49 protein-coding genes, 1 tRNA gene and 1 pseudogene (1 of these 51 only partly in view) are annotated in these 57671 nt (G+C 69.3%); 20 read left to right on the top strand and 31 right to left on the bottom strand.

Features of this window, described 5'->3' with window-relative positions; translation table 11 throughout:
- Positions 1–392, bottom strand: the 5' end (the start) of a protein-coding gene (locus ACFYW1_RS07665) for a VWA domain-containing protein (RefSeq protein ID WP_388989299.1). Its footprint begins 1486 nt before the window's first position; only the first 392 of its 1878 coding nucleotides appear in the window; its start codon is at positions 390–392; its stop codon lies beyond the left edge, outside the window.
- Between the two features lie 222 nt (positions 393–614).
- Positions 615–749, bottom strand: a complete 135-nt coding sequence (locus ACFYW1_RS07660) for a DLW-39 family protein (RefSeq protein ID WP_003958712.1) — start codon at positions 747–749, stop codon at positions 615–617.
- A 325-nt stretch (positions 750–1074) separates the two neighbouring features.
- Between ACFYW1_RS07660 and ACFYW1_RS07655 the strand changes: the two are divergent.
- Positions 1075–1360 (top strand): annotated as a pseudogene (locus tag ACFYW1_RS07655) (DUF6344 domain-containing protein); the annotation flags it as partial.
- Between the two features lie 545 nt (positions 1361–1905).
- Here the strand turns inward: ACFYW1_RS07655 and ACFYW1_RS07650 are convergent.
- From ACFYW1_RS07650 to dnaA, 9 genes are all read right to left on the bottom strand, one after another.
- A tRNA-Ile gene (locus ACFYW1_RS07650) sits at positions 1906–1979 on the bottom strand.
- A 70-nt stretch (positions 1980–2049) separates the two neighbouring features.
- Positions 2050–2634, bottom strand: coding sequence for a DUF3566 domain-containing protein (locus ACFYW1_RS07645; RefSeq protein WP_388988565.1), 585 nt, complete (start codon positions 2632–2634; stop codon positions 2050–2052).
- Between the two features lie 87 nt (positions 2635–2721).
- Positions 2722–5346, bottom strand: coding sequence for a DNA gyrase subunit A (gene gyrA, locus ACFYW1_RS07640; protein WP_388988562.1), 2625 nt, complete (start codon positions 5344–5346; stop codon positions 2722–2724).
- 47 nt (positions 5347–5393) lie between these two features.
- On the bottom strand, positions 5394–7499 hold the full coding sequence (gyrB, locus tag ACFYW1_RS07635; RefSeq protein ID WP_388988559.1) for a DNA topoisomerase (ATP-hydrolyzing) subunit B: 2106 nt from the start codon (positions 7497–7499) through the stop codon (positions 5394–5396).
- Positions 7500–7902: 403 nt separating this feature from the next.
- Positions 7903–8484, bottom strand: coding sequence for a DUF721 domain-containing protein (locus tag ACFYW1_RS07630; protein WP_388988556.1), 582 nt, complete (start codon positions 8482–8484; stop codon positions 7903–7905).
- Positions 8481–9611 carry a DNA replication/repair protein RecF gene (gene recF / locus ACFYW1_RS07625; protein WP_388988553.1) on the bottom strand — a complete coding sequence of 377 codons (1131 nt, stop codon included), beginning with the start codon at positions 9609–9611 and terminating at the stop codon, positions 8481–8483. The genes ACFYW1_RS07630 and recF overlap by 4 nt, the downstream gene beginning before the upstream one ends.
- An 80-nt stretch (positions 9612–9691) precedes the next feature.
- Entirely contained in the window at positions 9692–10570 is an 879-nt protein-coding gene (gnd, locus tag ACFYW1_RS07620) for a phosphogluconate dehydrogenase (NAD(+)-dependent, decarboxylating) (protein WP_283852777.1), read from the bottom strand.
- A 152-nt stretch (positions 10571–10722) separates the two neighbouring features.
- Positions 10723–11853, bottom strand: coding sequence for a DNA polymerase III subunit beta (dnaN, locus tag ACFYW1_RS07615; protein WP_148837380.1), 1131 nt, complete (start codon positions 11851–11853; stop codon positions 10723–10725).
- Positions 11854–13037: 1184 nt separating this feature from the next.
- Positions 13038–14828 (bottom strand): chromosomal replication initiator protein DnaA, encoded by a 1791-nt coding sequence (gene dnaA / locus ACFYW1_RS07610; protein ID WP_388988549.1) that lies wholly within the window; start codon positions 14826–14828, stop codon positions 13038–13040.
- A 381-nt stretch (positions 14829–15209) separates the two neighbouring features.
- On the opposite strand from dnaA, the gene rpmH reads away from it, so the two are divergent.
- The 9 genes from rpmH (at position 15210) to ACFYW1_RS07565 (ending at position 22091) form a co-directional block, all read left to right on the top strand.
- The gene (rpmH, locus tag ACFYW1_RS07605; protein WP_006348049.1) at positions 15210–15347 is read left to right on the top strand and encodes a 50S ribosomal protein L34; all 138 of its coding nucleotides are present in this window, start codon (positions 15210–15212) and stop codon (positions 15345–15347) included.
- A 20-nt stretch (positions 15348–15367) separates the two neighbouring features.
- Positions 15368–15739, top strand: a complete 372-nt coding sequence (gene rnpA, locus ACFYW1_RS07600) for a ribonuclease P protein component (protein ID WP_388988545.1) — start codon at positions 15368–15370, stop codon at positions 15737–15739.
- A complete protein-coding gene (gene yidD, locus ACFYW1_RS07595) occupies positions 15736–16095 on the top strand; it encodes a membrane protein insertion efficiency factor YidD (RefSeq protein WP_388988542.1) in 360 nt (119 codons plus the stop codon). The genes rnpA and yidD overlap by 4 nt, the downstream gene beginning before the upstream one ends.
- A gap of 3 nt (positions 16096–16098) precedes the next feature.
- Entirely contained in the window at positions 16099–17355 is a 1257-nt protein-coding gene (gene yidC, locus ACFYW1_RS07590; protein WP_388988538.1) for a membrane protein insertase YidC, read from the top strand.
- Between the two features lie 14 nt (positions 17356–17369).
- Positions 17370–17879, top strand: a complete 510-nt coding sequence (locus ACFYW1_RS07585; RefSeq protein WP_283852782.1) for a R3H domain-containing nucleic acid-binding protein — start codon at positions 17370–17372, stop codon at positions 17877–17879.
- Positions 17880–17989: 110 nt separating this feature from the next.
- Positions 17990–18706, top strand: coding sequence for a 16S rRNA (guanine(527)-N(7))-methyltransferase RsmG (rsmG, locus tag ACFYW1_RS07580; RefSeq protein WP_384220063.1), 717 nt, complete (start codon positions 17990–17992; stop codon positions 18704–18706).
- A 291-nt stretch (positions 18707–18997) separates the two neighbouring features.
- Positions 18998–20074 carry a ParA family protein gene (locus ACFYW1_RS07575; RefSeq protein ID WP_283855829.1) on the top strand — a complete coding sequence of 359 codons (1077 nt, stop codon included), beginning with the start codon at positions 18998–19000 and terminating at the stop codon, positions 20072–20074.
- On the top strand, positions 20071–21171 hold the full coding sequence (locus ACFYW1_RS07570; RefSeq protein WP_388988532.1) for a ParB/RepB/Spo0J family partition protein: 1101 nt from the start codon (positions 20071–20073) through the stop codon (positions 21169–21171). The genes ACFYW1_RS07575 and ACFYW1_RS07570 overlap by 4 nt, the downstream gene beginning before the upstream one ends.
- Positions 21172–21473: 302 nt before the next feature.
- A complete protein-coding gene (locus tag ACFYW1_RS07565) occupies positions 21474–22091 on the top strand; it encodes a GNAT family N-acetyltransferase (protein WP_388988529.1) in 618 nt (205 codons plus the stop codon).
- A gap of 79 nt (positions 22092–22170) precedes the next feature.
- Here ACFYW1_RS07565 and trxA read toward each other — a convergent pair whose 3' ends face one another.
- From trxA to ACFYW1_RS07530, 7 genes are all read right to left on the bottom strand, one after another.
- Entirely contained in the window at positions 22171–22503 is a 333-nt protein-coding gene (trxA, locus tag ACFYW1_RS07560) for a thioredoxin (RefSeq protein ID WP_388988526.1), read from the bottom strand.
- 45 nt (positions 22504–22548) lie between these two features.
- A complete protein-coding gene (trxB, locus tag ACFYW1_RS07555; RefSeq protein WP_388988523.1) occupies positions 22549–23511 on the bottom strand; it encodes a thioredoxin-disulfide reductase in 963 nt (320 codons plus the stop codon).
- Between the two features lie 134 nt (positions 23512–23645).
- Positions 23646–24596: an anti-sigma factor family protein gene (locus ACFYW1_RS07550; protein WP_388988520.1), complete on the bottom strand. Its 951-nt coding sequence runs from the start codon at positions 24594–24596 to the stop codon at positions 23646–23648.
- Entirely contained in the window at positions 24593–25324 is a 732-nt protein-coding gene (gene sigM / locus ACFYW1_RS07545) for an RNA polymerase sigma factor SigM (protein WP_388988517.1), read from the bottom strand. The genes ACFYW1_RS07550 and sigM overlap by 4 nt, the downstream gene beginning before the upstream one ends.
- A 119-nt stretch (positions 25325–25443) precedes the next feature.
- Positions 25444–27159 carry a serine/threonine protein kinase gene (locus tag ACFYW1_RS07540; protein ID WP_388988514.1) on the bottom strand — a complete coding sequence of 572 codons (1716 nt, stop codon included), beginning with the start codon at positions 27157–27159 and terminating at the stop codon, positions 25444–25446.
- Positions 27160–27286: 127 nt separating this feature from the next.
- Positions 27287–29446: a murein biosynthesis integral membrane protein MurJ gene (gene murJ / locus ACFYW1_RS07535; protein ID WP_388988511.1), complete on the bottom strand. Its 2160-nt coding sequence runs from the start codon at positions 29444–29446 to the stop codon at positions 27287–27289.
- 49 nt (positions 29447–29495) lie between these two features.
- A complete protein-coding gene (locus tag ACFYW1_RS07530) occupies positions 29496–31787 on the bottom strand; it encodes a DUF6049 family protein (protein ID WP_388988508.1) in 2292 nt (763 codons plus the stop codon).
- A gap of 184 nt (positions 31788–31971) precedes the next feature.
- On the opposite strand from ACFYW1_RS07530, the gene ACFYW1_RS07525 reads away from it, so the two are divergent.
- Positions 31972–33414: a CCA tRNA nucleotidyltransferase gene (locus ACFYW1_RS07525; protein ID WP_388988505.1), complete on the top strand. Its 1443-nt coding sequence runs from the start codon at positions 31972–31974 to the stop codon at positions 33412–33414.
- A gap of 193 nt (positions 33415–33607) precedes the next feature.
- Here the strand turns inward: ACFYW1_RS07525 and ACFYW1_RS07520 are convergent, their stop codons facing one another.
- The 3 genes from ACFYW1_RS07520 to ACFYW1_RS07510 form a co-directional block, all read right to left on the bottom strand.
- A complete protein-coding gene (locus ACFYW1_RS07520; RefSeq protein ID WP_388988501.1) occupies positions 33608–34906 on the bottom strand; it encodes an MFS transporter in 1299 nt (432 codons plus the stop codon).
- Positions 34907–35030: 124 nt separating this feature from the next.
- Positions 35031–36113 (bottom strand): inositol-3-phosphate synthase, encoded by a 1083-nt coding sequence (locus tag ACFYW1_RS07515; RefSeq protein WP_388988498.1) that lies wholly within the window; start codon positions 36111–36113, stop codon positions 35031–35033.
- 61 nt (positions 36114–36174) lie between these two features.
- The gene (locus ACFYW1_RS07510) at positions 36175–36882 is read right to left on the bottom strand and encodes a helix-turn-helix transcriptional regulator (protein ID WP_388988495.1); all 708 of its coding nucleotides are present in this window, start codon (positions 36880–36882) and stop codon (positions 36175–36177) included.
- A 411-nt stretch (positions 36883–37293) separates the two neighbouring features.
- On the opposite strand from ACFYW1_RS07510, the gene ACFYW1_RS07505 reads away from it, so the two are divergent.
- Together ACFYW1_RS07505 and ACFYW1_RS07500 are read left to right on the top strand one after the other, a co-directional pair.
- Positions 37294–39999: a transglycosylase domain-containing protein gene (locus ACFYW1_RS07505; protein WP_388988492.1), complete on the top strand. Its 2706-nt coding sequence runs from the start codon at positions 37294–37296 to the stop codon at positions 39997–39999.
- Between the two features lie 102 nt (positions 40000–40101).
- Positions 40102–41601, top strand: a complete 1500-nt coding sequence (locus ACFYW1_RS07500) for a glycosyltransferase family 87 protein (protein ID WP_388988489.1) — start codon at positions 40102–40104, stop codon at positions 41599–41601.
- A gap of 48 nt (positions 41602–41649) precedes the next feature.
- On the opposite strand, the gene ACFYW1_RS07495 is transcribed toward ACFYW1_RS07500, so the two are convergent.
- The 3 genes from ACFYW1_RS07495 to ACFYW1_RS07485 form a co-directional block, all read right to left on the bottom strand.
- Positions 41650–42681 (bottom strand): alanine racemase, encoded by a 1032-nt coding sequence (locus tag ACFYW1_RS07495; RefSeq protein WP_148836972.1) that lies wholly within the window; start codon positions 42679–42681, stop codon positions 41650–41652.
- A gap of 160 nt (positions 42682–42841) precedes the next feature.
- On the bottom strand, positions 42842–43960 hold the full coding sequence (locus ACFYW1_RS07490; RefSeq protein ID WP_148836973.1) for a peptidoglycan bridge formation glycyltransferase FemA/FemB family protein: 1119 nt from the start codon (positions 43958–43960) through the stop codon (positions 42842–42844).
- A 259-nt stretch (positions 43961–44219) separates the two neighbouring features.
- Positions 44220–44534 carry a hypothetical protein gene (locus ACFYW1_RS07485; protein WP_388988485.1) on the bottom strand — a complete coding sequence of 105 codons (315 nt, stop codon included), beginning with the start codon at positions 44532–44534 and terminating at the stop codon, positions 44220–44222.
- Between the two features lie 278 nt (positions 44535–44812).
- Between ACFYW1_RS07485 and rpsF the strand changes: the two genes are divergently transcribed.
- The 4 genes from rpsF to rplI all read left to right on the top strand — a co-directional run bounded on the left by rpsF (position 44813) and on the right by rplI (position 46510).
- Positions 44813–45103 (top strand): 30S ribosomal protein S6, encoded by a 291-nt coding sequence (gene rpsF, locus ACFYW1_RS07480; RefSeq protein WP_015609864.1) that lies wholly within the window; start codon positions 44813–44815, stop codon positions 45101–45103.
- A gap of 71 nt (positions 45104–45174) precedes the next feature.
- Positions 45175–45765 carry a single-stranded DNA-binding protein gene (locus ACFYW1_RS07475; RefSeq protein WP_388988482.1) on the top strand — a complete coding sequence of 197 codons (591 nt, stop codon included), beginning with the start codon at positions 45175–45177 and terminating at the stop codon, positions 45763–45765.
- Positions 45766–45808: 43 nt separating this feature from the next.
- On the top strand, positions 45809–46045 hold the full coding sequence (gene rpsR / locus ACFYW1_RS07470; protein WP_003967857.1) for a 30S ribosomal protein S18: 237 nt from the start codon (positions 45809–45811) through the stop codon (positions 46043–46045).
- A gap of 18 nt (positions 46046–46063) precedes the next feature.
- Positions 46064–46510 (top strand): 50S ribosomal protein L9, encoded by a 447-nt coding sequence (gene rplI / locus ACFYW1_RS07465; protein WP_148836976.1) that lies wholly within the window; start codon positions 46064–46066, stop codon positions 46508–46510.
- Between the two features lie 174 nt (positions 46511–46684).
- Here the strand turns inward: rplI and ACFYW1_RS07460 are convergent, their stop codons facing one another.
- Entirely contained in the window at positions 46685–48022 is a 1338-nt protein-coding gene (locus ACFYW1_RS07460; RefSeq protein ID WP_388988477.1) for an MATE family efflux transporter, read from the bottom strand.
- A gap of 459 nt (positions 48023–48481) precedes the next feature.
- On the opposite strand from ACFYW1_RS07460, the gene dnaB reads away from it, so the two are divergent.
- Positions 48482–49960 (top strand): replicative DNA helicase, encoded by a 1479-nt coding sequence (dnaB, locus tag ACFYW1_RS07455; RefSeq protein WP_388988474.1) that lies wholly within the window; start codon positions 48482–48484, stop codon positions 49958–49960.
- Positions 49961–50146: 186 nt separating this feature from the next.
- On the opposite strand, the gene ACFYW1_RS07450 is transcribed toward dnaB, so the two are convergent.
- Positions 50147–51061: an MBL fold metallo-hydrolase gene (locus ACFYW1_RS07450; protein ID WP_388988470.1), complete on the bottom strand. Its 915-nt coding sequence runs from the start codon at positions 51059–51061 to the stop codon at positions 50147–50149.
- Positions 51062–51274: 213 nt separating this feature from the next.
- A complete protein-coding gene (locus tag ACFYW1_RS07445) occupies positions 51275–51964 on the bottom strand; it encodes a DUF5701 family protein (protein WP_388988467.1) in 690 nt (229 codons plus the stop codon).
- A gap of 327 nt (positions 51965–52291) precedes the next feature.
- Between ACFYW1_RS07445 and ACFYW1_RS07440 the strand changes: the two genes are divergently transcribed.
- Positions 52292–53308: a hypothetical protein gene (locus ACFYW1_RS07440; RefSeq protein ID WP_388988464.1), complete on the top strand. Its 1017-nt coding sequence runs from the start codon at positions 52292–52294 to the stop codon at positions 53306–53308.
- 122 nt (positions 53309–53430) lie between these two features.
- The gene (locus tag ACFYW1_RS07435; RefSeq protein WP_388988461.1) at positions 53431–54813 is read left to right on the top strand and encodes a serine hydrolase domain-containing protein; all 1383 of its coding nucleotides are present in this window, start codon (positions 53431–53433) and stop codon (positions 54811–54813) included.
- 134 nt (positions 54814–54947) lie between these two features.
- Here the strand turns inward: ACFYW1_RS07435 and ACFYW1_RS07430 are convergent, their stop codons facing one another.
- The 4 genes from ACFYW1_RS07430 to ACFYW1_RS07415 all read right to left on the bottom strand — a co-directional run bounded on the left by ACFYW1_RS07430 (position 54948) and on the right by ACFYW1_RS07415 (position 57528).
- Complete coding sequence (locus ACFYW1_RS07430) at positions 54948–55400, bottom strand: GNAT family N-acetyltransferase (protein ID WP_388988458.1); 453 nt, start codon at positions 55398–55400, stop codon at positions 54948–54950.
- Positions 55401–55506: 106 nt separating this feature from the next.
- Positions 55507–55974 carry a MarR family winged helix-turn-helix transcriptional regulator gene (locus tag ACFYW1_RS07425; RefSeq protein WP_388988455.1) on the bottom strand — a complete coding sequence of 156 codons (468 nt, stop codon included), beginning with the start codon at positions 55972–55974 and terminating at the stop codon, positions 55507–55509.
- Between the two features lie 151 nt (positions 55975–56125).
- A complete protein-coding gene (locus tag ACFYW1_RS07420) occupies positions 56126–56995 on the bottom strand; it encodes a GNAT family N-acetyltransferase (protein WP_388988452.1) in 870 nt (289 codons plus the stop codon).
- A gap of 5 nt (positions 56996–57000) precedes the next feature.
- Positions 57001–57528, bottom strand: coding sequence for a DUF2269 domain-containing protein (locus tag ACFYW1_RS07415; RefSeq protein WP_388988449.1), 528 nt, complete (start codon positions 57526–57528; stop codon positions 57001–57003).
- Positions 57529–57671 lie beyond the last annotated feature (143 nt).

Below are 57671 nucleotides of genomic sequence, written 5' to 3'. Positions count from 1 at the left end.
TCCTCGGCGGCCTTCCGCAGCGACAGGCCGATGGGGGTGTCCCCCTTGGGCCGCACGGCCGCCACGGCCCGCTTCACGGCCGCCCGGTCGAGTGCGCGCACCGGCCGCACGAGCCTGGTGTCCGTGCAGCCGCGGGCCCGGTCGGCGCCGTACACCCGCAGCCCGGTCGGATATCCGTCGGGGAGGCCGTCGACGACGGCGCCGACGGCCCTGCGGGCGCTCTCCATCCGGGTGCGCCCGGTGCCGTCGTCGTCCGCCATGGAGCCGGACGAGTCGAGGACCATGACCAGGCTGCCGGACGGGCCGTCGGCCCCGGACGGCGTCGGAGCCGCGAACGCGCCGCCCGAGGAGGCGGCCGCGGCCGGCGGCGCCCCGGCCCCCAGGGCGAGCAGCACCGCCCCGGCCCACACCCCCGCAACCGCGCCGCGACGACGGCGCCCCCTCGACCGGTCCCGTGTCTCCACCCGCGCCCCCTCGACCGAAAACCCGCTGTTTTGCTCAAGCAACTTATTGATTTGCGCGGGCGAACTCAAGAACACGGGCGTCACGGTCCCGCAACAGCACGAAGCCCCGGCCGCTCAGCGACCGGGGCCCGCAATCAGGCTGTTCTCGACTCACACACCCGAACCTGCGGGCACGGAGTCAGTCGCCTCCGTCCACAGATCCTGCTCGGCGCGATCCGCCTGGATCTGGCGGTACACGAGGAGCCCGCCGATGGCGGCCAGTGCGACCAGGAGAAGCTTCTTCACCGCGCGACCTCGTCTTTCCTTGACGTAGGGGACTTCTGCCGCCCGACTATACACACCGACCGATATCAACCGGTGACCTCCCCGCGGCCCAACTGGCGCCCCGGGAAAAGCGATCTTCCGGGGACCGCCCGCCCCGCGGACCCTCCGTCGGCACCCCCGCGAACCGCCTCCCGCGGCCCGTCGCGAATCCGCACGGGCCGGCTGAACCATACGAGTGGTGTTCATCTGAAGATCCGCGCATCGGTGGCGTGGGTCCGGGAAATCGCAGGCCACATACACATCATCAGAAAGGCAAGCAAACCGGACCACCCGAAAGTGAGGGGCCATGAGCACCTTCAAGGCCAAGAGCATCTGGACCGCCTTCATCACCGCCTTCTTCGCGCTTCTCGCCGCACTGGGCCTCATGGGCACCACGGCGACGGCCGCGGGGAACGGTGCGGCGGAGCCGACCACCACGAACCAGGAGCACACGGCCGCGACCGAGGCAACCGCGGCCACCCCGTCGGTGCGATGGGCCCTTCCGCGCGACACGGCCCTGCCGCCCACGATGAAGCAGCGCATCCGCGCCGAGGCGCACGGCTCCTCGCCCGCCACCCGCCACCTGTCCGACGGCACCACGAACACCGAGGACGCCACGAACACCGACGGCACCACGGGCACCGGCGACGCGGCGGACTCCCACGGCACCACGGGCACCGGCACCACGAGCACCGGCACCGCACACGCCGGCGACATCACGAGCACCGTGGGCCCCGGCGGCACGGCGAGGACCGAAGGCACCCCGCGCACCGGCGGCATCACCCGCACCGCCCACGGAGCCCCGGCGGGGGACGCGTCCCTCCTCCCGCCGTGACGACCGCACACCGCACGACCGGCACCCCGAGCCCCCGGCCCCGCCCCGGGGGCTTCTTCGTGCCCCTGCGCCCCGCACACCGGGCCCCCGGCCCGCTCGGCCCCTCGTGAACCCCCGGGCCCCGGCCCGCTCCCCGACCGGTACAGCACCGCCGCAGCACCGGCACCACCCGCTCCGGCCCACACCCCCGCAACTCCCGCCCCACCCCTGCCCGCACGGCCGGCGGAACACGTCGCACCGGTCCCACGGCACAACGCGTAAGGCCCGTATCTCCGAGGAGATACGGGCCTTACGTTGTCACTGTGGGGCTAACAGGATTTGAACCTGTGGCCTCATCCTTATCAGGGATGCGCTCTAACCAACTGAGCTATAGCCCCGCCGCGCTGCGCGCTGACATCTGAAGATTAGCGCACGTCGGGGCCAGTCCCAAAATCGATACCCCGCGCCCTACTCGTCCTCGGCCAGCGTGAGCTCGACGCCGCCCACGAAACCCGCCGACAGGTTGTAGATGAAGGCCCCGAGCGTCGCCAGCGCGGTCGCCAGAACCACGTCGATCACCGCGATGACCGAGGTGAAGATCAGGACCCTCGGCAGCGACAGGAACGACTGGAGGTCGAAACCGTTGCTCTCGTTGGAACCGGTGGCCTCGCTGATCGTGCCGCCCACGGTGGAGAAGACGCCCATCGCGTCCATCACCATCCACAGCACCGCCGCCGCCACCACCGTGCAGATGCCCAGCGCGATGGACAGCAGGAAGCTGACCTTCATCACCGACCACGGGTCGGCCTTGGCCACCCGCAGCCGCGCCTTGCGGGTGCGCGGGGTCGTCCGCGCCCCCGTACGCGGCCGACGGGCCGCCTGGGCGGTTCCGGCGCCCTGTGCCCCGCCCTGCGTCCCGCCCGCGGGCGAGGGGTACGCCTGCGGCGGGTGGTACGGCCCGCTCGCCTGCCCCGGCGCGGGCGCGCGCTCGCCCGGCAACGGCCCGGCCGCGTAACCCTCGTACTGGGGCTGAGGCCCCCGGGTGTCCGTCACAGTGCCCCCTTGGGAGTCCGTGGCAGGGCCACGGGCACCGTTCGCTCCGGAAGCGGCCGAACCGGCGCCCGTGGCTCCACTCACGCTCTACTCCTCGTGCTCCCCGGCCGAAGGCGACATGCCTTCGACATTGCCCTCGGCGGCCTCCGCCGTCGCGGCCCCGGCGTCCTCGGACCCCTCGGCCTCTTCGGCCTCGTCGGCCTCGGCTTCGGCATTGCGCGCGATGCCCACGACGGCATCCCGCTTGCCCAGGTTGATCAGTTGGACGCCCATGGTGTCACGGCCCGTCTCCCTGACTTCATTGACTCGCGTGCGAATCACACCACCGCCGAGCGTGATGGCGAGGATCTCGTCCGTCTCCTCGACCACCAGCGCGCCGACCAGCGAACCACGGTCCTCCACGATCTTGGCGGCCTTGATGCCCAGACCGCCGCGCCCCTGGACGCGGTACTCGTCGACGGGGGTCCGCTTCGCGTACCCGCCGTCGGTGGCAGTGAACACGAACGTACCCGGCCGGACAACATTCATCGAGAGCAGCTCGTCGCCCTCGCGGAAACTCATGCCCTTGACACCCGAGGTCGCACGGCCCATCGGGCGCAGCGCGTCGTCCGTCGCAGTGAACCTGATCGACTGGGCCTTCTTGCTGATGAGCAGCAGGTCGTCCTCGGCCGAGACCAGCTCCGCGCCGATCAGCTCGTCGGCCGCGCCGTCGGCACCGTCCGCCGTCTCCCGCAGGTTGATGGCGATGACACCACCGGAACGGGGCGAGTCGTAGTCCTTCAGCGCGGTCTTCTTCACCAGACCGCCCTTCGTGGCCAGGATCAGGTACGGCGCGGCCTCGTAGTCGCGGATCGCCAGGATCTGGGCGATCCGCTCGTCCGGCTGGAAGGCCAGCAGGTTGGCGACGTGCTGGCCGCGGGCGTCCCGGCCGGCGTCCGGCAGTTCGTACGCCTTCGCCCGGTACACCCGGCCCTTGTTCGTGAAGAACAGCAGCCAGTGATGGGTCGTCGACACGAAGAAGTGGTCGACGATGTCGTCTTCCTTGAGCTTCGTGCCCCGCACGCCCTTGCCGCCGCGCTTCTGCGAGCGGTAGTCGTCCGTCTTCGTGCGCTTCACGTAGCCGCCGCGCGTGATCGTGACGACGATGTCCTCCTCGGCGATCAGGTCCTCGATGGACATGTCGCCCTCGAAGGGCACCAGCTTGGAACGCCGGTCGTCGCCGAACTTCTCGACGATCGCCGCCAGTTCCTCGCTGACGATCTGCCGCTGCCGCTCGGGCGACGCCAGGATCGCGTTGTACTCGTTGATCTTCGCCTGGAGCTCGTCGTGCTCCGCCGTGATCTTCTGGTGCTCCAGCGCGGCCAGCCGGCGCAGCTGCATCTCCAGGATCGCGTTCGCCTGGAGCTCGTCGATCTCCAGCAGGCCCATCAGGCCCTCGCGCGCCACCTCGACCGTCTGGCTGCGGCGGATGAGCGCGATGACCTCGTCGATCGCGTCCAGGGCCTTGAGCAGGCCGCGCAGGATGTGCGCCCGCTCCTCCGCCTTGCGCAGCCGGAAGCGCGTGCGCCGGACGATGACCTCGATCTGGTGCGTCACCCAGTGCCGGATGAACGCGTCGATCGAGAGGGTGCGCGGCACGCCGTCGACCAGCGCCAGCATGTTGGCGCCGAAGTTGGTCTGGAGGTCGGTGTGCTTGTAGAGGTTGTTGAGGACGACCTTGGCGACCGCGTCCCGCTTCAGCACGACGACCAGGCGCTGGCCGGTGCGCGAGGAGGTCTCGTCACGGACGTCGGCGATCCCGCCGATCTTGCCGTCCTTCACCAGGTCGGCGATCTTCTGCGCCAGGTTGTCCGGGTTGGTCTGGTACGGAAGCTCCGTGACGACCAGGCACTGCCGGTTCTGGACCTCCTCGACCGCGACCACCGCGCGCATCGTGATCGAGCCGCGTCCCGTGCGGTACGCCTCCTCGATGCCCTTGCGGCCCACGACGAGCGCGCCGGTCGGGAAGTCCGGCCCCTTGATCCGCTCGATCAGCGCGTCCAGGAGCTCCTCCTGAGAGGCGTCCGGGTGCTCCAGGTACCACTGCGCGCCGTCCGCGACCTCGCGCAGGTTGTGCGGCGGGATGTTGGTCGCCATGCCGACCGCGATACCCGCCGAACCGTTGACCAGCAGGTTCGGGAACCGCGCCGGCAGAACCGTCGGCTCCTGGTTGCGGCCGTCGTAGTTGTCCTGGAAGTCGACGGTCTCCTCGTCGATGTCCCGGACCATCTCCATGGACAGCGGCATCATCTTGCACTCGGTGTACCGCATGGCCGCGGCCGGGTCGTTGCCCGGGGAACCGAAGTTGCCGTTGGAGTCCACCAGCGGCATCCGCATCGACCACGGCTGCGCCAGGCGCACCAGCGCGTCGTAGATCGAGGAGTCGCCGTGCGGGTGGTACGTGCCCATGACGTCGCCGACGACGCGGGCGCACTTGTAGAAGCCCTTCTCGGGCCGGTAGCCGCCGTCGTACATCGCGTACAGCACCCGGCGGTGGACCGGCTTGAGGCCGTCCCGCACGTCCGGCAGCGCACGCGAGACGATCACGGACATCGCGTAGTCGAGGTAGGAGCGCTGCATCTCCGTTTCGAGCCCCACGGGCTCGACACGCATGCCCACACCGGCGACGGCGGGCTCCTCTTCAGGTGTCACAGGGGTGTTCTCGTCGGCCATTGCTGGTCAAAGTCCTTTCGAGCGGCGGCTTGGCTGGTACGGCCGACTCAGATGTCGAGGAAGCGGACGTCCTTGGCGTTGCGCTGGATGAACGAGCGCCGCGCCTCGACGTCCTCGCCCATCAGCACCGAGAAGAGGTCGTCGGCCTGCGCCGCGTCGTCCAGCGTGACCTGGCCGAGCACCCGGTGGTCGACGTCCATCGTGGTGACGCGCAGCTCCTCGGCGTTCATCTCGCCGAGACCCTTGAAGCGCTGGATCGAGTCCTCCCTGATCCGCTTGCCGTTCTGCTTGCCCAGCTCGACCAGGGCGTCGCGCTCCCGGTCCGAGTACGCGTACTCGAAGTCGTCCCGGCCCCACTTGATCTTGTAGAGCGGCGGGCGGGAGAGGTACACGTGCCCGGCCTCGACCAGCGGACGCATGAAGCGGAAGAGGAACGTCAGCAGCAGGGTGTTGATGTGCTGACCGTCGACATCGGCGTCCGCCATCAGGATGATCTTGTGATAGCGGAGCTTCTCGATGTCGAAGTCCTCGTGGACCCCGGTACCGAAGGCCGAGATCAGCGCCTGGACCTCGGTGTTCTGCAGGATCTTGTCGACCCGGGCCTTCTCGACGTTCAGGATCTTGCCGCGGATCGGCAGGATCGCCTGGTACATCGGGTTGCGACCGGACTTCGCCGAACCACCGGCGGAGTCACCCTCGACGATGAAGATCTCGCACTTCGTCGGGTCGTTGGACTGGCAGTCGCTCAGCTTGCCCGGCAGCGAGGCGCTCTCCAGCAGCCCCTTGCGACGGGTCAGGTCGCGCGCCTTGCGGGCCGCGACCCGGGCCGTGGCCGCCGCGATGCCCTTGCGGATGATGTCGGCCGCCTCGTTCGGATTGCGGTCGAACCAGTCCGTGAGGTGCTCGTGGACCACCTTCTGGACGAAGGTCTTCGCCTCCGTGTTGCCCAGCTTGGTCTTCGTCTGCCCCTCGAACTGCGGCTCGCCCAGCTTCACCGAGATGATCGCCGTCAGACCCTCGCGGATGTCGTCGCCCGTGAGGTTGTCGTCCTTCTCGCGCAGCAGCTTCTTGTCCCGCGCGTACTTGTTGACCAGCGTGGTCAGCGCGGCGCGGAAGCCCTCCTCGTGGGTACCGCCCTCATGCGTGTGGATCGTGTTCGCGAAGGAGTAGACGCCCTCGCTGTACTGCGTGTTCCACTGCATGGCGATCTCGGCCGAGAGCAGACGCTCCTTGTCCTCCGCCTCGATGTCGATCACCGACTGGTGGATGACGTCGCCCTTGCGGGAGTTGAGGTACTTCACGAAGTCGACGATGCCGCCCTCGTAGTGGTACGTGACCGTGCGGACCTGCTCCGCCTCGGCACCCTCGGCCACCTCGGCGACGTCCGCGCCCAGCGTCGCCTTCGCCGACTCGCGCTCGTCGGTGAGCCTGATCGTCAGGCCCTTGTTGAGGAACGCCATCTCCTGGAAGCGGCGCGACAGGGTCTCGAAGGAGTACTCGGTCGTCTCGAAGATGTCCCCGTCGGCCCAGAAGGTGACGGACGTGCCCGTCTCCTCGGTGGCCTCGTTGCGGGCCAGCGGGGCGGTGGGCACACCGAGCTTGTAGTCCTGCGTCCAGCGGTAGCCGTCCGTCCTGACCTCGACGGCCACCCGCGTGGACAGGGCGTTGACGACGGAGACACCGACACCGTGCAGACCGCCGGAGACCGCGTAGCCGCCCCCGCCGAACTTGCCACCGGCGTGCAGCACCGTCAGCACGACCTCGACCGCGGGCTTCTTCTCCGACGGCACGATGCCGACCGGGATGCCACGGCCGTTGTCGATCACGCGGACCCCGCCGTCGGCGAGGATCGTGACGTCGATCGTGTCCGCGTGCCCGGCCAGGGCCTCGTCGACCGAGTTGTCGACGACCTCGTACACGAGGTGGTGGAGGCCGCGCTCACCGGTCGAGCCGATGTACATGCCGGGCCGCTTGCGGACCGCGTCCAGGCCCTCCAGGACAGTGATCGCACTGGCGTCGTACGAGGCGGACGCCTCGCCGGTGCCCGAGGTCTCGCCCATGACGGCAGCCTCGGCATCCTCGCCGGGTACGGACGGAATGTTCTCGTTGGGGTTGCCGGAATCGGCCACGAAGCGCCCTTTCTGGCACAGCACAGGCCGTTCTCCGGGCAAACGGGAGCGGCTGCGTCGTTCGGCTTGTAATCGACGACTCCCGCAAGGATGCGGGATTGTTCACCAGTCTACCGGTAGCGCTGACATGAATGGGGGTTTGCGGGTACCTGAGTCCGCATGTGCCGCCCTCAACGAGCGGCTGACGACTCCCCATATTCAGGATGGTGCCTCAAGCGGCTCACGCGGGCCTTGAGCGCTTCGGCCTGTCAACCTCCCGCTACCGTGAGGGACGCCCCATTCCCCCCGCCCGGATCCGGCCGCCGCACACCCCTCGGCCCAGGTCCACCGGGCCCCGCCCCACCCGGGTCGCACGGGGACACGACGGCCCCGCCCCGGTACCGGAAACAGCGCCCCCGAAGAGCCCGAGGGCAGGTAAAAGTGCAGGTCAGCCGTAGGTGTCGCCCGGGCCCGTACTCCCCGGCGCACGCAACGGACCGAACCTGCGCTGCGGACCGCCGGGTCCCAGCACCTTGATCATCCTGACCGTGCCGTGCCCCAGATCCGCGTTCAGCCGGGCCACCAGCTGGGGCGCCAGCAACCGCAGCTGCGTCGCCCACGCCGTCGAATCGCACTGCACCGTGAGCACCCGCTCGTCCGGCTCCTCGTCGTACCGCAGCGGCACGCAGTGCTTGGCCAGGTCCTCACCGACGATCTGCGGCCAGCGCCCCATCACCCCGCCCACCGCGGCGGGCGTCTCCCAGCCCCGCTCGGTGATCAGCCGGTTGATCGCCGCGCCCAGCGGCAGCGGATCGCGCCCGTCCGCCCGCGCGCCCGACCGCAGGCCGCCGCCCCGCCTGGCCTGTTTCCTCTGCTGCGCCGCGGCGCCCCGCGCCCGTGCCTGTTCCTTCGCCGCACGCAGCGCCACCCGCGCCAGATCGACCCCCGACGGCTCCGGCACGCTCTTCTCGCCGGGATGCTCCCGCGCCGGCTCCCCGGCCGCGCCCCGCACCTCGCCGAAGCCGCTCACAGCCGCTCCACCGCCCCCGCGGACACCGCGTACCGCGCCCCCGTCAGCACCCCCGGGACGTCGTCGTCCACCGCGGCCGTCACCAGCACCTGCTCGCCCGGGGCCACCAGCTCGGCCAGCCGCTCGCGGCGCCGCGCGTCCAGCTCCGCGAAGACGTCGTCGAGCACCAGCACCGGCTCGTTGCCCTCGCCGCGCAGCAGCTCGTACGAGGCCAGGCGCAGCGCCAGCGCGTACGACCAGGACTCGCCGTGGCTCGCGTACCCCTTGGCCGGCATCCCCCGCAGCCCCAGCAGCACGTCGTCGCGGTGCGGACCGACCAGCGTCACGCCCCGCTCGATCTCCTGTTTGCGCACCTCCGCCAGGGCGGCGATCAGCCGCTCGTACAGCTCCTCGCGCCCCCGGGCCGACCCCACGTCCGCCCCGACCGAACTGCGGTACTCCAACGCCACCGGGCCACCGCCCGGCGCGACGTCCCCGTACGCCTTGTCCGTCAGCGGCTGCAGGGTGGCGATCAGATCCAGCCGCTGCGCCAGCAGCTCCGCGCCCACCCGGCCCAGGTGCTGGTCCCACACGTCCAGCGTGGACAGGTCCATCGACCGGCCCCCGTGCCGCCGCGCCATCGCCGCCGACTTCAGCAGGGTGTTGCGCTGCTTGAGCACCCGCTCGTAGTCCGAGCGCACCCCCGCCATCCGCGGCGAACGGGCCGTGATCAGCTCGTCGAGGAAGCGACGGCGCTCCCCGGGGTCGCCCTTGACCAGCGCCAGATCCTCCGGCGCGAACAGCACCGACCGCACGATTCCCAGCACATCACGCGGTCTGACCTGCGACGATCTATTGATACGGGCCCGATTGGCCCGGCCGGGGTTGAGCTCCAGCTCGATCAGCTGGGACCGCTCTCCCTGGGTCACGGCCGCCCGTATGACGGCCCGCTCCGCGCCCATCCGCACCAGCGGGGCGTCGGAGGAGACCCGGTGGCTGCCGAGCGTCGCGAGATAGCCGACCGCCTCGACCAGGTTCGTCTTGCCCTGGCCGTTGGCCCCCACGAACACGGTGACGCCCGGATCGAGAGGTACCTCGATCCGGGCGTACGAGCGGAAATCGGCCAGCGAGAGATGCGTGACATGCATGGTGTACGCCGACCTTTCCGGCTTCCTGCTCCGTGCTTCGTGGAGGGGCCGGACGCCAGGTCCGGCCGCTTCCCGTGCGGCTACTTCTTGCTCTCGACCGCGTGACCGCCGAACTGGTTGCGCAGCGCGGCGATCATCTTCATCTGCGGGGAGTCCTCCTGGCGCGAGGCGAACCGCGCGAAGAGCGACGCCGTGATCGCGGGCAGTGGCACCGCGTTGTCGATCGCGGCCTCCACCGTCCACCGGCCCTCGCCGGAGTCGGCGGCGTAGCCGCGGAGCTTGTCCAGGTGCTCGTCGTCGTCCAGCGCGTTGACCGCCAGGTCGAGCAGCCAGGAACGGATGACCGTGCCCTCCTGCCAGGACCGGAAGACCTCGCGCACGTCGGTGACGGAGTCGACCTTCTCCAGGAGCTCCCAGCCCTCGGCGTAGGCCTGCATCATGGCGTACTCGATGCCGTTGTGGACCATCTTCGCGAAGTGGCCGGCGCCGACCTTGCCCGCGTGGACGGAGCCGAAGTCGCCCTCGGGCTTCAGCGCGTCGAAGACCGGCTGGACCTTCGCCACGTTCTCGGCGTCGCCGCCGTACATGAGCGCGTAGCCGTTCTCCAGGCCCCAGACACCGCCGGAGACTCCGCAGTCCACGAAGCCGATGCCCTTGATGCCCAGCTCGACGGCGTGCTTCTCGTCGTCGGTCCAGCGGGAGTTCCCGCCGTCCACGACGACGTCGCCGGGCGACAGGAGACCGGCCAGCTCGTCGATGGTGGCCTGGGTCGGGGCTCCGGCCGGAACCATCACCCAGACGACCCGGGGGCCCTTCAGCTTGCCCACGAGCTCTTCGAGACTGTGGACATCGGAGACGTCCGGGTTGCGGTCGTAACCGATGACGGTGTGGCCTGCGCGGCGGATGCGCTCGCGCATGTTGCCGCCCATCTTGCCGAGGCCGACGAGACCGAGCTCCATCAGAGATTCCTTAAGCGTTGTGCCGATTCGTACCCAGGGCCGAGCCTACGCCCGGCCGGGGACGGACCGCCGGACGGACCGACGGGCACGCCCGGCACCGAGGGGGCCCGTCGGGACTGCTCGACAGGCCCCGCCCGGGCCAGGCCGCGAGGTCAGCCGGAGAGGCGGACCGGCATGATCAGGTACTTGTAGGCCTCGTCCGCCTCGGCGTCCACGGCCGGGCGGCCGCTGAGCAGCGCGGGCTTCGTGGACGTCGTGAAGGAGAGCTGGGCGACCGGGGAGTCGATCGCGCTGAGCCCGTCCAGCAGGAAGGTCGGGTTGAAGGCGATCGAGATGTCGTCGCCCTCCAGCACCGCGTCGACCCGCTCCACAGCCTGTGCGTCGTCGCTGGAACCCGCCTCCAGGATCAGCACGCCCTGCTCGAAGCTGAGCCGCACCGGGGTGTTCCGCTCGGCGACGAGGGCCACACGCTTGACGGCCTCGACGAACGGGGCGGTCTCGATGACCGCGACCGAGTTGAACTCGGTGGGGAACAGCGTGCGGTACTTCGGCAGGTCGCCTTCGAGCAGTCGCGTGGTCGTCCGTCGGCCGGCGCCCTCGAAACCGATCAGACCCTCACCGGCACCCGAGCCGGACAGCGCCAGCGTCACCGTGTCACCGCTGGTCAGGGCCTTGGCCGTGTCCAGCAGCGTCTTGGCGGGCACCAGGGCGACTGCCGAGGCGTCCGGGTTCTCCGGCTTCCAGAGGAACTCGCGGACCGCGAAGCGGTAGCGGTCGGTGGAGGCCAGGGTGACAGTGTCGCCCTCGATCTCGATGCGCACACCGGTCAGCACCGGCAGCGTGTCGTCGCGACCGGCGGCGATGGCGACCTGGGCGGCGGCGGAGGCGAAGACCTCACCGGGGACGGTGCCCGTGGCGGTCGGCATCTCCGGCAGCGCCGGGTACTCCTCCACAGGAAGGGTGTGGAGGGTGAACCGCGAGGAGCCGCAGACCACGGTCGCCCGTACACCGTCTGTGGAAATCTCCACCGGACGGTTGGGGAGGGCGCGGCAGATGTCGGCGAGCAGCCGGCCGGAGACGAGCACCGTGCCGTCCTCCTCGACCTCGGCGTCCACCGAGACCCGGGCCGACACCTCGTAGTCGAAGCTGGAGAAGCTGAGGGCGCCGTCCTCGGCCTTCAGCAGAAGGCCCGCGAGAACGGGCGCCGGCGGACGGGCCGGGAGGCTACGGGCCACCCAGGCCACAGCCTCCGCGAGTACATCGCGCTCCACCCGGATCTTCACCGGAACCGCCTCCTGCTGTTGCTCGCTCGCCCTGCTGGCCTTCGTCGTCTGGATCGGGTCTCCCGCCGACTGGGAGGGAGGACGCCGGGAACCAGTCTGACGTACGGCACCGACACTCGGTGCTGCTCGGGGTCAAGTCGCGACAAGCGGCCCGGAGCGCTCCGGGCCCGAGTTGTGCACAGGCCCCACTTCGAAGCGAATCCCGAGCTAACTCTAGTTGGCAGTAGTAGTAGGGCCTGTGGAAACCGTGGATAACGTCGTTGCCGCAGGTCAGGCCCAGTTTTTTGTCCACTGCCCCTGTGGGCGGCACCGGTGGACAACACGGTGTTTCTGTGGACGCCCGAAAGTTCTGCACACCCGATGCACAGGGCAGGGCACTTTCTCCCCAGGGCTGTCCCCAGCTTTACCCAGGTTCCCCACAGCCCAACCGACCCTCTTGGTGTGACGCCTTTCACTCGGCGCGGTGACGAGCGGTGTCGTGTTGCCGAACAGTGGACAGAGGTGTGGAGAAGCTCGAGAAAGTTGGGGACAACGAGGTCGCGTCTGTGGGCCGCCGGTGGACAACGTCATCGGCAGCCTGTGGACGAATATTTTGTCCACAGGCTGTGGATTGTTGTTGGCCACAAATCCCCAGGGCCTTGACCTGGCCTGATGGAGTATCGGCAGTCGCCCCTGTGGAAGCAATATGGACAACTTCCGGATCCCCAGGCTGTGGAGGGGAAAAACTGCCCCGATCTGTGGAGAACAGCAGGTCGGCGGCAGGTATTCGAACACCGAGGTGCCGCCGGAGCCCCGGAGAAGGGCTCGAGCAGGGCTCCGGTTCGGTCGCGGAGGCGGCCCTGCGGGGGTTCCACAGGCGATTCCGGCCCTCTTCGGACCCGGCGCAGAACGGCTCTGGGCGAAGAGCGGGAGTACCCGGGGCGGCCGGGACGATCGTCCGGGCGGGGCGCGGACCGGGACAGGAACGCACGGGAGCGGCCGACCGCGAGCGGATCGGGGACTCTGAACGCACGAAGGCGCCCGAGGAACCCTGCTGAGGGGCCTTCAGGCGCCTTCGTGACGCGTACGGAGCGACGGGACAAGGGGAGGGGCGGTGCCGTGAGGCACGGGGACGTGGAGGTGCCCGTGGCGCTCCGTGTACGCCCGCCCGCGCCGGTGCTCCGCGGCCGGGCGCGCTCGGCCCGTCAGCCGTTCTTGATGCGGTTGGTGAGCTCGGTGACCTGGTTGTAGATGGACCGCCGCTCCGCCATCAGCGCGCGGATCTTCCGGTCCGCGTGCATGACCGTCGTGTGGTCGCGGCCGCCGAACTGCGCGCCGATCTTGGGCAGCGAGAGGTCGGTGAGCTCCCGGCAGAGGTACATGGCGATCTGGCGCGCCGTCACCAGCACCCGGCTGCGCGACGTTCCGCAGAGGTCGTCCACCGTCAGGCCGAAGTAGTCCGCGGTCGCCGCCATGATGGCCGTCGCCGTGATCTCCGGCGCCGAGTCCTCGCCGCCCGGGATCAGGTCCTTCAGCACGTGCTCGGTCAGCCCCAGGTCCACCGGCTGGCGGTTGAGGCTGGCGAAGGCCGTGACCCGGATAAGCGCCCCCTCCAGCTCCCGGATGTTCCGGGAGATGCGGGAGGCGATGAACTCCAGTACCTCCGGCGGGGCGTTGAGCTGCTCCTGCACCGCCTTCTTGCGGAGGATCGCGATCCGCGTCTCCAGCTCCGGCGGCTGCACATCGGTGGTCAGGCCCCACTCGAACCGGTTGCGCAACCGGTCCTCCAGGGTCACCAGCTGCTTGGGCGGCCGGTCCGAGGAGAGCACGATCTGCTTGTTGGCGTTGTGGAGGGTGTTGAAGGTGTGGAAGAACTCCTCCTGCGTCGACTCCTTGCTCGCCAGGAACTGGATGTCGTCGACCAGGAGGATGTCCACGTCGCGGTAGCGCTTGCGGAAGGTGTCGCCCTTGCCGTCGCGGATCGAGTTGATGAACTCGTTGGTGAACTCCTCGGAGCTCACGTACCGCACCCGGGTCCCGGGGTAGAGGCTGCGGGCGTAATGCCCGATGGCGTGCAGCAGGTGGGTCTTGCCGAGCCCGGACTCCCCATAGATGAAGAGCGGGTTGTACGCCTTGGCGGGTGCCTCGGCGACCGCGACCGCGGCGGCGTGCGCGAACCGGTTGGACGCGCCGATGACGAAGGTGTCGAAGAGGTACTTCGGGTTCAGCCGGGCCGCCGGTTCGCCGGGGCCGGGCGTGGCGGCCGGCTGCGAAGAACCCATCGGGCCCCCGCCGCCGGGCCGCCCGGTGCCGGCGCCGCCCTGGCGGTGCTGGGGCTGGGGCTCCGGCATCTCGGGGCGCTGCGGTTCGTAGCCCTGGCGCTCGGGCGGCTGCGGACGGTAGTCGTGCTGCGGCGGCTGGGGGCGGCCGCCGGCGTACGGCTCGCGCCACTGCTCGGCGGCGCTCTCGCGGTCCTGGAACCCGCCGAGCCGGGGCTGCTGCCAGGAGAGGTCCTCCTGGGTGCGCGGCCACGCGCCGGGCTCGGGGCGCTGCTGCTGGTACTCGGGGTAGGCCGGCCGGGCGGTCGGCATGCCGTCGTCCGAGGGCCGGTGTCCGTAGCCGTCGTAGTCGCCGTGCTGCCGCTCGTCGTGCTGCTGGCCCGGGTAGCGGTGCTGCTGCTGGGGCTGGTGCATCGGCGGTGCGGGCGGGTTCGGGGGCTCGCCCGCGGAGTCGTCGACGGTGATCGCGATGCGGATCGGGCGGCCGCACTCCCGGCTCAGCGTCTCGCTGATGAGCGGCGCGAGCCGGCCCTCCAGGACGCGCTTGCCCCATTCGTTGGGGACGGCGAGCAGGGCCGTGTCGGCCACCAGCGCGAGCGGCTGGCAGCGCTCGATCCACTGCTTGTCCTTCGGCTCGATGCCCTGCTGGCCCTCCCCGAGGAGTTGTTCCAGCACGCGTGGCCACACTGCGGCAAGATCGGCAGGTACGTCAGCCACAGGGCACGCTCTCTCGCTGGTCCCACGAATGTGTGGTTCTCGGGACGGGATGGTTCGGGATGGGTGAGGACCGGCAGGCAGGAAGAAAAAGCACCGGAGCCCAGCCACGGTAGTCAGGGCGACCCGCGTCGTTCAAGTTGTTGTCCACAGCCTGTGCACAGTGGCGGGTGTCGAGGAGCCGGTTTGACCGGATGGCGTAGCCGCGCGTACCGTGACCAGGTCGAGTTGTCGATGGCTGCTGCCGCCTGCCTCCGATGGGCAAAGATCACGATCTGTGATTGTGAAGCGGTGCACTAGAGCGTTTACGCGAGTCTCTCGTGGGCGCACGGTGACAGCCAGGCGATGTCCCGCCAACACACGAGTCATTTCTGGAGCCCCCGAGTGAGCAAGCGCACCTTCCAGCCGAACAACCGTCGTCGCGCGAAGACCCACGGCTTCCGGCTGCGTATGCGCACCCGTGCCGGCCGCGCGATCCTCGCGTCCCGCCGCAGCAAGGGTCGCGCCAGCCTGTCCGCCTGATCGCTTTAACAGGTCATGACGTGCTGCCTACCGAGAATCGGCTGAGGCGGCGCGAGGACTTCGCGACCGCGGTACGTCGAGGACGCAGGGCCGGCCGCCCACTTCTCGTCGTCCACCTACGCAGCGGTTCAACGGACCCGCACGCGACTGGGGAGAACGCTCCCCCGCCGCGTGCGGGTTTCGTTGTCAGCAAAGCAGTGGGTGGAGCGGTGACACGCACAGCGGTGAAGCGCAGGCTTCGCCATCTGGTCCGCGATCGGCTCGCGCTGCTGCCCCCCGGTAGCCTGGTTGTCGTACGAGCGCTGCCCGGAGCGGGCGACGCCGACCATGATCAGCTGGCCCGAGACCTGGACGCCGCTCTCCAGCGGCTGCTGGGAGGGGGCGCGCGATGAAGTACCCGCTGCTGGCTCTCATCAAGCTGTACCAGTGGACGATCAGCCCACTCCTCGGGCCTGTCTGCCGTTACTACCCGTCGTGTTCCCACTACGGATACACGTCGATCGACCGGCACGGGGCGATCAAGGGGACTGCGTTGACGGCCTGGCGCATCCTGCGGTGCAATCCGTGGTCACCCGGTGGCGTGGACCATGTTCCACCACGCAAACGTCCGCGTTGGCATGAGCTCCTGCGTAATGCCATGCGCGGTGGCAAGGGCGGGGACTCCGCCGCTGACGTGCCTGCCCGGGAATCGGCTTCCGAATCCCGGAGCCCGGCCGCAGAGACTTCGCCCAATGCTCAAGGAGCCTGATTAGTGGACACGATTGCCAGTCTGTTCAGTTTCATCACCTGGCCCGTCTCATGGGTCATCGTCCAGTTCCACAAGTTGTACGGGGCGATCTTCGGTGACGACACCGGGTGGGCCTGGGGCCTGTCCATCGTGTCCCTGGTGGTGCTGATCCGGATCTGCCTGATCCCGCTTTTCGTCAAGCAGATCAAGTCGACCCGCAACATGCAGGTGCTCCAGCCGAAGATGAAGGCGATCCAGGAGCGCTACAAGAGCGACAAGCAGCGTCAGTCCGAAGAGATGATGAAGCTGTACAAGGAGACGGGCACCAACCCGCTCTCCTCGTGCCTTCCCATCCTGGCGCAGTCGCCGTTCTTCTTCGCCCTGTACCACGTGCTCTCGTCGATCGCCTCGAACAAGAAGATCGGCGTGATCGACCAGTCGCTGCTCGACAGCGCTCGTCAGGCCCACATCTTCGGTGCCCCGCTCGCCGCCAAGTTCATGGACAGCGAGGAGAAGGTCCAGGCTCTCGGCGCCTCGCTGACCGATGTCAGGGTCGTCACCGCGGTCATGATCGTGCTGATGTCGGCCTCGCAGTTCTTCACCCAGCGCCAGCTGATGACGAAGAACGTCGACCTGACGGTCAAGACGCCGTACATGCAGCAGCAGAAGATGCTGATGTACATCTTCCCGGTGATCTTCGCCGTGATGGGCATCAACTTCCCCGTCGGTGTCCTCGTCTACTGGCTGACCACCAACGTCTGGACCATGGGTCAGCAGATGTACGTGATCAACCAGAACCCGACCCCGGGCAGCAAGGCGCAGGACCAGTACCTGGGACGCCTGCTGAAGAGCGTCACCGCGCACGGCGAGGTTCGCGGAAGGACCCGTCGCAACACCGTCAAGCGGATCGTGGCCAAGGGCCCGGACCGCAACGACATCGAGCGGAAGTTCGTCACGGGGCTCGCCAAGCTGGGGCTCGTCGCCCAGGAGGACGGCACGGTCATCAAGGGCGAGACCACTGCCGCCGATGCCGAGGGCACGTCCGCGCAGCGTCGTCAGCAGCCCAAGCGCCAGACCAAGTCCCAGCGTCAGACCGGTGGCACGGCGGCCAAGGGCGCCGATTCCGCCGAGTCGGACTCCAAGACTTCCCTGCAGAAGGGGAAGGCACCGCAGGACGAGAAGCCCAAGCCGGCGGGCAAGCCTGCGTCCGGCTCCTCACGCCAAGCCAAGTCCGGGCAGCGCAAGGGTCCGCAGCGGCCCAAGCACCCGTCCAAGAAGTAAGAAGGAGTCCATCCGTGACGGAAGGCACCATCTCCACGGCCGCTGAGGGCAGCGACACCTTGACCCGCCTCGAGCAGGAGGGCGAGATCGCAGCGGACTACCTCGAGGGCCTGCTCGACATCGCCGATCTCGACGGCGACATCGACATGGACGTCGAGGCGGACCGGGCCGCGGTCTCGATCATCAGCGACTCGGCACGTGAACTGCAGAAGCTCGTGGGCCGCGACGGTGAGGTGCTGGAGGCGCTCCAGGAGCTGACGCGGCTCGCCGTGCACCGGGAGACCGGGGACCGCAGCCGACTGATGCTGGACATCGCGGGCTTCCGGGCCAAGAAGCGGGCGGAGCTCGCCGAACTGGGAGCCAAGGCCGCGGATGAGGTCAAGAGCACCGGCGAGCCGGTGAAGCTCGACCCGATGACTCCGTTCGAGCGCAAGGTCGTGCACGACGCGGTCGCGGCCGCCGGTCTGCGCAGCGAGTCCGAGGGCGAGGAGCCGCAGCGCTTCGTCGTCGTTCTCCCGGCCTGACCGGACCCTTTGCTCCACCGGCCCCGTCTGTTCGCAGGCGGGGCCGATCTTTGTCAGCCTGATAGTCAGCCACTCACAGTGCGGTAGTGCGGTAAGGAAGGACGGTTCCCGTGACGGCGGAAGTAGAGCTTCCCGAGGCTCCGGAAGGGGCGCGCGCGGTTTTCGGCGAGTTCTTCCCGGAAGCTGTTCGGTACGCGGAGCTGTTGGCGGACGCCGGAGTGAAGCGGGGGCTGATCGGGCCGCGCGAGGTACCCAGGCTGTGGGAGCGGCACCTGCTGAACTGCGCGGTGCTCTCCGAGGTCGTCCCCGAGGGAGTCACCGTCTGCGACGTGGGCTCGGGTGCGGGGCTTCCGGGTATTCCGCTGGCGCTGGTGCGACCCGACCTCAAGATCACCCTGCTGGAACCCCTGCTCCGGCGGACGAATTTCCTCCAGGAAGTCGTCGAGCTGCTGGGCCTGGACCATGTGACGGTCGTGCGCGGCCGCGCCGAGGAGGTCCTGGGGACGCTGCAGCCGGTTCATGTGGTGACGGCCCGCGCGGTGGCCCCGCTGGACCGGCTGGCCGGCTGGGGCGTGCCGCTGCTGCGCCCGTACGGCGAGATGCTGGCGCTGAAGGGAGACACCGCCGAGGAGGAGATCGCCGGGGCGCGTGCGGCCCTGAGCAAGCTCGGCGTGGAGGAAACCGAGGTGCTGCACGTCGGTGAGGGCGTGGTCGACCCGATGTCCACGGTGGTGCGTGTGGTGGTCGGGGAGAGCCCCGGTGGTGTGAGGTTCGCCGCAAAGAGGGCCAAGGCCGCGCGGACGAGCCGCACGCGACGTCGTCGCTGACGACTCCGATCATGCGGCAAGTGCGGCCGTAATGGGCGATTACTACCACTTAATGATGGTTCTCCCGGCATGTGGCCATACGTGACCATGCGGAGTGTCGTGCCCCTGCGGCCCAGTCGCAGGGGCATCGTGTTTCACGTGAAACGTCGCTCTCTGCTGCAGGAGTTCATCAGGCGCGGTCGTGCGGCTGCCGCGCCACGGCATCGCAAGCCCGTGAGGGCTACGGAGTTGTCCACAGAAGAGGAATCATCCACAGAAGAACCGACCTCGCTGGTTCACGACCCCGAAAGCATGGCAGGCTCTGTTCATTGCGAGCCTGAAGTCGAGGAGAGTGAATCCTTGCGGTCCGACGCCAACTTCGCGGGACCGATGACCGATCCGGTCCCCGGTCCCCGAACCGAATCGGCGGGGGAGGGTGTTTCACGTGAAACACCACCGCCGATGGACGACACACCCATCGGTCGTGCGGCCCAGCTGGCGGTCGAGGCCCTCGGCCGCGCCGGCGAGGGCATGCCCCGGCCTGACCGTACGCGCGTCATGGTGGTGGCCAACCAGAAGGGCGGGGTGGGCAAGACCACCACGACGGTCAACCTTGCCGCCTCGCTCGCGCTCCACGGTGCGCGCGTTCTGGTGGTCGACCTCGACCCGCAGGGGAACGCCTCCACGGCTCTGGGTATCGACCACCATGCCGAGGTCCCCTCCATCTACGACGTCCTGGTGGACAGCAGGCCACTCTCCGAAGTGGTCCAGCCCGTTCGGGACGTCGAAGGTCTCTTCTGTGCCCCCGCCACCATCGATCTTGCCGGTGCGGAGATCGAGCTGGTGTCGCTGGTGGCACGGGAAAGCCGGTTGCAGCGGGCGCTCCAGGCGTACGAGCAGCCGCTGGACTACATCCTCATCGACTGCCCGCCCTCGCTCGGCCTGCTGACGGTCAACGCCCTGGTCGCCGGTGCCGAGGTGCTGATCCCCATCCAGTGCGAGTACTACGCGCTGGAAGGACTGGGGCAGCTGCTGCGCAACGTGGACCTGGTGCGAGGGCACCTCAACCCCGACCTTCATGTGTCGACGATCCTGCTCACCATGTACGACGGCAGGACCAGGCTCGCGTCCCAGGTCGCGGAGGAGGTGCGCACGCACTTCGGCAAGGAGGTGCTGCGGACGAGCATTCCGCGCTCGGTGAGGATCTCGGAGGCGCCGAGCTACGGGCAGACGGTTCTGACCTACGACCCGGGTTCCAGCGGGTCGCTGTCGTACCTCGAAGCGGCGCGTGAGATCGCCCTGCGGGGTGTCGGGGTCCAGTACGAGGCCCAGCATGCCCACGCGGGCACTGGGAACAGCCAGCAGAGCATTTCGGAGGGTATTCAGTGAGCGAGCGTCGAAGAGGGTTGGGGCGTGGGCTGGGTGCTCTGATCCCCGCCGCTCCGCAGGAGAAGCAGGTGCCGTCCGCGGGGATGGGCTCGGCCTCCTCCGGGGCGGGGCCCGTGATGACGGCGGATCGAGGAGTGGCCGCGGCGAAGGTGGCCACCCTCGCGAACACTCCGGTGGTGCCGGAGCCGAGCGCGCCGGTCCTGGAGAACGATGTGGTCCCCGGGCCGGCAACGGTTTCCGGGGCGTACTTCGCCGAGTTGCCCCTCGACTCGATCACCCCGAACCCTCGTCAGCCTCGTGAGGTGTTCGACGAGGACGCCCTCGCGGAGCTGGTGACCTCCATCAAGGAGGTGGGCCTGCTCCAGCCCGTCGTGGTGCGGAAGGTGGGGCCGGAGCGCTTTGAGCTCATCATGGGCGAGCGGCGCTGGAGAGCCTGTCGCGAAGCGGGTCTGGAGCGGATCCCGGCCATCGTCCGGGCCACGGAGGACGAGAAGCTTCTCCTGGACGCGCTCCTGGAGAACCTCCACCGGGCCCAGCTGAACCCGCTGGAGGAGGCAGCCGCGTACGACCAGCTGCTCAAGGACTTCAAGTGCACGCATGACCAGCTGGCCGACCGGATCGGACGCTCGCGTCCGCAGGTGTCGAACACGCTGCGTCTGCTGAGGCTGTCGGCTCCGGTGCAGCGGAGGGTCGCGGCCGGGGTGCTGTCGGCGGGGCACGCACGGGCGCTGCTGTCCGTGGAGGACTCGGAGGAGCAGGACAGGCTCGCCCACCGCATCGTGGCCGAGGGGCTGTCGGTGCGTGCGGTCGAGGAGATCGTGACCCTCATGGGTTCCAACCCCACGAGCTCCGCCAAGCCCAAGGGGCCGCGGGCCGGCGGCCGGGTCTCGCCCGCGCTGTCCGATCTCGCCTCCCGGCTGTCGGACCGTTTCGAGACCAGGGTGAAGGTCGACCTCGGACAGAAGAAGGGGAAGATCGTCGTCGAGTTCGCCTCGATGGAGGATCTCGACCGGATCCTCAGCAGCCTGGCACCGGGCGAGGAGCGCGTGCTGGACCGGACGCCTTCCGAGGAATCCGCCAAGGACGACGAGGACTGATCCCGGACCGACGGGATGGTGGGCGGGCGGTGTTTCCGGCGGTTGCCGGAACACGGCCCGCCCTTTGCTTTCTCCCGGTGTCGGCTTCATCTTCGGGTGGATACGATGCGTTCCGGTATGGCACATCCGGCTTGAGTCGCCTCGGTGGGGAGGGCCATGCGACCAGTGAGCCGCAGTCGATCGATGACGGTGGAACCGGGCCCGGGAACCTGCGAGGGCTTTGCCGGTGGCCTGCTTCTCGAACGGGGTGCACTGACCGTCGTACGCGATGCGACGAGTGAAGGAAGCGAGGAACAGCCTTCATGGGGCGTCGGCTCGTACCGCTCACACTGGACAACCTTTCCGATATCCCCGGACGCTGCCGATCGTGCGTCTTCTGGGAGCTCGACCCCGTCAGCGGAGAAGCCGCGCTGAAGGCGGGGACATCTGCTCTGGAGAAGGAGGCGTGGATCTCGGCCGTTCTCCTGGAGTGGGGATCGTGTGGCCGCGTGGTCTACGTCGACGAGGTGCCGGTGGGCTTCGTCCTCTACGCGCCACCGGCCTATGTGCCGCGGTCGATGGCGTTTCCCACCAGCCCGGTCTCCCCCGATGCCGTGCAGCTGATGACTTCCTGGATCGTGCCCGGCTATCAGGGGCAGGGGCTCGGCAGGGTCATGGTGCAGACCGTTGCCAAAGATCTGCTGCGACGGGGGTTCAAAGCGATCGAAGCGTTCGGTGACGCCCGCTGGAAGGAGCCTGCCTGTGTGCTCCCCGCAGATCATCTGCTGGCAGTCGGCTTCAAGACCGTACGGCCGCACCCGGTTCATCCGAGGCTGAGGCTGGAGCTGCGGACGACGCTTTCCTGGAAGGAAGACGTCGAGCTGGCGCTGGACCGGCTGCTGGGTGCGGTGCAGAAGGAACCTGCCCTCAGACCGCTGTGATCCACCTGCTCACGGAAAAGTGAAACGGGTCCGTCCCCGAGGGGCGGACCCGTTTCACGTGAAACATCGTGTTGCGGTGCTACGCGCCGATGAAGTCTTCGAGGTCGCGGAGGATCGCGGCCTTCGGCTTGGCGCCGACGATGGTCTTGGCGACCTCGCCGCTCCGGTAGACGTTCAGGGTCGGGATGGACATGACGCCGTACTTGGCAGCTGTGGCCGGGTTCTCGTCGATGTTGAGCTTGACGACCTCGATCTGCTCGCCGTGCTCGGCGGCGATGGCCTCCAGGGAGGGGGCGATCTGGCGGCACGGGCCGCACCAGGCGGCCCAGAAGTCCACCAGCACGGGCTTCTCGCTCTTCAGGACGACCTCGTCGAAGGAGTCGTCGGTCACGTTCTTCAGGGCGCCGGCCACGGCGACCTCCTTAACTTCTTGGGGGTGTGGGGTGAGAGGCGTGGATCAGACGGCGGCTGCGGCGGCCTTCTCTTCGTCGGCGAGCGCGGCAAGGAAGCGCTCGGCGTCGAGAGCGGCCGAGCAGCCCGTGCCGGCAGCGGTGATGGCCTGCCGGTAGGTGTGGTCGACCACGTCACCGGCACCGAAGACACCGGTGAGGTTGGTGCGGGTCGAGGGGGCTTCGACCTTGAGGTAACCCTCTTCGTCGAGGTCGAGCTGGCCCTTGAAGAGTTCGGTGCGCGGGTCGTGGCCCACCGCGATGAACAGGCCGGTCACCGCGAGTTCGGAGGTCTCGCCGGTCTTGGTGTTCCGAAGGGTCAGACCCGACAGCTTCTGCTCGCCCTGGACCTCGGCGACCTCGCTGTCCCAGGCGAACTTGATCTTCGGGTCGGCGAAGGCACGCTCCTGCATGGCCTTGGAGGCACGCAGCGTGTCCCGGCGGTGGACGATGGTGACCGACTTGGCGAAGCGGGAGAGGAAGGTCGCCTCCTCCATCGCGGTGTCGCCGCCGCCCACCACGGCGATGTCCTGGTCCTTGAAGAAGAACCCGTCGCAGGTGGCGCACCAGGAGACGCCGCGTCCGGAGAGGGCGTCCTCGTTGGGCAGACCGAGCTTGCGGTGCTGGGAGCCGGTCGTCACGATGACGGCCTTGGCGCGGTGAACCGTGCCGGCGGTGTCGGTGACCGTCTTGATGTCCCCGGTGAGGTCCACGGAGACGACGTCGTCGGGGACGAGCTCGGCGCCGAAGCGCTCGGCCTGGGCACGCATGTTGTCCATGAGCTCGGGGCCCATGATCCCGTCCTGGAAGCCCGGGAAGTTCTCCACGTCGGTGGTGTTCATCAGCGCGCCACCGGCGGTGACGGCGCCCTCGAACACCAGCGGCTTCAGCGAGGCACGTGCGGTGTAAAGGGCGGCCGTGTAGCCCGCGGGGCCGGAGCCGATGATGATCACGTTACGGACGTCGCTCACGGGTTTCTTCCTCGTCTCTGCAGACTGCCTACTGTCCACGCCTACTGGGGTCGGTTCAACGACTCTCACCCCACCCAACGGATCCTACGGGGGATGCATTCCCCGAGGTGTCGGAGCGGCGCCGGGAGCGTTTCTCAGGGGCGCGCGTAGGTGCGGGTCAGCAGGAGTTCGCCCTTGCCCGTGGAGTTCCGGACGCAGGTGGCATCGACGACGTACGCCTGCACACGGCCGGTGTCGGAAGGGTGCGGAAGGACGACGAGGAAGGCGTCCGTGCCTTCGTAGGTCCCGGTTTCCGCGGCGAGGGCCGGGGTCTCGCGGCCGATGCCCTGCTGCACACAGGCCGGTACCGACACGGTGGGTGCTCGCAGCGGCGTCTGGGACGGCGTGGCCGAACCGTCCGTGGGGGTCGACTGGGCCCCGACGGGCGGGGCCTGCTTCTCGCTGTGGAAACCGTTCGGGCCCGACGGCTTCGTGCCGGCGTCCAGGAGGAGGGTGCGTACCCGGCCTTCGAGCGGGGAGTCGGAGAAGGCGTCCTCGCTGTTCGTCGTGGAGCCGGAGCGGCGGTCCGAGGCGCTGACGCCTGCGGAATCGTGGGTCGGCTGGAGCCCTTGGAGGATGAAGACGCTCATCCCGATCATGGCTGCGCCAAGGGCGGCGCCGAGGACGGCGACGCGGCGGCGACGCCGGACCGGCCGACGGCCGGGGCCCGTGGCCGCGCGGGGACGGCCCGCAGGGCGGCCCGGGGGGTTGCCGGGATCCGGGGCGGACTTCTGTATCGGCAGAAGCTCCGTTTCACGTGAAACATGTGCGGAGTCGTCGGGTGCCCCGGTGTCCGTGAGAGCGGCTTCGGCGGCAAGCGCGGCGTCGATGCGGTCCGCGACATCGTCGGGCATGCTCTGGGGCTCGGGCGCGGAGCCGAGCAGTTCCCGGATCTCCTGGAGAGCGGCGTGGACCTCGCCGCAGGGCTCGCACCCCTCCACGTGCTGGTGGACCTCTGCCGCACGCGACGGCGGGAGAAGCCCCTCCGCGAGATCGGAGATCTCCGTGACGTCCGGATGCCGGGTCGTGTCGGTCGTTGATGTCATGCGCGTCCACCTCCGCCCTTCACTACTGCAGCGGGATCGCCCGTGCCGGTGTTACTCCGCCCCGATGCCGGTGGGACGGATGAGCGCCCCGTCCGGTTCCTTTCCGCGCCGAGTCCGTCGGTTGCCGCGTTCTCGCTGCGGAGGTGGATGAGTAGGGGGGCCAGTCGGGCCCGCCCCCGTGCGCAGCGGCTCTTCACGGTGCCCGCCGGTACGTCGAGGATGCGTGCCGCCTCGGCCACGGGGTAGCCCTGCATGTCCACGAGGACGAGCGCGGCCCGCTGCTCGGCGGGGAGAGTGGCGAGCGCGGCCAGCAGCTCACGGTGGAGGTCCTGGCGTTCCGCGGGGGCCTCCGCGGATTCATGCGGTTCGAGGAGTTGCTCGAACCGTTCGGTGTCGTTGATGGGCGCCGTTTTCCGGGTGGCTGCCTTACGGACCCGGTCGAGGCAGGCGTTGACGGTGATGCGGTGCAGCCAGGTGGTGACGGCGGACTGGCCACGGAAGGTGTGGGCGGCCCGGAACGCGGAGACGAGGGCGTCCTGGACGGCATCGGCGGCTTCCTCGCGGTCGCCCAGGGTGCGCAGTGCCACAGCCCACAGCCGGTCGCGGTGGCGCCTCACGATCTCGCCGAAGGCATCGGGGTCCCCGCCCACGTGGCGAGCGAGGAGGTCTGAGTCGCTGAGTGGTTCTGACGGCTCGGCGGCCACCTCCCCCTCCCTCCCTTTCTCCATGTCGCGGTGCGTCTGTCTATCACGATTCCGAGCGGGTGGGGCAGGGGGCGTGGGACCGCCGTCCGATGCGGGCACCGGACATGAGGGAGGCCGGTGGGGCGTCCCCACCGGCCTCTTCGTCAGTTGAGTACGGAGATCTCCGAAATCCCGCCCCGGTAGCCACCCGTTCCGTCCGCCGGGAGCTCGGTGACGTGGATCAGGACGTAGCGGGTCCGTACGGGCTTCTCCAAGGTCTTCTTCAGCTCGTTGCCCGCCGTTTCGAGATCCGTGAGGCGCTGCGGGAAGTCCGAGAGCGACGACGGGGCGGAGGCGTCCGCACCGGCCGCGAGAACCTCGATCTTCTGCCCGCTGCGGTACATGCCGATCTCCAGGCCGGAGACGTCCTGGACGCTGCCCAGGTCGACGACTATGCCGCTGCCGTCCCTGCGGGGCGCGAGATTGCCGAAGTTCGCGTACCCCTGATAGCGAGGGGTGACCCAGGCGGTGCTCGCATCGCCGTCGATGGACTTCGGCACGTCCTCCTGCTTGATGCCCGAACCGCTGGGCATGAACTCCGTCGCGCCGGTGATCCGCAGAGGCTTGAGCGGGGCCGGTGCCTTGTCGTCGCCGTCCTTCGGAGTGGTCTGCGTGGTCTCCTCGGGCTCCGAGCCCTTGAGGCGGTCGATGAGCGTTTCGGCGAGCTGCCAGCTGCCGAGGCCCAGCGCGGCGATGAGCAGTGCGGACACGGCCCACTTGAGGACCTTGCCGGTGCGGCTCTGGAGCGGGGCCGGCGGCACGGCGACCACGGGCTGCGTGGGAACGGGCCCGCTCGGCGGGCGGCCGTAGGAGCCCTGCTGGTAGGTCGTGCGCTGGTACTCGGGCGGGGCAGTGAAGGCGGGCTCCGGCGGACGGATGCGGGGCATCGCGGCCACGGCCTTGGCCAGCTCGTCCGGCGTGGTGCACGGCTGTTCCTGCCGGGAGGCGGTGGCGCCTTCGTTGGCCAGCGCGCGCATGGCGATCTCGGAGAGGCCGCGGTGGACACCGGCCCGCACCTGGTCGGGGGCGATCAGCCCCACTTCCTTGGGGAGCCCTGCCAGGCCGTACGCGTCGTTCTCGTACGGCCAGCGCTGGGTCAGCGCGGCGTAGAGAAGGGCGCCGATCGCCTCGGTGTCCGCACGCTGCGGGCCCTCGGAGGTGATGCCCCGCAGGGCGGCGTTCACCGCGAGTCCGCGGATTCGGTACTGCCCGGTCGAGCTGCGCAGCACCGCGCCCGGGGTGAGCCGCAGATGCGCGAGCCCTTCCCGGTGCGCGGCGGCCATGGCCTGGGAGACCTGGCTGACGAGCTGGTACGCGTCGTGCGCGTCCATCGGCCCCGAGGCCAGCAGGGAGGTGAGCTCGGTGGCGTCGGGAAGCCATTCATGGACGACGTAGACGAGGTCGTCCTCCTCCACCGCGTCGAGCACCTGCACGAAGCGCGGGTCGCCGAGCAGGGCGGAGGACCGGGCCGCGGCCAGCACGGAACGGGCGCGGGGGTGATCGGCGGGGAGCAGATGGACGCCCACCGCGCGACGCAGCTTCTCGTCCACGGCCCGCCAGCTGCTGAATCCGTCCAGACGGGTGACGCATTCCTCGAGCCGGTAGCGTCTGGCAAGTTTGTGGCCACTGTGCAGATCAGGGGTCGGCAGGGTGGGCCTGGAGCCGGTGCGCTCGCCGTCCGTCCCCTGTGGCTCCGAGCTCGTCCTGTTGTTCTGAGCTTCTGCCGTCCCGTCGGCCGTGGCCTCGTCCGCCTTGGCGGTCAGCGGCTCGTCGCCGCTGTTGTCGGCCACGTCGACGGCAGCCGTGCTACGTTCCGCCACCGTCGTTCCTGCCTCCCCATCCGTTGCGCGATGCCAGCCAGCTCTGCACAGTTACGCCAATTGTGCCCACACTCCGGCGCTATGCACGACACGCAAGGGGCGGGGATGGTTGTGCGGCGGGTGGACGTCAGCGTCCGAGACGTCCTCGGACCATGCCGACCATGCCGTTGATCTCCTCGATTCGCATGCGCTTGGCGGCGACGAAGAAGACGCCCAGCAGGACGGCCCCGCCGCAGATCAGCGCGACGAGCGAGCCGAAAGCGCCTTCGCCCAGGCCCAGGAGCACGGCGAAGCCCACGCCTCCGCCGAGCACCGCCGCCGGCACGGCGGCCATGCACAGTCGGGCGTAGGTGCGTACGACGTGGGCTCCGTCCAGGTCCCCGCCCAGACGGTTGCGCAGCCGCCGCCAGGCGATGCCCACACCGACGGCGTAGGCGAGTCCGTACGAGGCTGCCATGCCGACCACGGCCCATTCGGCGGGCAGCACCACGTAGCAGAGGGCCGACGCGGCGGCGTTGACCGCGGCGACGATGACCGTGTTGTAGAAGGGGGTGCGGGTGTCCTCGTAGGCGTAGAAGCCGCGCAGCACCACGTACTGCACGGAGTACGGGATCAGGCCGAGGCCGAAGGCCATGAGGATGTAGCCCATCGACCGGGCTGCCTCGGTTCCGGCGGAGGAGTACATCAGGGTGCACATCGGCAGGCCGAGGGCGAGGAACATGAAGGCCACCGGCACGATCGCGACGGCCGAGTTCCGCAGCCCCTGCGAGATGTCGTCCCGGACGGCACCCGGGTCGTTGTCGTGGGCGGCGCGGGAGATGCGGGGCAGCAGGGCCGCCATGACGGACACGGTGATGATCGCCTGCGGCATGCCCCAGATGAGCTGGGCGTTGGAGTAGCCGAGGAAGCCGGCGCCGTCCTTGCCGGACAGCTTGCCCGCCGAGGTCGCGAGCTGGGTGACGACGATCACGCCCGCCTGGTTCGCCAGGACGAACAGGACGGTCCACTTGGCCAGCTTGATCGTCTTGCCGAGCCCGTGTCCCTTCCAGTCGAAGCGCGGACGGAACCGGAATCCCGCCTCGCGCAGGTACGGGATCATGGCCAGGGCCTGCACGACGAGTCCGAGCAGCGTGCCGATGCCGAGGAGCCGGACCCCCTCCGCCGGAATCGTCTCGACGCCCATCCGGGACTCGGCGGACGTGCCGTAGACCCAGATGAACATGCCGAACGTGAAGATCATGACGATGTTGTTGAGGACCGGGGTCCACATCATCGCGCCGAACTTGCCGCGGGCGTTGAGGATCTGGCCCATCACGACGTGCACGCCCATGAAGAAGATGGTCGGCAGGCAGTACCGGGCGAAGGTCACGGCGACGCTGTTGGCCGCCGCGTCCTGGGCGATCGTCGGAGACATCATGTGGATCAGCCACGGGGCGGCGAAGACCGCGATCGCGACGATCACGCCGAGCGCGACCATCACGAGGGTCAGCAGCCGGTTGGCATAGGCCTCGCCGCCGTCCTCGTCGTCCTTCATGGAGCGGACGAGCTGGGGCACGAAGACCGAGTTGAGCCCGCCGCCCACGGTGAGGATGTAGATCATCGTGGGCAGGGTGTACGCGATGGTGAAGCTGTCGCCGAGCAGGGCCGCACCGAGCGCGGCGGTGATCACGAGGCTGCGGACGAACCCCGTCAGGCGGGACACCAGGGTGCCGGCCGCCATCAGGGCGCTGGACTTCAGCAGCCCGGAGACCCGGCCACCGGACTTCGGGGGAGCGGCCGCCGGAGCCGGTTCGGGCGCCGCGGAGGCGGGCGCCGGGCCGGACGGGCCCTCCTGGTCCCGGAAGAGGTGCGCGAAGGCGTCGGGCTGTTCCTCGTCCCGGGACGCCTGGCTGACGAGGTCATCCACCCCGACGAACTGGGTGGTCGCCGCGTTGTCGCCGTACGGCAGGTGCCGCGACGGGCCGTCGGGCTCGGGAGGCGGGGTCTGGGCCCAGACGCGCGGGTCGGGCGGGTACTGCGCCGCGGGCGGCTGCTGGTAGAGCGGATGGGGCTGCTGATAGGTGCCCGGGGGCGGCGGCGGGTGCGCGGCGCGGTCGTACAGGGCCTCGGCCACCGGGTCCTGGACGGTCAGGTCCTGGGCGCGGTAGGGGTCGCGATCGTAGGCGTCCTGGAGGTACGGGTCGGGCGTCGGCGGAACCTGGCCGGGGCCCTGGGGCACCGGAGGCCCGCCGGAGGGCCCGGCTCCGCCCGCACCCTGACCGCGGTCACCGTCGTACGGCGCGTTCATCGAAACCCCACCTCATCGTCCCCGGCCGACCGGCCACGACAGACATCGCTCAACGTTCCACTTTCTCACCCGGGGCGGAAGGCTCCCCGCTTTCCGGACCGGTGTCCGGCGTCGGGTCACTCGGCTGCTCGGGTTCGCCGCCGTCGGCCGGACCGTCCGCGTTGACGCGCTTGCGCTGGGTGTACATCCTGACGCCCGCGAGGACCAGGAGCAGCAGCCCTCCGGCGATGACCAGCAGCACGGTCGGGGTGAGCTCGGAGACCTTCACGGTGAAGGTCATCTCCCCGCCGTACGGTGTGCCGTCCTCCGTGTAGAGCTGCGCCGTCATCCGCACCTGGCCGTTGATGTTGGCCGCGGCGTCGAACTTCACGGACTGGCTGTGGCCGGGGCCGATGCGGATCGGCTGTTCCGCCACGGCTCCGCCGTCGTTCAGCTTGAGGCGGGTGGCGTTCTCCGACTTCAGCCGGAGGACCAGGTGGTCCACGCCCTGCAGCAGCCGGTTCTGCACGGTCACCGGGATGGTGGCGCTGCGGCCGGACAGAGTGACATCCGACTTCGAGATGAGCTGGACCTCGTTGACGAGGCCCTGCAGATAGGTGCGGACCGAGTCCCGGTACTGCTGGGCCTCAAGCGGCCGACCGCGCCACGACGTCGACATGGAGCGATTGAGCGCGTTGCCGAAGGGGGTCACCACCCGCTCGGTCTGGGTGAGGATGACCTGGAAGCTGTCCAGCGAGACCTGGGTGGACTTGATGTCCTGGAAGGCCTGGGTGGGCAGCTCCTGGCTGCGGAGCTTCTTCGGGTACTTGGAGGCCCTGGGAACGCTCGTCGTGGCGTTGGCGTCGGGCTTCGCCCCGGCCGCTTCCACGAGACCGAGCGGCTGCGTCCAGCGCTCGTCGTCGAGCCCGTGCAGGGCGCGGGCCATCGACTGCGCCTGGGCGACCGTGGGCATCCGCTGCGGTGCGATGACGATGCTCCGCTCCGCGTCGGTGTCCTGCTCGGCCAGCGCGAGGGTCAGCGCGAGGAACTTCTGCACGGCGAGGGTGGAGTCCTCCGCCTTCGACATGTCGCCCTGGAAGGCCGTGGAGAGCCGGGCGTCGGCTACGACCGCGGTGGTGCCGCCACCGATGGGCCGGGCGGCGGTCGGGGTGTAGGCCAGGTTGCCCGTCTCCTGGAGGCTGTCGCTGCGGGCGATCACCTTGTGGGCACCGGCCGAGGTGGCGACATCGACGATCGACGGGTCGATCGCGCCGTCGACGGGCCAGGCGAAGTCGGTCGACGGTTTCACGTGGAGCACGGTCTGCACCGTCGTCGCCGCCGCCTCCGTGGCGGTCTGGAGGTGGCTGAGGGTGCCCGAGACGTTCTTGCCACGGTGCGCGATGGACGCCAGGTCGGGATCGGCGAACGGCAGCGCGACGACCTTCCCGTCCGCCACGGCGGCTTCGAGGGAGGTGAGCCACTTCTTGGCGACGGCCTGGTTCTTCCCGGCGACGGTGGTGTCACCGGACTTGACGCGGTAGTCCCCCGTCATCGCGTCCGCACTGGCCAGCAGGTCCGGGTCGATCACCCAGGTCACAGGCAGTCGGCTGCCCAGCGAGACCAGCTGTTCGAGGCGTCCGCCCGGAGCCAGCTCGGTGGCCAGGCTGTCGTCCGCGAAGACGGGGGTCCGCTGGTCGTCGGTGTCCGTTTCGGCGGTGACGTGGGCCGACGCGATGAGCGGCCAGAGGTAGGTGACCTCGGGCCTGGAGTCGCGCTCCTCCTCCTGCCAGGGCAGGAAGGTCCGCTCGATCCCCAGCACCTGGTCGTACGGGACCCGGGAGGTCTGCCCCGACAGCGAGACGCCGAGCTGGTAGACGCCGTCGTCACCGAGCCCCAACTTGCCGACCGGGACGGACAGCGTGAAGTCCTGGCTGATTCCGGAAGGGAGTTTCGCGAGCTTCACCGTGTACTTGCCGCCGAGCGGGGCGGGGTCGCTGCCGAGCACGAAGTCGGTGCGCTTGGCGGCGGCGTCGATCGCCGTCCTGCTGGGGAGCTTCGAACCCACCCGCAGATCGACCGTGGCCCGGGTGATCGCTTCCTTGCCCCGGTTGGTCACCGTGCCGGAGATGGTCAGGGTGTCCCCCTTGACCGGGGCGCTCGGCGCCACCCCGTTCAGAGACACGTCGACGGTCCGCGATCCGGTGGGGGCCTTGCCGATCTCGCCCGCCCGCGCCGCGGGGGCGGCCGGCCCGGCCAGCAGCGCCGCGACGAGCGGCGCGCCGGTCATCAGGGCCGCGGCGCGCCGCAACCACCGGCGGGCAGGAGAGGTACCGATCCCCTGGATGTCTGCCGGCTCGGCCACGCGCTTACCCGTCCCTCGTCGTCGTCAGCTGGTGTCGATGGTTGTCGGCTGCTGCGTCCACGCATGGTAACGAGGTGCGCGGGTGCCCGTGGCCGGGGAGGGCACTACAAGATCGGGAAGAGCCCCGCGGGGCGTGACGAAACCAGGACGACCGGGCCGGTCCGGGCACGTACCCTTTTCTGTTGTGTCGAACGCCAATGAAGACAGCTCCCGTGCCCTGACCCAGGTGCAGCACCGCGCAGTCAGTGAACTGCTGCGGGTCTCCCCGGTCGCCGACGACCTCGCCCGCCGTTTCCAGGACGCCGGCTTCAGCCTGGCCCTGGTCGGAGGTTCGGTCCGGGACGCTCTCCTCGGCCGGCTCGGGAACGACCTGGACTTCACGACCGATGCCCGCCCCGAGACCGTGCTGAAGATCGTCCGGCCGTGGGCCGACTCGGTGTGGGAGGTCGGAATCGCCTTCGGTACGGTGGGCGCCCAGAAGGACGGCTACCAGATCGAGGTCACCACCTACAGGTCGGAGGCGTACGACAGGACCTCGCGCAAGCCCGAGGTGTCCTACGGCGACTCCATCGAGGCCGACCTCGTCCGCCGCGACTTCACGGTCAACGCGATGGCCGTCGCGCTCCCGCAGAAGCACTTCATCGACCCCCACGGCGGTCTGGAGGACCTGGCGGAGCGCGTTCTGCGCACCCCGGGAACGCCCGAGGAATCGTTCTCCGACGACCCGCTGCGCATGCTGCGCGCCGCCCGTTTCGCCGCCCAGCTGGACTTCGACGTCGCTCCGGACGTCGTCGCCGCGATGACGGAGATGGCCGGGCGCATCGAGATCGTCTCCGCCGAGCGGGTCAGGGAGGAGCTCAACAAGCTCCTGCTCTCCGCCCACCCCCGCAAGGGGCTCGGGCTGCTCGTCGACACGGGGCTGGCGCAGCAGGTGCTGCCGGAGCTCCCCGCCCTGCGTCTGGAGAGTGACGAGCATCACCGTCACAAGGACGTCTACGAGCACTCGCTGACCGTCTTGGAGCAGGCGATCGACCTGGAGAAGGACGGCCCCGACCTGACCCTGCGCCTGGCCGCTCTCCTCCATGACATCGGCAAGCCGAGGACGCGACGCTTCGAGAAGGACGGCCGTGTCTCGTTCCACCACCACGAGGTGGTGGGCGCCAAGATGGTCAAGAAGCGGATGACGGCGCTCAAGTACTCCAACGACATGGTCAAGGACGTCTCGAAGCTGGTGGAGCTCCACCTGCGCTTCCACGGCTACGGAGACGGCGAATGGACCGACTCCGCGGTCCGGCGGTACGTGCGCGATGCCGGGCCCCTGCTGGAACGGCTGCACAAGCTGACCCGCTCGGACTGCACCACGCGGAACAAGCGCAAGGCCGCCGCCCTCTCGCGGACCTACGACAGCCTTGAGGAGCGCATCTCCCAGTTGCAGGAGCAGGAGGAGCTGGATGCCATCCGCCCCGACCTGGACGGCAACGAGATCATGAAGATTCTGGGCATCGGCCCCGGGCCCGTGATCGGCAAGGCGTACGCGTTCCTGCTGGAGCTGCGGCTGGAGCACGGGCCGATGGAGCGCGAGGCGGCGGTCGGGAAGCTCAAGGAGTGGTGGGCCGCGCAGAGCTGAGAGCTCCGGGCCTCCGGGGCGGGGTGACGGGGGAAAGACGTGCGGTCATGTTTCACGTGAAACATGACCGCACTCCTGCTCTCCGTGCCCCTGACCCGTTGAACCCGTGATCCGGGCGCCGTAGTCCGGGCCGCGGGTTTCGAGCGTCAGGGACGGACTTCTGTTCGGCGGGGGCGCTGTTTCACGTGAAACATCAACCTGCCTCCTCCCGCCCCGGAGACCGGAGGGTCGTACCGGTGGGGCGGCTCCATCGGAACGTCGCCGCGGCGACGGTCGCGTAGAGGACGGCCGCTCCGATCACCACTACGGGAGACCGTCCGTCGGGTGGCAGCGTCACGGCGGCGACTGCGGCGGCCCCCACGAAGGCGACGTTGAACAGCACGTCGTAGAGGGAGAAGATCCGGCCGCGGTAGGAGTCGTCCACCGAGGTCTGCACCACCGTGTCCGTCGCGATCTTCGCGCCCTGGGTGACCAGTCCGAGAACGAACGCCGCGACCAGCATCGGAGCGGGGACGAACCACAGCCCCAGCGCGGGTACGAGGACGGCGGCCGTCGCCGCGCACACCGCCGTCCAGCCGAACCGTCCGAACCGGCCCACTGCCCAGGGGGACAGCACGGCTGCCGCGAAGAACCCCGCACCGGAGGCGCCCACCGCCAGTCCGAGAAGGGCCAGCCCCTCGGAATCGGTACCGGTCCAGGCATACCGGCAGAGCATCAGCACCGTCACGGTCAGGGCCCCGTAGCAGAAACGGATCACGGCCATGGCGGCCAGCGTCCGAGCGGCCGGCTTCCGCTCCGCCAGGTGACGCAGACCGTCGACGAGGCCCCGTGCGGTGACTGCCAGGGCCGTTCCCAGTCGGGCACGGTGCCCCTCCTGGTCCGGTCCGAGCAGCCGGATGCCGAGAGTCAGGGAGGCCAGCGCCGAGGAGAGGTAGAGCAACGCGGCCAGCAGTACCACCGCGGCGTCGGAGTCCGAGACCAGTAGTCGCACGACGAAGGCGAGACCGCCGCCGGCCGTGGCGGCGAGCGTACCGGCGGTGGGCGAGAGCGAGTTGGCCAGCACCAGCCGCTCGTCGTCGACCACGCGTGGCAGCGCCGCCGAGAGACCGGCCAGTACGAAGCGGTTCACCGCGGTGACGCACAGGGCCGAGGTGTAGAAGAGCCATTCGGGCGCGGAGCCGAGGATCAGGAGCGCGGTGCAGCAGGCGAGGGCGGCGCGCAGCAGATTCCCGTACAGGAAGACCTGACGGCGTGACCAGCGGTCCAACAGGACGCCGGCGAAAGGGCCGATGAGCGAGTACGGGAGCAGCAGAACGGCCATCGCCGAGGCGATGGCACCGGCCGAGGCCTGTTTCTCCGGGGAGAAGACGACGTGCGCCGCCAGCGCCACTTGGTAGACACCGTCGGCGGACTGGGAGAGGAGTCGTACGGCGAGCAGACGACGGAAGTTCCGAAGACGCAGGAGAACGCGCAGATCACCGACGACGGCCATGCGATCAAGAGTCACATACGTCGAGGGCCCCCGGGCGGATTGCCCGGGGGCCCTCGACGATGCGGAGGGGCGGGAGCGTTGCCGCTCCTCGCCGGCTCGCGCCGACGTGCCGACTCCGGTCGCGTCAGTTGGAGACCTCGCCGCGGATGAACTTCTCGACGTTCTCGCGGGCCTCGTCGTCGAAGTACTGGACCGGCGGGGACTTCATGAAGTACGAGGACGCGGAGAGGATCGGGCCACCGATGCCGCGGTCCTTGGCGATCTTCGCGGCGCGAAGGGCGTCGATGATGACACCGGCGGAGTTCGGGGAGTCCCACACCTCGAGCTTGTACTCCAGGTTCAGCGGAACGTCACCGAAGGCGCGGCCCTCCAGACGCACGTAGGCCCACTTGCGGTCGTCCAGCCAGGCGACGTAGTCCGACGGGCCGATGTGGACGTTGTTCTCGCCGAGCTCACGGTCCCGGATCTGGGAGGTGACGGCCTGCGTCTTGGAGATCTTCTTGGACTCCAGACGCTCGCGCTCGAGCATGTTCTTGAAGTCCATGTTGCCGCCGACGTTCAGCTGCATCGTGCGGTCCAGGATGACGCCCCGGTCCTCGAAGAGCTTCGCCATCACGCGGTGCGTGATGGTGGCGCCGACCTGCGACTTGATGTCGTCGCCGACGATCGGGACACCGGCCTCGGTGAATTTGTCCGCCCACTCCTTGGTACCGGCGATGAAGACCGGGAGGGCGTTGACGAACGCGACCTTGGCGTCGATGGCGCACTGCGCGTAGAACTTCGCAGCGACCTCGGAGCCGACCGGCAGGTAGCAGACGAGGACGTCGACCTCGCGGTCCTTGAGGACCTGGACGATGTCGACCGGGGCCTCGGAGGACTCCTCGATCGTCTGGCGGTAGTACTTGCCGAGACCGTCGTGGGTGTGGCCGCGCTGGACGGTGACTCCGGAGGTCGGCACGTCGCAGAGCTTGATGGTGTTGTTCTCGCTGGCACCGATGGCGTCCGCGAGGTCGAGGCCGACCTTCTTCGCGTCGACGTCGAAGGCGGCGACGAACTCGACGTCACGCACGTGGTAGTCGCCGAACTGGACGTGCATCAGGCCGGGCACCTTGCCGGCCGGATCGGCGTCCTTGTAGTACTCGACGCCCTGGACCAGCGAGGCGGCGCAGTTGCCCACGCCGACGATGGCTACGCGAACCGAACCCATTCCGGTTGCTCCCTGTGTGTTTTGGATGTTCCCTATGAAGCCCCGCGGAACTGCGGGGGCCTCACTTTGCGGTGTCGTCGGACGGATCCGGCGGGGAGTCACCCCGGCGCCGGGGCAGGCCGCCCGTCTCTCCTGCTGTGTTCTGCTGAGCTTCGCTCCCGGGCGAGGACCGTCGCTGATCCCGTCCCGACCGCTCGCTCTCGATGAGCTCGTTCAGCCAGCGCACTTCGCGCTCCACGGATTCCATGCCGTGTCGCTGCAGCTCAAGCGTGTAGTCGTCGAGGCGCTCGCGAGTGCGGGCCAAGGAGGCCCGCATCTTCTCCAGGCGTTCCTCCAGTCGGCTGCGCCGGCCCTCCAGCACACGCATCCGCACCTCGCGCTCCGTCTGGCCGAAGAAGGCGAAACGGGCCGCGAAGTGCTCGTCCTCCCAGGAGTCGGGACCGGTGTGCGAGAGCAGCTCCTCGAAGTGCTCCTTACCTTCCGCCGTCAGCCGGTAGACGATCTTCGCGCGACGTCCGGCCAGTGAGGAGGCGGGAGCGGACGCACGGCCGGTGGTGGGCGGGAGGTCGGTGGGAGCGGTACCCGGTTCCTCGATCAACCAGCCGTTGGCGACCAGCGTCTTGAGGCAGGGATAGAGGGTGCCGTAGCTGAAGGCGCGGAAGATCCCCAATGAGGTGTTGAGGCGTTTGCGCAGCTCGTACCCGTGCATCGGGGATTCACGAAGCAGACCGAGAACGGCGAATTCGAGGATGCCGGAGCGCCTGCTCAACTTCGCCTCCTCGTTCTCCGAGTGCTCCCGGGGAACCTCCGAAGCGGTTCCTCGGAACCCTGTGCCGGGCTGATGTACCGAGCTGATGTATCGACTCGATACATCACGACGATAGATCGGTGACAGCGTTGCGACAAGAGGGACCATCGTGAACGGCGTCACATCGCGAATTCGTAGGCACCGACTTGCGTTGTTTGAGGTGAAGTTCGGCCCTAGGTGGGTTTTGACCGTGCGTAGTCTGTGCGGCATGCAGACCACCGGAAACCGCGAAACGCCGCCGCGCGTCAGTTTTCGCGGACCAGCCGGACGCACTGCGGACGGGCCCGCCACCGGGCCGGCCCGTCATTCGGGGGGACCGGATCTCAACTGCCGCTTCCAGGCGCTCTCGCCTGCCCGAGGAGTAGTCGTTCGATGAGCGAGCACCGTCGCAAAGCGCCGCAGCCACAGGGTGGCGGGCGTGCCGCGGCCAGACGAGCAGCCCAGCGTTCCTCAGGACGCCGCGCAGCTCCGTCACACGAAGTGACGTCTGAAACACCTTCCGATTCGTACGGCGGACGCGCCGAGGCCAGACGGGCCGCCCAGCGTGGTGGCGGGAGCCGTCGTGCCGCCGAGGGCGGTGGGGCGGGCCGCGGAGGCGGTGGCCGTCGCCGCGGTGGCGGAGGACACGAGGAGCCGGGCCGGGGGCGGGGCCGTGGCGCCCGGCGTCCGGGCAAGAAACGCTTCATCGACTACCCCCGCGCCGACAAGGACGGCTTCCGGCGCTGGGTTCCGTCCTGGAGGCTGGTCTCCGGCCTCTGCATCGGCTTCCTCGGCCTGCTCATGGGCCTCGCCGGTCTCGCCTACGCGATGGTCGACAAGCCCAAGGTGAACGAGGCCGCGAAGGCGCAGAACAACGTCTACTACTGGGACGACGGCAAGCAGATGGTCGCCACGGGCGGTGAGGTCAACCGCCAGATCATCAGCTACGAGCAGATCCCCAAGTCGATGCGGGACGCCGTCATCTCGGCGGAGAACAAGACCTTCGATCACGACCGGGGCATCGACCCCATGGGCATCGCCCGAGCCCTGTTCAACATGGCCACCGGGGGCGAGACGCAAGGTGGCTCCACGATCACCCAGCAGTACGTGAAGAACTCGCGTCTGTCCCAGGAACAGACCCTGAGCCGGAAGTTCCAGGAACTCTTCATCACGCTCAAGGTCAGCAATGACATGAAGAAGAAGGAAATCATCACGGGCTACCTGAACGTCTCGTACTACGGACGAGGCGCTTCGGGGCTCCAGGCGGCGGCCCGCACGTACTACGGCAAGGACGCGATAGACCTGGACCCGAGCGAGTGCGCCTTCCTGGCGACGCTGCTCAAGGGCGCGTCCTACTACGATCCGGCGGGCGCTCCCGATGTCGACCCCGAGCAGGCGACCAAGGAGCTGAACACCGCGCGGGCCAAGAAGCGCTGGAAGTGGATCCTCGACGAAGAGGTGAAGGACGGCCGTCTCTCGAAGGCGGAGCGCGCCAAGTACACCGAGTTCCCGATGCCCAAGCCGCCGCAGAAGGACGCCCAGCTGGGCGGTCAGGTCGGTTACCTGGTCGACCTCGCCAAGAAGTCCTTCCTCAACAACAACGACCGGGGCATCACGGCGGACATGCTGGCCCAGGGCGGCTACGAGATCCGCACCACCTTCAACAAGAAGAAGGTCGAGCAGCTCGAAGCCGCGATCAAGAAGGTCTACGACAGCAAGATCAGGCCGAAGGAACGCCCCAAGACGGACACCCACGTCCAGTTCGGCGGCGGGTCGGTGGATCCCAAGACCGGGGCCATCGTGGCGATCTACGGCGGTCAGGACGCGACCAAGCACTTCACCAACAACGCCGATCCGACCGGTGCGCAGGTCGGTTCGACCTTCAAGCCCTTCGTGCTCGCGGCGGCGATGCAGTACGGCAAGCGCGACCCCTCGCTCGGCGAGGAGCAGGACGAGTCGCAGCGCACGAAGGTCTCGCCGCTCAGCATCTACAACGCCGACGACATGCTGAAGATCAAGAAGTACAACGGCGAGATCTGGACCGACGAGAACGGCAAGGAGTGGCTGCAGGCCAACGACGGACATGAGTCGAAGGGCAACATCACCCTCCGCGAGGCCATGCAGTGGTCCGCCAACTCCCCGTACGTGCAGCTCGGCATGGACGTCGGCACCGACAAGGTGAAGGACGTCGCCATGGCCGCGGGGCTCAAGGACGACGACCAGATGGCGGACTCGCACGTGCCGTCGTTCTCCATCGGCACGTCCTCGCCCAGCGCGATCCGCATGGCCGGCGCGTACGCGACCTTCGCGGACAGCGGCAAGCAGCGCGAGCCCTACTCGGTCACCGAGGTGAAGCACGGCGGCGAGGTGATCTACCAGCACAAGGAGGTCGTCAAGAGCGCCTTCGACCCCGCGATCGCCGACAACGTCACCGACGTCCTGAAGAACGTCGTCGACAAGGGGACGGGTACCCCCGCGCAGCTCCCCGGCCGGGACGTGGCGGGCAAGACGGGTACGACGGACGACAACAAGTCCGCCTGGTTCGTCGGGTACACGCCGCAGCTGTCCACGGCCATCAGCATGTACCGGCTCGACGACGACGCGAACAACAAGAACCGCGCGTTCGAGAAGATGTACGGCACGGGTGGCGAGAAGACGATCCACGGTGCCTCGTTCCCGGCGCAGATCTGGCACGACTACATGGTCGGCGCGATGGAGGGGAAGAAGGTCATTTCCTTCCCCGAGCCGGGAGAGATCGGCGACAAGGTCTACGGCGGCGGTGCGCAGAGCCCCAAGCCGACGCCCACCAAGGAAGTGACGCCCACGCCGTCCGAGACGGAGACCGAGAAGCCTCCGGTGAGCACCACCCCGTCGCCGCCCAACCCGACCGGGAGCTGCGCTGCGTGGGACTGGGACTGCCAGCACAACAACGGCGGTACCAACAGCGGTGCGAACGGCGGGGACTCGGGCGCCACCGGTGGCTTCCCGACCACGTCACCCACGCCACCCGACGGTGGCGGTGGCAACGGCGGCAACGGCGGCAACGGCGGCAACGGAAACGGGGGGAACGGCGGATTCATCGCCGGACCGGCCGGATAACGTCCGCCGGGGCCGCAGGGCCGACCGGCGGTGAGGGCCGCCGCACCACATGGTGCGGCGGCCCTCGTCGTTTCCACGGGCCCGTACGGCAGGATGAGCGGCATGCCGAGCGCAGAAGACACGAGTGTGCACCAGCCGCAGGACCAGTCCGTCGTACGGCCCACGCACGAGGACGAGATCGCCGAGGCCGGCAGCGAGCTGATCGGCGGGCGATCGGGGCGCTGGGCGAGACTCGGCGGCACGACGCTCACGCCCGTGGCCGTCGTCGCCCTGGTGGCCCTCGGGATGTTCGCACTGGGCATGGTGCAGAAGCTGCCCTGCTACAACTGGGCCTGGTTCCGGGGAGCGGGTTCGCAGTACACCCACGCCTGCTACTCGGACATCCCGCACCTCTATGTGGGCCGCGGCTTCTCCGACGGACTCGTGCCGTACTTCGACCGGCTGCCCGGCGACATGCAGTACCTGGAGTACCCCGTGCTGACGGGAGTGTTCATGCAGGTCGCGTCCTGGCTGACGCCGGGCGGGTCGATCCAGTACCGCGAGCAGATGTACTGGATGGTCAACGCGGGCATGCTGATGGTCTGCGCCGTGATCATCGCCGTCTGCGTCGCCCGCACGCACCGGCGCCGCCCCTGGGACGCGCTGCTGGTCGCTCTCGCTCCGGCCTTCGCGCTCACCGCCACGATCAACTGGGACCTGCTGGCCATCGCGCTGACGGCCGCGGGGATGCTCATGTGGTCCCGGGGCCGGACCCTGGCGTTCGGCGTCCTCATCGGGCTCGCCACGGCCGCCAAGCTCTATCCCGTGTTCCTGCTGGGGCCGCTGTTCGTCCTGTGCTGGCGTGCGGGCAAGTGGCGGGAGTTCGGCACGGCCACGCTCGGGGCGGCGGTGTCCTGGCTGGTGGTGAACCTGCCGGTGATGGCCTTCGCGCCCGAGGGGTGGAAGAAGTTTTACACGTTCAGCGAGGAACGGGGCATCGACTTCGGCTCCTTCTGGCTGATCATCACGCAGCGCACCGGTGAGAGCATCGAGGTGTCGACCGTCAACACCGTCTCGACCCTGGTGACGGTCCTGCTGTGCGCGGGCGTCGGGGCGCTGACCCTGATGGCACCGCGCAGGCCGCGCTTCGCTCAGCTCGCCTTCCTCGTCGTCGCGGCGTTCATCCTCGTCAACAAGGTCTACTCGCCGCAGTACGTGCTGTGGCTGATCCCCCTGGCGGCCCTGGCCAGGCCGCGCTGGCGCGATTTCCTGATCTGGCAGGCGTGCGAGGTCATGTACTTCCTGGGGATCTGGATGTACCTCGCGTACACGACGAGCGGCGACAAGCACCAGGGGCTGCCCGCGGAGGGGTATCAGCTGGCGATCGCCCTGCACCTGCTGGGCACGCTGTACCTCTGCGCGGTCGTCGTACGGGACATCCTCGTGCCGGAGCGGGACGTCGTACGGCTCGACGGGTCGGACGACCCGTCCGGCGGGGTGCTCGACGGCGCCCCGGACGCGTTCGTACTGGGCCGGGCGGCCCGGCCGTCGCGGCACGCACACCCCGGGGCCGAAGCACCGAGGGTGGAGTGGGGCGCGGAGCGGGGACCGGCCGCGGACTGAGGACGGACCGGCCCCGGGGAACGTCCGCTCCCGGGGCCGGTGCCTTCGTCAGCGGTCGACCAGGCGGTCGAACTGGGTGGTGGTGTGGCGCAGGTGGGCCACCAGCTCGTCGCCCACCTTCGGCTCCTGCGCGTCCGCCGGGACGAACAGGATCGACACCTGCATGTGCGGCGGCTCGGCGAACCAGCGCTGCTTGCCCGCCCAGACGAACGGCGACAGGTTGCGGTTGACGGTGGCCAGGCCCGCGCGGGCGACGCCCTTGGCTCGCGGCATCACGCCGTGCAGGGCCTTCGGGGCCTCCAGGCCCACCCCGTGCGACGTGCCGCCGGCGACGACCACCAGCCAGCCGTCCGAGGCGGCCTTCTGCTGCCGGTAGCCGAAGCGGTCCCCCTTGGCGACGCGCGTGACGTCCAGGACGGAACCCCGGTACTCCGTCGCCTCGTGGTCGCCGAGCCACAGCCGGGTGCCGATACGGGCGCGGAAACGGGTCTGCGGGAACTGCTGCTGGAGCCGGCCCAGCTCCTCGGCGCGCAGGTGGCTGACGAACATGGTGTGCAGCGGCAGCCGGGCCGCGCGCAGCCGGTCCATCCAGGCGATGACCTCCTCGACCGCGTCCGAGCCGTCCGTGCGGTCCAGCGGAAGGTGCAGGGCGAAGCCCTCGAGCCGTACGTCCTCGATGGCGGCGTGCAGCTGCCCGAGTTCCTCCTCCTTGACGCCGTGGCGCTTCATCGAGCTCATGCACTCGATGACGACCCGGGCGCCCACCAGGGCGTGCACGCCGTCCACGGAGGAGACGGACCGGATGACGCGGTCGGGCAGCGGCACCGGCTCCTCGCCCCGGCGGAACGGGGTGAGGACCAGGAGGTCGCCGCTGAACCAGTCCTTGACGCGGGCGGCCTCGTAGGTGGTGCCGACGGCGAGCATGTCGGAGCCGAAACGGATGGCCTCGTCGGCCAGCCGCTCGTGACCGAAGCCGTATCCGTTGCCCTTGCAGACCGGGACGAGGCCGGGGAACTGGTCGAGGACGGATTTCTGGTGCGCCCGCCAGCGCGCGGTGTCGACGTAGAGGGAGAGCGCCATGGCCGGTCCGGAACCTTTCTGGTGGCTGCGATGTGTCAGCGGTGCGCGGAGCCTGCCCGGGGGCCGCCCGCGGTGGTCGCTGGAAGGTCTGTCGGTGGAAGAACTGTCGCGATGCCCATTGAAACGAACGAAACCGGTTTCGTCAGCGGGGCGACGGGGGTCAGCGGCGGGACATGTAGATGTCGAGCGCCTTGTGGAGCAGCTTGTTGAGCGGGAAGTCCCACTCGCCGAGGTACTCGGCGGCCTGCCCGCCGGTGCCGACCTTGAACTGGATGAGGCCGAAGAGGTGGTCGGTCTCGTCCAGCGAGTCGGAGATGCCGCGCAGGTCGTAGACGGTGGCGCCCATGGCGTACGCGTCGCGCAGCATGCGCCACTGCATCGCGTTCGAGGGCCGGACCTCGCGCTTGTGGTTGGCGGACGCTCCGTAGGAGTACCAGACGTGCCCGCCGACGATCAGCATCGTCGCGGCGGCGACGTTCTCGCCCTCGTGACGGGCGAAGTACAGCCGCATCCGGTTGGGGTCCTCGTTGTTGAGGGTCGTCCACATGCGCTGGAAGTAGGCCAGCGGACGCGGCCGGAAGCGGTCGCGCTCAGCCGTGATCTCGTAGAGCCGCTGCCACTCGGCGAGGTCCCCGTAACCGCCCTGGACGACCTCGACGCCGGCCTTCTCGGCCTTCTTGATGTTGCGGCGCCACAGCTGGTTGAAGCCCTTGTGGACGTCTTCGAGCGATCGGTTCGCCAGCGGCACCTGGAAGATGTAGCGGGGCTGTACGTCACCGAAGCCGGCGCCGCCGTCCTCGCCCTGCTGCCAGCCCATCTTCCGCAGCCTGTCCGCCACTTCGAAGGCCTGGGGCTCGATGTGGGTGGCCTTGACGTCGCGCAGCCGCTTCACCTCGGGGTCCTGGATGCCCGACTTGATCGCGGCCGCGTCCCAGCGGCGGATGACGACGGGCGGGCCCATCTTCACGGAGAAGGCGCCCTGCTGCTTGAGGTGCGCCAGCATCGGACGGAGCCAGTCGTCCAGGTTCGGGGCGAACCAGTCGATGACCGGGCCCTCGGGCAGGTAGGCGAGGTACCGCTTGATCTTGGGAAGCTGCCGGTAGAGCACCAGGCCGACGCCGACCAGCTGGCCCTCCTTGCTGAACCAGCCGAGGCTCTCCGAGCGCCACTCGGCCTTCACGTCCGCCCACGCCGGAACCTGCATGTGACTCGCCGCGGGCAGGCTCTGGATGTATGCCAGATGCTGCTCTCGGCTGATGGTCCTCAGGGTCAGGCTCATGCGGGGCGCTCCTCGGCAGGTGTGTCCCCATGGGTCAGGGGCTCCGGCTCTCGCGCCGAAGCCTACTGTGACCGTGAAGCGCGCCGTCCGGCCCTATGGGGCCTTTTCGCTCCGCCACCGGCGGGGCACGGGGCGCCGGAACCCGCGCAGGGAGCGGTGCGGGGCCCGGAGAAGGACCCCGCACCGGCCCAGGTGTCCGGTTGTGGCTCCCGCGGCTGCCGTGACGAACCCGGCCCCGTCCGCCGGGGCCCGTCGTCCGTCAGCCCACTACGCCGCCGAAGAGGCCCCCGTGGGCCATGCCCAGGAAGAAACCGATGGCGGCGGCGCCGATACCGATGATCAGCGGGAACCTCTCGCGCGTGGTCACCGAGATGTACTGCCCGTAGGCGCCCGTGAGGATGCCGATGAGCCCTGCCCAGGAGCTGATCAGATGAAGGTGGTGGAACATCGCCGTCACGAAGGCGAGTGCTCCCAGGACCAGGGTCACGACGACCAGGGTGTCCTGGAGCGGATGGGGTTTGCCGTCGGTGGCGAAGAGCGAGACGGCGGGGCGGGGTCGTACTGCCTGTGCCATGGAGCACCTCCTGGCCGAAAGGCGGCGCTTCGTGGCGCCGCTCACACCCGATGTGTCCAGATTGCGTCTCCTGACCACCGGATTTCAACCGGAAGCGGTTGTGCGGGTACTCTGTACGGTCTGCACCGGTGTCTGCCCAGGCCAGCACGTCGACTACCTCGTCATCGAGGGCGCTGTCAGCGGCGGCTGTTCTGCTCGGGGACACTGGTGTTCACGCATCACGACCCTCCTGCCACGGAACGACCGTGGCCGCTGAGTCCAAAGGAGGTGGGTTCCACATGCGTCACTACGAGGTGATGGTCATCCTCGACCCCGATCTCGAGGAGCGCGCTGTCTCCCCGCTGATCGAGAACTTCCTCTCCGTCGTCCGTGAGGGCAACGGAAAGGTCGAGAAGGTCGACACCTGGGGCCGTCGTCGTCTCGCTTACGAGATCAAGAAGAAGCCCGAGGGCATCTACTCGGTCATCGACCTGCAGGCCGAGCCTGCGGTCGTCAAGGAGCTCGACCGCCAGATGAACCTGAACGAGTCGGTCCTCCGGACCAAGGTCCTCCGTCCCGAGATCCACTGAGCTTCTAGCTCAGAGGTCATCGGGTTCGAGTAGCAAGCAGCCAGAAGCAATCCCCGCCGAGAGGTTCATCCATGGCAGGCGAGACCGTCATCACGGTCGTCGGCAATCTCGTCGACGACCCCGAGCTGCGCTTCACCCCGTCCGGTGCGGCGGTCGCGAAGTTCCGCGTCGCGTCCACTCCCCGCATCTTCGACCGGCAGACCAATGAGTGGAAGGACGGCGAAGGCCTGTTCCTCACCTGCTCGGTCTGGCGGCAGGCGGCGGAGAACGTCGCCGAGTCGCTCCAGCGAGGCATGCGCGTCGTCGTGCAGGGCCGGCTGAAGCAGCGGTCGTACGAGGACCGCGAGGGCGTCAAGCGCACGGTCTACGAGCTGGACGTCGAGGAAGTCGGCCCCAGCCTCAAGAACGCCACGGCCAAGGTCACCAAGACCACCGGTCGCGGTGGCCAGGGTGGATACGGCGGAGGCCAGCAGGGCGGCGGCAACTGGGGCGGCGGTCCCGGTGGCGGTGGCCAGCAGGGTGGCGGCGGCGCTCCCGCCGACGACCCGTGGGCCACGAGCGCGCCGTCCGGCGGTCAGCAGGGCGGGGGCCAGCAGGGTGGCGGCTGGGGTGGAAACTCCGGCGGCTCCGGCGGCGGCTACTCGGACGAGCCGCCCTTCTAGGGCGACTCGTACCCCCACTTCTTGATCACACAGGAGAAACATCATGGCGAAGCCGCCTGTGCGCAAGCCTAAGAAGAAGGTCTGCGCGTTCTGCAAGGACAAGACCCAGTACGTGGACTACAAGGACACGAACATGCTGCGGAAGTTCATTTCCGACCGCGGCAAGATCCGTGCCCGCCGCGTGACCGGCAACTGCACGCAGCACCAGCGTGACGTCGCCACGGCCGTCAAGAACAGCCGTGAGATGGCGCTGCTGCCCTACACGTCCACCGCGCGATAAGGGAAGGGTGACCGAATCATGAAGATCATCCTCACCCACGAGGTCTCCGGCCTCGGTGCTGCGGGCGACGTCGTCGACGTCAAGGACGGGTACGCCCGTAACTACCTGGTTCCGCGTGGCTTTGCCATCCGCTGGACCAAGGGTGGCGAGAAGGACGTGGCGCAGATCCGCCGCGCCCGCAAGATCCACGAGATCGCCACGATCGAGCAGGCCAACGAGATCAAGGCCAAGCTCGAGGCCGTGAAGGTCCGTCTGGCTGTTCGCTCCGGCGACGCCGGCCGCCTCTTCGGCTCCGTGACCCCGGCCGACATCGCCTCGGCGATCAAGGACGCGGGTGGCCCCGACGTCGACAAGCGTCGCGTCGAGCTCGGCTCGCCGATCAAGACGCTCGGCGGACACCAGGTGTCCGTGCGTCTGCACCCCGAGGTCGCTGCGAACCTCGGCATCGAGGTTGTTGCCGCCTGAGGCACAGCTCCTCGGAGCAGATGAAGGGCCGCACCCCTCGGGGTGCGGCCCTTCGCCGTTTTCGTTGTTTCGATGGTTCCCCGAAGGCGGAGGAACACAGGCCACGGACCAGCCATGGGGTCGTGTTTCACGTGAAACCGTCGTTTCACGTGAAACACGGACATGGAATCGGGGTCAGCGCGTGGCCCCGGTGACGAGCCACCGGCCCGACCGGGCGCGCAGCCAGAGCGTCACCAGGCGGACGGTCATCATGAGGGTCATGGCCCACCACAGTGTGGTCAGGCCGCCGCCGATCACCGGCACCAGCAGTGCGACCGGGGCGAAGACCGCAAGGGTGACGAGCATGGCCCAGGCCAGGTAAGGCCCGTCCCCCGCCCCCATCAGCACGCCGTCCAGGACGAACACCACACCGGCGATCGGCTGGGACAGCGCCACCACGAGGAGCGCCGGGAGCAGGGTGTCCTGTACGGCTTGGTCACTGGTGAACAGGGGAACGAACAGGGGTCGGGCCAGGATGAGCAGTACCCCGAACACCACTCCGGAGACGATGCCCCACTGCACCATCCGGCGGCATGCCTCGCGCGCTCCCTTGGCGTCGTCGGCTCCCAGGTAGCGGCCGATGATGGCCTGCCCCGCGATGGCGATGGCGTCGAGGGCGAAGGCCATCAGGCTCCAGAGGGAGAGAATGACCTGGTGCGCGGCGATCTCGGTGTCGCCGAGGCGTGCGGCGACGGCTGTGGCGATCATCAGGACGGCGCGGAGCGAGAGCGTACGGACCAGCAGGGGAACGCCCGCCTGGGCACTGGCCCTGATGCCCGCGGCGTCGGGACGCAGCGAGGCGCCGTGCTTCCGCGCTCCTCGCACCACCACGACCAGGTAGGCGGTGGCCATCGAGACCTGGGCGATCACGGTTCCCCAGGCGGATCCGGCGATCCCGAGCCCGGCGCCGTAGACCAGTCCCGCGTTGAGGGCCCCATTGGCGGCGAAGCCCCCGATGGCGACGTACAGCGGGGTCCTGGTGTCCTGCAGGCCGCGGAGTACGCCGGTCGCGGCCATCACCACGAGCATGGCCGGGATGCCGAGACTGGAGATCCTCAGGTACGTGGTGGCGTAGGGCGCCGCCGTGTCGGAGGCGCCGAAGACGTTCACGAGCCAGGGGGCGGCCGGGAGGACTACGGCGATGACGGCCATGCCCAGCAGGAGGGCCAGCCAGATGCCGTCCATGCCCTGCCGGATGGCGGCGGCCGGATCGCCCGCGCCGATCCGCCGTGCCACGGCGGCGGTGGTGGCGTACGCGAGGAAGACGAAGATGCTGACGGCGGTGGTCAGCAGGGCGGCGGCGACGGCCAGGCCGGCCAGCTGGGGGGTGCCGAGATGGCCGACGATGGCGCTGTCGACCATCACGAAGAGCGGCTCGGCGACAAGTGCGCCGAAGGCGGGGACGGCGAGGGCGATGATCTCGCGGTCGTGCCGTCGACGACTGGATGGTGGCGATGCCGGGGCCTGGATCATGGGGGTCAATCTAATCTTCCACAGGTAATAGATGCAATGGCTAGGTGATCCTTACTTTTGCTGAGGCGTGGCGTTCTCCTGTGTGCTGTTTGTCGTGATCTTGCGCCGAGGCGTGAAGTTTTTCTCCCCCACAGTCGGTGGATGAGAAAAGCCCAGGTCAGCGTGGTGGTAGCGAAGAGGCTATGAGTTTGTCCACAGTGCTGTCCCCCGCTCCGTGCACAGGTTCTGCAGAGTTCTCCACAGCATCTGGTCAGTCGTCCACATGCCCTGTGGATAACCAGATTGGCTGACGGTGCGGAGCGGCCTACCGTGGTCCGGCGCCCGCACCCTGTTCCGGTCCTGGAACCACGCATAACTCGACGCGCCGGAACCGGAGTCGGGCGTCTTGTTTGTCGGTGCTGTGCCGTAAGAAAGAGTGGCGTGGCGAGGTCCGCTGAGCGGACGGGAGGAGGTGGCCCGGTGAGCATTCCCGAGCCTTTGGACGACCCCTGGGCCGACACCGGTCCCGGCGACCGTCTGCCCGTTTCCCGTCGCCGCCGCGGTGAGGGCAGGGACCGCGGTGAGCAGCACGACCGCGAGGCACGGGGAGACATCTGGGAGGGCGGTTCCTCCGGTTTCGAGCGGGTGCCGCCCCAGGACCTCGATGCCGAGCAGTCGGTCCTCGGCGGCATGCTCCTGTCCAAGGACGCCATCGCCGATGTCGTGGAGATCATCAAGGGCCACGACTTCTACCGTCCCGCGCACGAGACCGTCTACCAGGCGATCCTCGACCTCTACGCCAAGGGCGAACCGGCCGACCCGATCACGGTGGCGGCCGAGCTGGTCAAGCGCGGCGAGATCACCAAGGTGGGCGGGGCGCCGTACCTCCACACCCTCGTCCAGTCCGTGCCGACCGCGGCCAATGCCTCGTACTACGCGGAGATCGTCCATGAGCGGGCGGTATTGAGGCGGCTCGTCGAGGCCGGTACGAAGATCACGCAGATGGGATACGCGGCCGACGGCGATGTCGACGACATCGTGAACTCCGCGCAGGCCGAGATCTACGCCGTCACCGAGCAGCGCACCAGCGAGGACTACCTGCCGCTCGGCGACATCATGGAGGGCGCCCTCGACGAGATCGAGGCGATCGGTTCGCGCAGCGGGGAGATGACCGGTGTGCCCACGGGCTTCACCGATCTCGATTCCCTCACCAACGGCCTGCACCCCGGCCAGATGATCGTCATCGCGGCCCGTCCGGCCATGGGAAAGTCCACACTCGCCCTGGACTTCGCGCGGGCCGCGTCGATCAAGAACAACCTGCCGAGCGTCATCTTCTCCCTCGAAATGGGCCGCAACGAGATCGCGATGCGCCTGCTGTCCGCCGAGGCCCGGGTCGCCCTGCACCACATGCGGTCCGGCACGATGACGGACGAGGACTGGACACGGCTGGCCCGCCGGATGCCGGAGGTGTCGACCGCGCCGCTCTACATCGACGACTCCCCCAACCTGTCGATGATGGAGATCCGGGCGAAGTGCCGTCGGCTCAAGCAGCGCAACGGCATCAAGCTCGTGATCATCGACTACCTGCAGCTGATGCAGGCCGGTGGCTCCAAGCGTTCCGAGAGCCGCCAGCAGGAAGTCTCGGACATGTCCCGAAACCTCAAGCTCCTGGCCAAGGAACTGGAGGTCCCGGTGATCGCGCTCTCGCAGCTGAACCGTGGCCCCGAGCAGCGCACCGACAAGAAGCCGATGGTGTCCGACCTGCGTGAGTCCGGCTCCATCGAGCAGGACGCCGACATGGTGATCCTGCTGCACCGCGAGGACGCGTACGAGAAGGAGTCCCCGCGCGCCGGCGAGGCGGACATCATCGTCGGCAAGCACCGTAACGGTCCGACGGCGACGATCACCGTGGCCTTCCAGGGGCACTACTCGCGCTTCGTGGACATGGCCCAGACCTGATGCGGGAGCCCTGCGGGTTCTCGTACGTGCTGCCGGGCTTCGGTGGCGGTGCCTCGGGCTCTCGGAGCGGTGCCCACCGCGACGGCGGGTGGGCACCGCTCCATCCCGTTCGTCCGACGGCCGGGTTCACATGTCAGGGCCGGCCCCCGACGCGCTGCTCGTGCCCCGGCCCCGGACGGAGCTCGGTCAGTAGTCCCAGACGGCCGGTACGAAACGGAAGGTGTTGCCGACGTCCGCCACGTGGCAGACGGACGGGAACGGCAGGTGGGTGGCCATCAGCTGTTCGCCGTTGGCCGCCAGCTCTCTCAGGAGACGGATCCGGACGCGGGCCGATTCCTCGGGATCGTGGTCGAAGCCGTTGTGCCAGTCGGGCTTGTCGAACCCGGTCTGGAACACGGCGTCGCCGGCGAACGTCAGCCGGTCGCCGCCGGACTCCAGGCGGATGATGCTGTGGCCGGGGGTGTGACCGCCGGTGCGCTGCATCATTACTCCCGGCGCCACCTCGTACTCTGTCTCGAACGGCCGCAACTGGCCGCGGTACACGTCCAGGAACTGAGCGGCGGTCTTCCGCAGCACGTCCGGCACCGGTGTCGGCATGACGGTGCGGGAGAAGTCCGGCGCGTCCCAGAACTCGGCCTCGGCCGCCGCCAGGTGCACGCGCAGGTCCTGGCGCAGCCGGCCCCTCAGCCCCTCGACGAGCAGCCCGCCGATGTGGTCCATGTGCAGATGGGTGAGCACCACGTCGGTCACGGACCCGGGATCGATCCCGGCGGCGTCCAGCCGTATGGCCAGCTGCCCGGCTCGCGGGAAGCCCGGGAACTCCGTCCCCAGCCCGGAATCGACGAGGACGGTCCGGTCACCGCTGCGCACCACGGCGACGTTCAGCGGCCAGTTGCACACCTCGGGCGGCAGGAACATGTCGCCGAGCCAGGCCGCCAGGTCGTCCTCGGCGGCGTTGGTGGCCAGCGTCGTGGTGGTGATCGGCAGCACGCCGTCGCTGATCACCGTCACATCGATGTCGCCGATCTTCAGCGCGTAGCGCGACGGGACCAGTTCGTCGTGCCCCGCCGCATGGGAGTGTGCGATGTTGACCCGGCTCATGTTGTTCTCCTCTTGAAGAGAGTCGACCGAAGACATCGACGGCGCCATGGGACGCACCGTCCGGTCACTCCTCAAGACCGGGCAGCGGACCGGGTTGTGACAACCGTTCTGCTGCCTCGCACCCGCCCCGCCCCGCGCGGTCGGACCGGGGCGCCGGCCGCGCGGTCGGTCACCCGGTTCCGCGACCCCGCCCCGTCGCACGGCCACGACTCCTCACAGGTCCTGGGCCAGGCGTCCCGTCGCGGAGGCGAAACCCAGCCAGGTGTGCCGGTTGCCCGCCCAGCACCAGCCCACCTTGGGGGCATTGCGGCGCTCGCGGCCGTCCCGCCCGGTGCCGTTGCTGATCCAGATCGCCGGTGTGCGGGCGTCCAGTGCTCCGTTGGCTTTGCGCAGCCGGGAGCCGATGGTCATGAAGCAGTGGTTGCGCTCCAGGACGGCGGGCTGCTGCATCAGCCAGTGGATGCCCTCGGTGAGCAGCAGCGGGGTGCGGTTCTTCGCGGTGAGGGCGGGCAGCGCCTCGTTCGGGCTCCAATTGGCCATCTGGTCGCCGCGGTCGACGCCGGTGAGGAGGTAGAGCGGAGCATCGGGCAGCGTGACGGTGTCGAGCGGGGCGAAGAGGTCGACGTCGGGCATGTCGGTGACGACGAAGCCCGGCTTGCCGGCGTGGCGGAGCATCGGCGCGAGGGCGGAGGCAGGGGCCCGGTCCGGGTGAACGGCGAGCAGGGCGCCGTTGCCACCCGCGGGGACCTCGACGGTCTCGGCGAAGGCGCGCAGATCGTCGGCGGGCAGCCCGGCGATCTCGTGCACCCCCAGTTCGATCAGTCGCTCGGCCTGTGCGCTCAGGGCCGGAAGTGCGGGGAGGACGGCGGGGACGGCGGACGTGGCGGACACGGCTTCGGACACGATGCTCCCAGGAGTCGCGGCGTGGAGGGCGCAGAGGCAACGAAGCCGCCTGCCGGAACATTCCCGCACGGCCCGCTGCGGACCACGGGGCGCCGACAGGGGACCGCGGACCGGCGGTCGGCACCGGTGGGGAGCGCGAGGTGCCCGATCGGCACGAGGCCGCCGGGTACTCGACCGTGCGTGTCGTGACCGTCGTCAGGAGGCCGGAGCGCAGTGATCGCCGTTCTGCCGACGGGGAAGACCGGCCCGGATGGTGAGGGGCGGCGCCGCTTCCGTGCCGGGGAACCGCCCCGTACGGCCCGTTCGTCGGTTACAGGTGTGACTGAAGTGACGCCTGTTCTGCCTGACGACCACAGTCAACTGATCTCCGACCTGTCCGGAATCGTCAGTGACTATCCCTACGTGGACCCCGAGGAGGCCCTCGCCGCTCTCGCCGGTGACGCGGCGGACGCGCTCGGCCGCGTCGGCTCCCCGGAAGGCCGCCGCGAGCGGACCGGGTACACGATCCTCCTGTACGCCACTTGCTGGTATGTCGCGTCGAGGGTCTTCAACAAGTCCCTGTTCGAGTCGTACATGGAGGCCCTGGACGGGTTCCGGGCCACGCTGGACCCGGACGAGTGCACCTGCCCGGCCGACTCCCACCCCTCGGGCCTGGACTCCGAGTACGGGGTCTCGGCCGGGGCGAGCCTGCTGACCGGGGCCGGCCGGGCCGTGTTCGCCGAGGACTACGACCTCGAGGACGAGGAACTGGCGGCGTTCGACTGCGAGGGGTTCCTCGCGGACCTCGCCGACCAGGCCGAGGGCCACGTGCGCGATGCGTATCGGAGCAACTTCGGCAGGGTCGACGTCTCCTGTCTCGACGCGCAGTTCGTCCGGGACGACGGCGGCATCGACATCGTCGCCATGCAGGAGGCGCTCCGCCGCTCCTGGGAGAACAACACGGGCCCGGTCGCACTGTGGTCGGCCCGCCGTTGGCTCTCCGGACAGGTGCGGGACGAGGAGCGGCTCGGTCTGTTCCTGTGCATGTGGATGGGCATCGCCCAGTCCTACGCGGGGCTTCCGCCCTCCTACACCCGCGAGCTGGCCGCCGCGCTCGACACCGTCGACCTGGACGCCTCCTGCGACCATCCGAAGCATCCCTGGTCCACCGCCGACAGATTCGTGCAGAGCCGGTACCGCGCGGTGGTCCACCTGTACGCCCCGGAGGACCACCCGGACACCCCCGTGCCCGCCGAACTCTCGGCCCGTGAGTTGTGGGAATGCCCGGTGCAGTACGCCGAGTTGGCCCGCAAGGCGCAGGAGGACCTCCAGGGCTGGGGCGTCATGCGCGGCGGCGAGGACTGAGCAGCCTCTGCCTCGGGCCCGGTGACGGCGGTCGGCCGGGGGCCCGCCACGGCCGTGGCGGGCCCGAGGGGGCACCATGAAATGAGGTCGCCACCACAGGTTTCTCCGGGTAGTTCTTGAGGATGACCTCCCTACCCGAACAGTTGCTTCCCGGTACCCGGCGCGCCCTGCTGCACCGCATCGCCACCGCGCAGTCGGAAGGCCGTGCGCCCTCGCTCGTCGCCGCGGTGCAGCGGCAGGGGCAGATCGTCTGGAGCGGTTCCCGCAGCTGCGTCGACGACCACGCCCCCGACACCGACACGCAGTTCAGGATCGGCTCCATCACCAAGACCTTCACCGCCGTGCTGGTGCTGCGCCTGCGGGACGAAGGTCTTCTGAACCTGGACGACCCGCTGGAGAAGCACCTGCCGGGCAGCGGCGTCGGCGACGTGACGGTTCATCAACTGCTGGGTCACAGCGCGGGACTCGCCGCCGAATCCCCCGGCCCCTGGTGGGAGCGGACTCCGGGCGCACTGCGACCCGAGCTGGCCGACGTGCTCGGCGAACAGACGCGGATGCACATCCCCGGCCACCGCCACCACTATTCGAACCCCGGTTACACCCTGCTGGGCGCGCTGATCGAGAAGGTGCGCGGGGCGAGCTGGGAGCAGGTGCTGCAACGGGAGATCCTGGAACCGTTGGGCATGCGCCGTACGAGTTCCCAGCCGCAGTCCCCGCACGCGGGGGGCTGGGCCGTGCACCCCTGGGCCGATGTCATGCTGCCCGAACCGACGGAGGACCTCGGGCTGATGGCCCCGGCCGGTCAGCTCTGGTCGACGACCGGTGATCTCCTGCGTTTCGCGGCCTTCCTGGCCGAGGGGGACGACCGGGTGCTCGGCGCCGCCTCTGTACGGCAGATGCGCGAACCGTCCGCGCCGGGCGAGTCCGGTGACTGGGAGCTCGCCTACGGGCTGGGCCTCCAGGTGCTGCGTACGGACGGCCGTACGCTCATCGGGCACACGGGCTCGCTGCCCGGCTTCCTGGCGTCCTTGTGGATCGACGTCGAGAACGATGTGTCGGCCGTCGTGCTCACCAATACGACGGCCGGTGTGGTGGTCGGGGGCGTCGCTGCCGATCTCGTGGGCATCGTGGCCGAGGCCGAGCCCCGCATTCCCGAGCCCTGGCGTCCGCTGCCGGAGGTGGACGCCGAGCTGCTCGCGCTGACCGGCCCCTGGTACTGGGGCACCCGGGCGAACATCCTGCGCATGACCGCAGGCGGAGGGGTGGAGCTCCGGCCGATGCAGGGCGGTGGCCGCGGGGCCCGGTTCGTCGCGCGGCCCGACGGCACCTGGGTCGGTCTCGACGGCTATTACGCGGGGGAGACGCTGCGTGTGGTCCGGAACGAGGACGGCAGCGTGAACCATCTCGATCTCGGTTCGTTCGTCTTCACGCGGGAGCCGTACGACCCCGCGGCGGCCGTTCCCGGCGGTGTCGACGAGGGCGGGTGGCGGGGCCTCGAAGCCTGAGCGCCACGTTTCACGTGAAACACGGGCGGCCCGATCGGGTCGCCGACTCCCGCCCCAGCGGGGTACGGAGGCACGGAGCGGTCCGTGGGCGCCCGCCCCGCTGGACGGGGCGGGGCGGGGCCTCGGACCGCGAATCAGAGCGCGAGCTTGAAACCGACGTGGCTGGCGGTGAAACCGAGCCGCTCGTAGAAACGATGGGCGTCGGTCCGGGTGGCGTCGGACGTCAGCTGGACCAACTGGCAATCCTGGCGCCGGGATTCCTCCACGGCCCATTCGATCAGCAGGGTGCCCAGGCCGCTGCCGCGTTCGTCGGCGTGGATGCGCACGCCCTCGATGACCGAGCGGGTCGAGCCGCGCCGGGAGAGCCCCGGGATCACGGTCAGTTGCAGCGTTCCGACGACACGGCCCTCGCGCACGGCGACGACCAGGTGCTGGTTCGGGTCGTCGGCCAGCCGTTGGAACGCGGTGCGGTACGGGGCGAGATCGTCCGGCGACTCCCGCTGTGCCCCCAGCGGGTCGTCGGCGAGCATGGCCACGATCGCCGGGATGTCGGTGGGGCCCGCAGGGCGTATTTCCAGGTCGTTCATGATCGGCAGACTATGCAGAACGGCCGGGTGGCGCACCCGGGTTCGGGCTGCCCAAGCGGCCGGTGGCACCTGGGCCGGTGCACGCGGCCGGTGGCATCCGTTCGGTTCACGCGGCCGGCGCGGGGGCCTTCAGCGCCTTGACGGCTTCGACCAGCGTGGCCAGCTCAGGGTTCCTGGCGGCTTCGTCGAGCGCGGTACGCAGCGCGCTGTCGTTGGTCGGCCGGGCCTCGGCGAGCAGGGCGAGGCCGGATTCGGTGACGTCGGTGTAGATGCCGCGACGGTCGGTGGCGCAGAGATACCGGGTCAGCAGCCCGCGGTCCTCGAGGCGGGTGACCAGACGGGTCGTGGCGCTCTGGCTGAGCACGACGGCATCCGCGACCTGCTTCATCTGGAGGTGCCCCCCGGGGCCGCTGTGCTGTCTGCTCAGGACGTCGAGCAGGGAGTACTCCCGCACGCTGAGACCATGGCCGGACTGCAGGGCCCGCTCGACGCGGGCCTCGATCTTCCCGTGAAGCAGGGAGAGGGCGCACCACCCCTGGGAGAGGGAGGTCGGCACGGAGTCCGTCTCTGTCATGGGTCTCTCTTCCGGGTCGGAGCCGCTTTCATCCAGGGTAGGCGACTTCCGAAACAGCCCCCGTTTGCAAGGGATCAGTGACTGCAGACAGGGGAGACGCGCATGGAGCGCCGCTGGTGCTCCATGCCGTCAGGACCTCCGGGACCGGCTGTCAGCCCATCGCCACGGTCAGCGGGGCATAGCGGCGGCTCCAGTCACCGGGCGGGCCGGAAGCCCCGCGGACCATCAGGGTGGTCGTGGGGCCGACCCGCAGACCGCACTCCTCGAACCAGTCGAGCAGTTCCGAATGACGTGCGTCGATGTCCGTGCGCAGGGGGCGATCCGTCGCCCCGGCGAGGGAGACGACGAGCTCCCGGGCCGTGGCGGTGTCACGAGCGATCAGCGGGCCGATCACCTGAGTGCCCGCGCTCGGCCAGGCCGCCGCGTAACCGACGAGGTCTCCACCGTCCTCGGCGACCCGGATGTGGTCGGCGTACGAGGGCAGCCGGGCGAGGACGTGGGTCCGGTCGGTGCCGAAGACCTCCGCGTCCAGCCGGACCAGGGCGCGCAGGTCCTCCGCCGCGGCCGGGCGGACGGACACGGCGGAGGACCTGTCCCCCGCCGGCCGGAGGAGGCCGGTGACCCGCTCGATGCGGCCCACGCCGGTGAACCCGAGCTGTTCGTAGAGCGGCCGTCCCGCGGCTGTCGCGTAGAGGCTGAGCGGTATGTCCCCGGTCTCGGCCAGCACGTGGTTCATCAGCCGCCGGCCGACGCCCTGCCGCGCGTACCGTTCCGCGACGAGCAGCATGCCGATGGCGGCCAGCCGCGAACCGTAGGAGGTCACCACGCAGGTGGCCATCAGCCCCTTTCCCTCGGGGGCGTCCATGCCGTAAGCCGTTCCCGCGGCCAGGAGGAGGCCCCATCTGTGCTCGTCGCGGGACCAGCCCCGGTCCTCGCAGAGATCGGCGCAGGCGACCAGGTCCCCCGGGGTGAGGCGCCGGACGGGCGAGTCGGCGGGCGGGCGGGGAAGTGAGCTGGGCATGGGGGTCAGGCTGTCCGACGCGGTGCTCGCGCGTCCACTGCTTTACCGGTCCCGGCAGCCGGACGTGGCCGTCGGCCGCGACGGGTCGGCCCCCAGGGCTTCAGTACCGATATCGCGGTGATGAACAGGTACGTCGCAGTCGCCACCGAGGGAGCGACCACCAGGTCGATGTCGACGGTGCCGCGTGCCGCGGCTTCGTCGATGCCGGGGCGCAACGAGAACACGGACAGTGCCGCCGTGATCAATGTGAGCCAGAACTTCGTCCAGACCCATCGGTGCCTGGCCAGCCCCCAGGGGGTGCCGAGGGCCAGGACGAGACCGCTGAGCAGGGAGAGCAGGGCGACCGGCACGACCAGCCAGTCACCGAAGATTTTCATGGCGAGGGTGGCGGCCCGTGCGGTGCCGGGATCCTCGGTGAGGAAGGCCGCGGTGCCGAGTGTCAGCAGTCCGACGGTCAGTCCCAGCCAGCTCACGGATATCGAGACGTGCGCCACCAGGAGACCGCGGCGGACGGGGCGTTTGAGTGGTTTCACGTGAAACACGGTGCCCGGACCGACGCGATCGGACGTCCCACAGCGGGAGTAACCGCGCGTACTGGTCTCGGCGTACAGCACGCCTTCTCCGTGTGCTCCCTCCTGGGAGCGGACCGTCGTCCCGCCCGGCTGCGGGGCTGTTG

The organism is Streptomyces sp. NPDC002669 (assembly GCF_042889165.1).
Lineage (GTDB): Bacteria > Actinomycetota > Actinomycetes > Streptomycetales > Streptomycetaceae > Streptomyces.
This window is presented reverse-complemented; position numbering and strand designations above follow the sequence as displayed.

Bases quoted from the DNA above. Each gene is read 5' to 3' on its own strand.
- ACFYW1_RS07520 (WP_388988501.1), bottom strand. From the start codon at position 34,906: ATGGCCGTCGTCGGTGATCTGCGCGTTCTCCTGCGTCTTCGGAACTTC.
- gyrA (WP_388988562.1), bottom strand. From the start codon at position 5,346: ATGGCCGACGAGAACACCCCTGTGACACCTGAAGAGGAGCCCGCCGTC.
- ACFYW1_RS07550 (WP_388988520.1), bottom strand. From the start codon at position 24,596: ATGACATCAACGACCGACACGACCCGGCATCCGGACGTCACGGAGATC.
- ACFYW1_RS07575 (WP_283855829.1), top strand. From the start codon at position 18,998: ATGGCAGGCTCTGTTCATTGCGAGCCTGAAGTCGAGGAGAGTGAATCC.
- yidD (WP_388988542.1), top strand. From the start codon at position 15,736: ATGAAGTACCCGCTGCTGGCTCTCATCAAGCTGTACCAGTGGACGATC.
- recF (WP_388988553.1), bottom strand. From the start codon at position 9,611: ATGCATGTCACGCATCTCTCGCTGGCCGATTTCCGCTCGTACGCCCGG.
- murJ (WP_388988511.1), bottom strand. From the start codon at position 29,446: ATGAACGCGCCGTACGACGGTGACCGCGGTCAGGGTGCGGGCGGAGCC.
- ACFYW1_RS07425 (WP_388988455.1), bottom strand. From the start codon at position 55,974: ATGACAGAGACGGACTCCGTGCCGACCTCCCTCTCCCAGGGGTGGTGC.
- ACFYW1_RS07485 (WP_388988485.1), bottom strand. From the start codon at position 44,534: ATGGCACAGGCAGTACGACCCCGCCCCGCCGTCTCGCTCTTCGCCACC.
- ACFYW1_RS07505 (WP_388988492.1), top strand. From the start codon at position 37,294: ATGAGCGAGCACCGTCGCAAAGCGCCGCAGCCACAGGGTGGCGGGCGT.
- gnd (WP_283852777.1), bottom strand. From the start codon at position 10,570: ATGGAGCTCGGTCTCGTCGGCCTCGGCAAGATGGGCGGCAACATGCGC.
- ACFYW1_RS07565 (WP_388988529.1), top strand. From the start codon at position 21,474: ATGGGGCGTCGGCTCGTACCGCTCACACTGGACAACCTTTCCGATATC.
- ACFYW1_RS07450 (WP_388988470.1), bottom strand. From the start codon at position 51,061: ATGAGCCGGGTCAACATCGCACACTCCCATGCGGCGGGGCACGACGAA.
- ACFYW1_RS07490 (WP_148836973.1), bottom strand. From the start codon at position 43,960: ATGAGCCTGACCCTGAGGACCATCAGCCGAGAGCAGCATCTGGCATAC.
- rpsF (WP_015609864.1), top strand. From the start codon at position 44,813: ATGCGTCACTACGAGGTGATGGTCATCCTCGACCCCGATCTCGAGGAG.
- sigM (WP_388988517.1), bottom strand. From the start codon at position 25,324: ATGGAGAAAGGGAGGGAGGGGGAGGTGGCCGCCGAGCCGTCAGAACCA.
- ACFYW1_RS07495 (WP_148836972.1), bottom strand. From the start codon at position 42,681: ATGGCGCTCTCCCTCTACGTCGACACCGCGCGCTGGCGGGCGCACCAG.
- rpsR (WP_003967857.1), top strand. From the start codon at position 45,809: ATGGCGAAGCCGCCTGTGCGCAAGCCTAAGAAGAAGGTCTGCGCGTTC.
- ACFYW1_RS07430 (WP_388988458.1), bottom strand. From the start codon at position 55,400: ATGAACGACCTGGAAATACGCCCTGCGGGCCCCACCGACATCCCGGCG.
- rplI (WP_148836976.1), top strand. From the start codon at position 46,064: ATGAAGATCATCCTCACCCACGAGGTCTCCGGCCTCGGTGCTGCGGGC.
- ACFYW1_RS07460 (WP_388988477.1), bottom strand. From the start codon at position 48,022: ATGATCCAGGCCCCGGCATCGCCACCATCCAGTCGTCGACGGCACGAC.
- ACFYW1_RS07475 (WP_388988482.1), top strand. From the start codon at position 45,175: ATGGCAGGCGAGACCGTCATCACGGTCGTCGGCAATCTCGTCGACGAC.
- ACFYW1_RS07435 (WP_388988461.1), top strand. From the start codon at position 53,431: ATGACCTCCCTACCCGAACAGTTGCTTCCCGGTACCCGGCGCGCCCTG.
- ACFYW1_RS07420 (WP_388988452.1), bottom strand. From the start codon at position 56,995: ATGCCCAGCTCACTTCCCCGCCCGCCCGCCGACTCGCCCGTCCGGCGC.
- ACFYW1_RS07515 (WP_388988498.1), bottom strand. From the start codon at position 36,113: ATGGGTTCGGTTCGCGTAGCCATCGTCGGCGTGGGCAACTGCGCCGCC.
- ACFYW1_RS07500 (WP_388988489.1), top strand. From the start codon at position 40,102: ATGCCGAGCGCAGAAGACACGAGTGTGCACCAGCCGCAGGACCAGTCC.